The 57,671-nt window shown below is 65.2% G+C and carries 43 protein-coding genes (1 of these 43 running past the window's edge); 14 read left to right on the forward strand and 29 right to left on the reverse strand.

Features of this window, described 5'->3' with window-relative positions; all coding sequences use genetic code 11:
- A partial coding sequence (locus NZU74_15230) for a hypothetical protein (protein ID MCS6882687.1) occupies positions 1 to 326 on the reverse strand: 326 nt, incomplete at its 3' end.
- Positions 327 to 706: 380 nt separating this feature from the next.
- Positions 707 to 1,147, reverse strand: a complete 441-nt coding sequence (locus NZU74_15235; protein ID MCS6882688.1) for an RpiB/LacA/LacB family sugar-phosphate isomerase — start codon at positions 1,145 to 1,147, stop codon at positions 707 to 709.
- 421 nt (positions 1,148 to 1,568) lie between these two features.
- Here NZU74_15235 and NZU74_15240 point away from each other — a divergent pair, with 421 nt between their 5' ends.
- Positions 1,569 to 2,702 carry a glycosyltransferase family 1 protein gene (locus NZU74_15240; GenBank protein MCS6882689.1) on the forward strand — a complete coding sequence of 378 codons (1,134 nt, stop codon included), beginning with the start codon at positions 1,569 to 1,571 and terminating at the stop codon, positions 2,700 to 2,702.
- 50 nt (positions 2,703 to 2,752) lie between these two features.
- Here NZU74_15240 and NZU74_15245 read toward each other — a convergent pair whose 3' ends face one another.
- A complete protein-coding gene (locus tag NZU74_15245; protein MCS6882690.1) occupies positions 2,753 to 4,735 on the reverse strand; it encodes a hypothetical protein in 1,983 nt (660 codons plus the stop codon).
- Between the two features lie 123 nt (positions 4,736 to 4,858).
- Between NZU74_15245 and NZU74_15250 the strand changes: the two genes are divergently transcribed.
- Positions 4,859 to 5,527, forward strand: coding sequence for an AIM24 family protein (locus tag NZU74_15250; protein MCS6882691.1), 669 nt, complete (start codon positions 4,859 to 4,861; stop codon positions 5,525 to 5,527).
- 274 nt (positions 5,528 to 5,801) lie between these two features.
- Here the strand turns inward: NZU74_15250 and NZU74_15255 are convergent, their stop codons facing one another.
- The 7 genes from NZU74_15255 to nifH all read right to left on the reverse strand — a co-directional run bounded on the left by NZU74_15255 (position 5,802) and on the right by nifH (position 12,245).
- A complete protein-coding gene (locus NZU74_15255) occupies positions 5,802 to 6,299 on the reverse strand; it encodes a plastocyanin/azurin family copper-binding protein (GenBank protein MCS6882692.1) in 498 nt (165 codons plus the stop codon).
- 179 nt (positions 6,300 to 6,478) lie between these two features.
- The gene (locus NZU74_15260) at positions 6,479 to 7,000 is read right to left on the reverse strand and encodes an adenine phosphoribosyltransferase (GenBank protein MCS6882693.1); all 522 of its coding nucleotides are present in this window, start codon (positions 6,998 to 7,000) and stop codon (positions 6,479 to 6,481) included.
- Between the two features lie 250 nt (positions 7,001 to 7,250).
- On the reverse strand, positions 7,251 to 7,550 hold the full coding sequence (locus NZU74_15265) for a hypothetical protein (protein ID MCS6882694.1): 300 nt from the start codon (positions 7,548 to 7,550) through the stop codon (positions 7,251 to 7,253).
- Entirely contained in the window at positions 7,528 to 8,952 is a 1,425-nt protein-coding gene (locus tag NZU74_15270; GenBank protein ID MCS6882695.1) for a nitrogenase, read from the reverse strand. The genes NZU74_15265 and NZU74_15270 overlap by 23 nt, the downstream gene beginning before the upstream one ends.
- Positions 8,953 to 10,380: a nitrogenase component I subunit alpha gene (locus tag NZU74_15275; GenBank protein MCS6882696.1), complete on the reverse strand. Its 1,428-nt coding sequence runs from the start codon at positions 10,378 to 10,380 to the stop codon at positions 8,953 to 8,955.
- Positions 10,377 to 11,288, reverse strand: a complete 912-nt coding sequence (locus NZU74_15280; GenBank protein ID MCS6882697.1) for a radical SAM protein — start codon at positions 11,286 to 11,288, stop codon at positions 10,377 to 10,379. Before NZU74_15280 ends, NZU74_15275 begins: the two co-directional genes overlap by 4 nt.
- A 135-nt stretch (positions 11,289 to 11,423) precedes the next feature.
- The gene (gene nifH / locus NZU74_15285; GenBank protein ID MCS6882698.1) at positions 11,424 to 12,245 is read right to left on the reverse strand and encodes a nitrogenase iron protein; all 822 of its coding nucleotides are present in this window, start codon (positions 12,243 to 12,245) and stop codon (positions 11,424 to 11,426) included.
- A gap of 886 nt (positions 12,246 to 13,131) precedes the next feature.
- Between nifH and malQ the strand changes: the two genes are divergently transcribed.
- Positions 13,132 to 14,691, forward strand: a complete 1,560-nt coding sequence (gene malQ, locus NZU74_15290; protein MCS6882699.1) for a 4-alpha-glucanotransferase — start codon at positions 13,132 to 13,134, stop codon at positions 14,689 to 14,691.
- A gap of 101 nt (positions 14,692 to 14,792) precedes the next feature.
- Here malQ and recF read toward each other — a convergent pair whose 3' ends face one another.
- Together recF and fni are read right to left on the reverse strand one after the other, a co-directional pair.
- Positions 14,793 to 15,971 carry a DNA replication/repair protein RecF gene (gene recF / locus NZU74_15295; GenBank protein ID MCS6882700.1) on the reverse strand — a complete coding sequence of 393 codons (1,179 nt, stop codon included), beginning with the start codon at positions 15,969 to 15,971 and terminating at the stop codon, positions 14,793 to 14,795.
- 87 nt (positions 15,972 to 16,058) lie between these two features.
- The gene (fni, locus tag NZU74_15300) at positions 16,059 to 17,093 is read right to left on the reverse strand and encodes a type 2 isopentenyl-diphosphate Delta-isomerase (GenBank protein ID MCS6882701.1); all 1,035 of its coding nucleotides are present in this window, start codon (positions 17,091 to 17,093) and stop codon (positions 16,059 to 16,061) included.
- A 174-nt stretch (positions 17,094 to 17,267) separates the two neighbouring features.
- On the opposite strand from fni, the gene NZU74_15305 reads away from it, so the two are divergent.
- Complete coding sequence (locus tag NZU74_15305; GenBank protein MCS6882702.1) at positions 17,268 to 17,480, forward strand: heavy-metal-associated domain-containing protein; 213 nt, start codon at positions 17,268 to 17,270, stop codon at positions 17,478 to 17,480.
- Between the two features lie 342 nt (positions 17,481 to 17,822).
- On the opposite strand, the gene NZU74_15310 is transcribed toward NZU74_15305, so the two are convergent.
- The 4 genes from NZU74_15310 to NZU74_15325 form a co-directional block, all read right to left on the reverse strand.
- Positions 17,823 to 18,665 (reverse strand): alpha/beta hydrolase, encoded by an 843-nt coding sequence (locus tag NZU74_15310; protein MCS6882703.1) that lies wholly within the window; start codon positions 18,663 to 18,665, stop codon positions 17,823 to 17,825.
- Positions 18,662 to 27,064, reverse strand: coding sequence for a GAF domain-containing protein (locus tag NZU74_15315; GenBank protein ID MCS6882704.1), 8,403 nt, complete (start codon positions 27,062 to 27,064; stop codon positions 18,662 to 18,664). The genes NZU74_15310 and NZU74_15315 overlap by 4 nt, the downstream gene beginning before the upstream one ends.
- 212 nt (positions 27,065 to 27,276) lie before the next feature.
- Positions 27,277 to 28,221: a response regulator gene (locus NZU74_15320; GenBank protein ID MCS6882705.1), complete on the reverse strand. Its 945-nt coding sequence runs from the start codon at positions 28,219 to 28,221 to the stop codon at positions 27,277 to 27,279.
- A gap of 17 nt (positions 28,222 to 28,238) precedes the next feature.
- The gene (locus tag NZU74_15325) at positions 28,239 to 29,786 is read right to left on the reverse strand and encodes a multidrug transporter (protein MCS6882706.1); all 1,548 of its coding nucleotides are present in this window, start codon (positions 29,784 to 29,786) and stop codon (positions 28,239 to 28,241) included.
- A gap of 607 nt (positions 29,787 to 30,393) precedes the next feature.
- Here NZU74_15325 and NZU74_15330 point away from each other — a divergent pair.
- From NZU74_15330 to NZU74_15350, 5 genes are all read left to right on the forward strand, one after another.
- Positions 30,394 to 30,771, forward strand: coding sequence for a hypothetical protein (locus NZU74_15330; protein ID MCS6882707.1), 378 nt, complete (start codon positions 30,394 to 30,396; stop codon positions 30,769 to 30,771).
- A gap of 292 nt (positions 30,772 to 31,063) precedes the next feature.
- Positions 31,064 to 31,657 (forward strand): hypothetical protein, encoded by a 594-nt coding sequence (locus NZU74_15335; protein ID MCS6882708.1) that lies wholly within the window; start codon positions 31,064 to 31,066, stop codon positions 31,655 to 31,657.
- A 38-nt stretch (positions 31,658 to 31,695) separates the two neighbouring features.
- On the forward strand, positions 31,696 to 32,193 hold the full coding sequence (locus tag NZU74_15340; protein ID MCS6882709.1) for a copper resistance protein CopC: 498 nt from the start codon (positions 31,696 to 31,698) through the stop codon (positions 32,191 to 32,193).
- Between the two features lie 8 nt (positions 32,194 to 32,201).
- The gene (locus NZU74_15345) at positions 32,202 to 33,692 is read left to right on the forward strand and encodes a copper resistance protein CopC/CopD (protein MCS6882710.1); all 1,491 of its coding nucleotides are present in this window, start codon (positions 32,202 to 32,204) and stop codon (positions 33,690 to 33,692) included.
- The gene (locus tag NZU74_15350) at positions 33,647 to 33,943 is read left to right on the forward strand and encodes a hypothetical protein (protein ID MCS6882711.1); all 297 of its coding nucleotides are present in this window, start codon (positions 33,647 to 33,649) and stop codon (positions 33,941 to 33,943) included. Before NZU74_15345 ends, NZU74_15350 begins: the two co-directional genes overlap by 46 nt.
- 137 nt (positions 33,944 to 34,080) lie before the next feature.
- On the opposite strand, the gene NZU74_15355 is transcribed toward NZU74_15350, so the two are convergent.
- From NZU74_15355 to NZU74_15375, 5 genes are all read right to left on the reverse strand, one after another.
- Positions 34,081 to 34,386 (reverse strand): hypothetical protein, encoded by a 306-nt coding sequence (locus NZU74_15355; GenBank protein ID MCS6882712.1) that lies wholly within the window; start codon positions 34,384 to 34,386, stop codon positions 34,081 to 34,083.
- A 1-nt stretch (position 34,387) separates the two neighbouring features.
- A complete protein-coding gene (gene rpmB / locus NZU74_15360) occupies positions 34,388 to 34,630 on the reverse strand; it encodes a 50S ribosomal protein L28 (GenBank protein ID MCS6882713.1) in 243 nt (80 codons plus the stop codon).
- 17 nt (positions 34,631 to 34,647) lie between these two features.
- Positions 34,648 to 34,869, reverse strand: coding sequence for a hypothetical protein (locus NZU74_15365; protein MCS6882714.1), 222 nt, complete (start codon positions 34,867 to 34,869; stop codon positions 34,648 to 34,650).
- Positions 34,870 to 35,080: 211 nt separating this feature from the next.
- Complete coding sequence (locus NZU74_15370; GenBank protein MCS6882715.1) at positions 35,081 to 35,911, reverse strand: cyclase family protein; 831 nt, start codon at positions 35,909 to 35,911, stop codon at positions 35,081 to 35,083.
- A 104-nt stretch (positions 35,912 to 36,015) separates the two neighbouring features.
- Positions 36,016 to 36,546: an OsmC family protein gene (locus tag NZU74_15375; protein ID MCS6882716.1), complete on the reverse strand. Its 531-nt coding sequence runs from the start codon at positions 36,544 to 36,546 to the stop codon at positions 36,016 to 36,018.
- A gap of 472 nt (positions 36,547 to 37,018) precedes the next feature.
- Here NZU74_15375 and NZU74_15380 point away from each other — a divergent pair, with 472 nt between their 5' ends.
- Positions 37,019 to 38,374, forward strand: a complete 1,356-nt coding sequence (locus NZU74_15380; protein ID MCS6882717.1) for a phosphodiester glycosidase family protein — start codon at positions 37,019 to 37,021, stop codon at positions 38,372 to 38,374.
- 378 nt (positions 38,375 to 38,752) lie between these two features.
- Positions 38,753 to 39,670 (forward strand): polysaccharide deacetylase family protein, encoded by a 918-nt coding sequence (locus NZU74_15385; protein MCS6882718.1) that lies wholly within the window; start codon positions 38,753 to 38,755, stop codon positions 39,668 to 39,670.
- A 78-nt stretch (positions 39,671 to 39,748) separates the two neighbouring features.
- On the opposite strand, the gene NZU74_15390 is transcribed toward NZU74_15385, so the two are convergent.
- On the reverse strand, positions 39,749 to 40,033 hold the full coding sequence (locus tag NZU74_15390; GenBank protein ID MCS6882719.1) for a DUF427 domain-containing protein: 285 nt from the start codon (positions 40,031 to 40,033) through the stop codon (positions 39,749 to 39,751).
- A gap of 225 nt (positions 40,034 to 40,258) precedes the next feature.
- Here NZU74_15390 and NZU74_15395 point away from each other — a divergent pair, with 225 nt between their 5' ends.
- Together NZU74_15395 and NZU74_15400 are read left to right on the forward strand one after the other, a co-directional pair.
- Positions 40,259 to 41,122: a DUF488 domain-containing protein gene (locus NZU74_15395; GenBank protein MCS6882720.1), complete on the forward strand. Its 864-nt coding sequence runs from the start codon at positions 40,259 to 40,261 to the stop codon at positions 41,120 to 41,122.
- A gap of 5 nt (positions 41,123 to 41,127) precedes the next feature.
- Positions 41,128 to 41,946 (forward strand): hypothetical protein, encoded by an 819-nt coding sequence (locus NZU74_15400; protein ID MCS6882721.1) that lies wholly within the window; start codon positions 41,128 to 41,130, stop codon positions 41,944 to 41,946.
- A gap of 141 nt (positions 41,947 to 42,087) precedes the next feature.
- Here the strand turns inward: NZU74_15400 and NZU74_15405 are convergent, their stop codons facing one another.
- From NZU74_15405 to NZU74_15425, 5 genes are all read right to left on the reverse strand, one after another.
- On the reverse strand, positions 42,088 to 45,924 hold the full coding sequence (locus tag NZU74_15405) for a DUF4397 domain-containing protein (GenBank protein MCS6882722.1): 3,837 nt from the start codon (positions 45,922 to 45,924) through the stop codon (positions 42,088 to 42,090).
- Between the two features lie 636 nt (positions 45,925 to 46,560).
- On the reverse strand, positions 46,561 to 49,596 hold the full coding sequence (locus tag NZU74_15410; protein ID MCS6882723.1) for a DNA polymerase III subunit alpha: 3,036 nt from the start codon (positions 49,594 to 49,596) through the stop codon (positions 46,561 to 46,563).
- 213 nt (positions 49,597 to 49,809) lie between these two features.
- Positions 49,810 to 50,064, reverse strand: a complete 255-nt coding sequence (locus NZU74_15415) for a hypothetical protein (protein ID MCS6882724.1) — start codon at positions 50,062 to 50,064, stop codon at positions 49,810 to 49,812.
- Positions 50,065 to 50,518: 454 nt separating this feature from the next.
- Positions 50,519 to 51,511 carry a hypothetical protein gene (locus NZU74_15420; protein MCS6882725.1) on the reverse strand — a complete coding sequence of 331 codons (993 nt, stop codon included), beginning with the start codon at positions 51,509 to 51,511 and terminating at the stop codon, positions 50,519 to 50,521.
- The gene (locus NZU74_15425) at positions 51,508 to 52,251 is read right to left on the reverse strand and encodes a DNA recombination/repair protein RecA (protein MCS6882726.1); all 744 of its coding nucleotides are present in this window, start codon (positions 52,249 to 52,251) and stop codon (positions 51,508 to 51,510) included. Before NZU74_15425 ends, NZU74_15420 begins: the two co-directional genes overlap by 4 nt.
- A 619-nt stretch (positions 52,252 to 52,870) precedes the next feature.
- On the opposite strand from NZU74_15425, the gene NZU74_15430 reads away from it, so the two are divergent.
- The gene (locus NZU74_15430) at positions 52,871 to 54,208 is read left to right on the forward strand and encodes a DUF4397 domain-containing protein (protein MCS6882727.1); all 1,338 of its coding nucleotides are present in this window, start codon (positions 52,871 to 52,873) and stop codon (positions 54,206 to 54,208) included.
- Positions 54,209 to 54,265: 57 nt separating this feature from the next.
- On the opposite strand, the gene NZU74_15435 is transcribed toward NZU74_15430, so the two are convergent.
- Positions 54,266 to 56,452, reverse strand: coding sequence for a S8 family serine peptidase (locus NZU74_15435; protein MCS6882728.1), 2,187 nt, complete (start codon positions 56,450 to 56,452; stop codon positions 54,266 to 54,268).
- Between the two features lie 417 nt (positions 56,453 to 56,869).
- Positions 56,870 to 57,671 carry the 3' portion of a glycosyltransferase family 4 protein gene (locus NZU74_15440; GenBank protein ID MCS6882729.1) on the reverse strand. Its footprint extends 308 nt past the window's final position, so 802 of the gene's 1,110 nt are visible here — the last part of the coding sequence; its start codon lies off the right edge, out of view; it ends in the stop codon at positions 56,870 to 56,872.

Raw genomic sequence — 57,671 nt, forward strand, 5'->3', positions numbered from 1 at the left:
CCGGGGGCGGCGTGCTCGACCGCGCCTGCCAGGTAGGCGAGGAGGCGCAGCGGGTCCTGGTCGTGCTCGTCGAGCGTCAGCCAGGCCGTGGGGGTCTGCGCTTCAACTGATGGTCGGCCCGTGCCGAGCGCACGAACCCGGCTATACAGCCACTGCGTCACAAGCGTTGATTTGCCGAAGCCGGCCGGGGCAATCACCAGGATCACCTGTGCTGCGAGTGCAGCGAGGGCTTCGAGCAACCGTTCGCGTATGACCCAGATCTCTAGAAACTGTGGCGGACTGATTTTGGTCGGCAGCACGAGCTGCAAAGGGCGCTCTACAACCATGCCTGGGTGACCTTTGTGCATCGGCGACTGCGAGGCAATCGCTGCGGTTCTCCAGGAAGCAGGCATCTATCCCGCTGATAATATCTAGATGCAAGAGAAAGAAAGTGAGGGCGCGCCATTCATTATTAAATTGTCAAAACACCGCGTGATTATGATGGCAAATAATTTATCAGCCGCTTCATTGTAACGACCTGCACACACTTTGTCCAGTTTGAAAAAGGTCAAAGATAATGACACCTTTCGCTGTGGAATAATAGCGGTAAGGGGATCTTGAGAGGTTTTTCCGCCTCCAACCGCGCGATGGGGGGCCAGAAACACCACCGGCTGGAGGCGGAGGCGGGGGGAGAATACACCGCAGCGAGACTTCTTACACGGCTGTGTTACCTGCGTTGCGCATCGAGGGCCCGAACCTGATCGATATACGGCTGTTCCTCCGGCGGGCTGCTGGTAGCGAACCAGGCGTCCAGTATTTCGCGGGCGAGGTCAACCGTCGTGGTTCGCAGACTGAGGGCCAGCACGTTGGCATCGTTCCACTTGCGCGCGCCGGCCGCCGTCTGCGCGTCGTGGCAGAGCGCCGCCCGCACGCCGGGCACCTTGTTGGCCGCGATGCTGACGCCTGTTCCGGTATAGCAACACACGATCCCTTGTTCGACCTCGCCGGAGGCCACTGCTTCACCCACCGCGCGCCCGACCTCTGGCCAGGCCTCGTTCGCGCCCGCAAGCGGGCCAATCAACACCAACTCATGGCCGCGGCGGCGAAGGTCCTCCACCAGCGCATCGGTCATGTAGTTGCGCTCATCACTTCCGACTGCGATTCGCATACGCCGCCTCCTGCTCTATCGCTATGCATAGCGCATCGCCAGGATTCTACCAGAAAACCAGCGGACCTGCTCGATTCTGGGAAGGGCCTCAGGGCTGTTGCAAAGGCTCCAGGGATTGCCATGGCCCCCAGGTTTTTGATTGGTTTTGGCGTCTATGCCAACAAAACCAACGCAAAATGACCGTATCGGGCGGCTACGCTGCCCCAATTGCCTGCTTGAGGCGGACTCTGGATCAGCCCCGGGAAGGGCGTAGTCCTCGTTCCCTGCAAAGCGGCGCTCTTTACCATCAAAAATTGACCAAACCTTAGCCCGCGGTTAATCCTGCTATCGTCGGTTCACAACCTTTGTGAGGGATAGTATATGTGGGATTCTATCGAGATCCTCGCGCCGCGCACGGATCTCTCGCGCTCAGGAGTGGTCGGTGCGTATCGCACTCTTCACGGAGACGTTCCTGCCGAATGTGAACGGCGTCGTTACCACCCTCTGCCGTTTGCTCGAGCATCTGCAGAGTCGGGGGCACGAGGCTCTGTTGCTGGCGCCGGAGGGCGCTCCGACGGAATATGCCGGGGCCGAGATCGTGCCCATGCGCGGAATGCCGTTGCCAGCCTATCCGGAGTTGCGCATTACCCCGCCACAGCCTGGCATCACGGCGCGCCTGCGGCGCTTTCGCCCCGACCTGGTGCATCTGGCCGGAACGATAGCCCTCGGCGTGGCCGGACGCCATGCCGCGCGCCGTCTTGGTGCGCCGCTGGTCGGCGCGTACCATACTGATTTCCCGGCATACAGCGCCCATTACGGGCTAGGCTTTCTCCGTGAACTGGCCTACAGCTACCTGCGCTGGATCCACAACAGTTGTGTGCTCACCCTCTGTCCCTCTTCGGCGACCATGGCCGACCTGCGCGCCCGTGGCTTTCGCCGCCTGCGCCTGTGGGGTCGCGGCGTAGATACGGAACGCTTTCACCCGGCGCGGCGCTGCGCAGCCTGGCGCGCCGCAGTGGGCGCGCGCCCTGATGAGCGCGTGCTGCTGTATGTGGGGCGTCTGGCGCCGGAGAAGCGTCTCGAGTTGCTGGCCGAAGCCCTGCCGCACCTGGCGAACGCCCGTCTCGTGCTGGTCGGCGACGGACCGGCTCGTCCCAGCCTCGAACGCCGTCTGTCCGGCGCGCCGGTCCATTTTACCGGTTACCTCCGTGGCGATGACCTGGCAACGGCCTATGCCAGCGCCGATCTGTTTGTGTTTCCCTCCGACACCGAGACCTTCGGCCAGGTGATCCAGGAAGCGATGGCTTCGGGGTTGCCCGTGGTAGCCGCCCGCGCTGGCGGGGCGATCGATCTCGTGCGTCCGGGTGAAACCGGAGCTCTCTTTGCCCCCGGCAACGTCGCCGAGTTATGTGGCCGTGTGCGCGAAGTGCTGGAGACGCCTGACCGCGCTCGAGCAATGGGCGCTGCGGGCCGCGCTGCCGCCGAACAGCGCTCCTGGAGCCGGGTGATGGATGAACTGTTGGAGCATTACGAGCGCATCCTGGCCCGCCGCAGGCCGCGCATCCGCTGGGTCTGACTTCCCCCCCTTGCGCAACCCGGAGGGTTGCGCGCACAGAGCAGACAGAGTCACCCCGTCCACTCGGCACACGACGGACCGGCTTCAAAAAAGATTGACGGCAGCAAGAAGAAGCGCCGGCTGAGCCATGGCAGGGCCGCTTGCACTACCGGGCGTCGGAAAGGCGCGGCCAGCGCCCCGGCCGCCAAAACGCCGGCCAGCGCCGGCCAGGCGCGCGGGTGTCGCCACAGCCCTATCATCAGCAGGGCCACGATGCCTGCGCCCATGGCTCGCAAGTGGGCGCCTCTGGGCCATCCCTTGACCAGGTGGCGGACGAGCCGGCAGGCCAGCCGGGCCTGCAGCCACCCCGCTGCAGGAGCCCTGCGCAGCCAGGTCAGGTACGCCGCGATTTCCTCCAGTTCCAGCGCCGGAAAATCGCTCCGCCCGCCCCAGGTCGCCTCGTGTCGGGCCAGGGTGTCGAGCGCCACAGGAAGACCCTGCAGGGCGACGCTCCAGCCGGCCCTGTCACCGACCCGCGCCGCGCTAAAGGCTGGTAAGAGGGTCTTGCGCAGGGCCAGAGCCACCTCCAGGCAATCGCGCAGGTAGCGCACGCTCTCGACAACCGTGATGGCCTCAGCCACTCCATTCGGCGCCAGGGACAGCAGGCGCCTGTAGTGTTCCTCCAGGCGCATCAGGGCGCTACGGCTGCGTTCCAGGCATGCGCGGATGTCGGGCACGGTTTCGGCCAGCAAGGCCCACATGACCGGCGCGCCGGTCGGGCGCATCCACCAGATCCACAGCAATGTGGGCAACACCACGTCGCCGATCCGTGTCGCCTCCCTGCGCAACGGCCCGCAGTACCAGCCGTCCTCGATCACCTGCTCGGAGTCCAGGTACACTGCCGCGACCGCCTCGGCGAAGGCGCTCTGGTCGGGGGCGGCGCCATCGGGCGCGAAGCGCGCCAGGCACCACGCGCGTGTGAACGCCGCAACGTCGTCGGCGGCGCCCCTGGCCATGGCCGCGGTGACGGCGCTGCTCAGTTCCGTCCAGAGGCTCCAACCGTCCTGGCCCAGGCCGGCCTGCCCGCCGCCCCAGCCTCCCGAACTGTTCCAGACCCACGCCCCGGCAACACCTTCGAGACGGCGCGTTATTGCCAGCACCTCGCCATGAAGCTTCGCGACGCCGCATGGCGCCATGCCAAATAATTCGTACTCGCGCCGGTTTTGCAGTTCCACGAGTTGTGCCGGTCCCGGCAACCCCAGGGTTGGATTCGGCGGCAGATGCCGGAAGAAATCTGATGGACCGTGCTTGATCGAGGCAAGCAGGTATGGCGAGCGGTACGTCCCGAAGACGCTCCAGTAGCGTTCGGGTGACCAGAGCAGATCACCCAGTTCGCCGATGCCGATGCTCCAGGTGCGCACGACCAGCAGGCGCCGATGCTGCTCGCACACGGGGAGGAGCGCATCAATGAGCCAGCGCAGCGCGCTGGCGGTGCGGTAGAGCAGATGGCCGGTGTATTCCGTGCCCTGGTTGTGAGCGCCGCCCGTCTCGCCGACGCGCACGAAGAGGCCTGAGACTGTGGGGAACCGGGTGAACAATTCTTCTAGCGCCCAGCGATTAGCCGCCGCGAGACGCGCATTGCCCGCCTCGAGCCGTCTGGCGTAGCGGCGCAGGGCCGGGGTGGCCCACTGCATATCAGTGGCAATAAAGATTTCCATCCCATACCCGGCAGCCTGCTCAAGGAGCGACATGAAGGCTTCGCCATAAATCAGCGCCCGTTGCCGGCAGGGATCGTTGGGGGCGTAGATCCGCTCCTGGGCTGCGTCGAATGTGATAAGATGGGCTAGATTGTCGAGCACGATGCCGGTGTAGCCCTGCGCGGCAACCGCGGCAAGGTAGCGTTCGGCGCGCGCCAGGCCCCGCTCGAGCCGCTCACGGTTCACGTAAGGTCGTTGGGGCAGGTCAAGCTGGTAGTATGGCAGGGCAGAACAGTTGCGGAAGGGCTGGCCAGGCTCGAAGAACGGGCCAGCGATGTCGGTCAGCAGGCGCTTCATAGACGGTCTCTGTACGGTGATCGTTGAGATGATGCGCGGCCCCATGCGGTCGGATCGAGGAGAGCCTGGCCCTTCCAGAAAAAAATCCTCTCCCCATCGCTGGCCAGCAGCCAGAGGACACAGATGCACTATACCATTGCCGGAGAAATCGCACAGCTTGCGCGGCTGGAGTTCGCGCCGGGGGAGAGCGTCTGGCTAAGCAAAGGTGCGCTAATGGCCTACTCTGAAGGCGTACAGTGGCGACCGCGAGTGCCTGGCGGCCTGGGTGGTGCGGTGCAGCGCACGCTGGCGGGCGAGAGCGCGGCGCTGGTCTACGCCGAGGCTCAGGGGGCGGGGCAATTCGCTCTTATCACCTCGAATGCTCCCGGGCATATCGCGACGTGGAACCTTGCTGACGGGCCGGTGATCGCCACCCGTGGCTCATTTCTTGCCGCCTGGGGTGAGGAGCTTGATATTTCCGTGATTATCGCCAGACGAGCAGGGGCGGCCTTCTTCGGAGGGGCGGGCCTCCTGCTCCAGCGTGTCGCCGGTCAGGGCACGGTGCTGCTCCAGGGAAGCGGTGATTTCGAGCAGCGTGACCTGAGGCCCGACGAACGGCTGCTGGTGAGCACCGGCAACCTCGCCGCCTTCGCCGATAGCGTTGACTATGACATTCAGACGGTCGGCGACATCGGGCGGGTGCTGTTTGGCGGCGAGGGCCTGTTCATGACCCGGCTGACCGGTCCTGGAAGGGTGCTGCTGCAAAGCCTCAAGCGTGGTGCGATGACATCGGGCAGCGGCAGCAGGGATTAGCATCAACCGGAGGAGCGCGGCTGCAAGCCCGTGCAGGCGAATGCTGCTCCGGCGCAGCACGTCTTGATGCTGAATATGGCTGAAGAGCCGCTTCCGCCCCCGCGCATCCGTATGGCGCGTGCAGAGCGTTGGGCGCCGCGGAGCGGATCGGTAAGGGAGACTGGCTGGTCTCCCTTACCGGTTCAGACAGGCAAGGCTCGTATTCTCCCCTTTTCCAGGATAGTCTGAGTGGGCGAACTCCCGCCGATCTGGCTCTATCACGGCAGAGCAGCGATCACTTCACAATCAGCTTGCCCTGCATCAGCGGGTAATGCCCGGGTATCGTGCAGATGTAGAGATACGTGCCCGCAGCGGGCGCGGTGAAAGTGATGGACGCCGAGGCCTGCGGTTCGACCACGCCAGTATGGGCGATGATGTTCGACTGGTCCTCAGGAAGATACGCTTTTTCAAGCCCGGCGACCAGGCCATCATTGGCGATCTGGGCCGCCACCGTGTCGTCGCCCTTTATCAGCACCCAGTTGTGCTGCTGGGCGACCGAGTTGTTCTTGAACTCCAGGGTAACCTGCTGGCCAGCCTGAACCGTCAGTTCCTTCTTGTCGAACGCCAGGTTCTCGCCATCCGAGCCGATCTGGAGGGTCACCGGCGCAGGTGCGCCGCCGCCGCCAGTCTGACCGCCGCCGGTCTGACCGCCCCCTCCGCCGCCGCAGGCCGTCAGCAGCAGCCCCATTCCCACGACGAGCACGAGCGCAAGCATTCGCAGGTTCGGTTTCATCAGGACCTTCCTTGTGCTTTACTCCTCCTGGTGCAGTGCGTCACAAATCTAACACCATTCTGGGAATTGTCAAGTAATTCCGACCAGGGTCAGGGGGCGGGCGATGCGGGGCAACCCTCAGACTCCAGGTAATTCACCAGTTCTGGCGGCTATAACGCCAGAACCAGCGAAAAAGCGCGTTAGAACTGGATCAGCGAGAATACGGGGTAGGGCGCCAGTTTCTCGCGCCCGCCCAGGAAGGTCAGTTCGATAACGAACGCCAGCTCGGTCACCATCCCGCCAGCGCGTTCGACAAGCTGGCTGGCGGCGCGGATGGTGCCGCCGGTGGCGAGCAGATCGTCAATCAGCAGCACGCGCATGCCCGGGCTTAGGGCGTCACGGTGGATCTCCAGCTTGTTGGTGCCATATTCAAGTTCGTACTCAATCTGGTACGTCTCAGCGGGCAGTTTGCCAGGCTTGCGGATCGGCACCAGCCCCACGCCGAGTTGCAGCGCAACGGGCGCGCTAAAGATGAAGCCGCGCGACTCGACGCCGGCCACAGCGTCAATGCCCGCATTCTGGTAGCGCTCAACCATCGCGCCGATCACCTGCTGGAAGGCCGGACCGTTGCCGATCAACGTCGTAATGTCTTTGAACTGGATACCCGGCTGCGGAAAGTCGGGGATGTTACGGATCAGGCTGGACAGGTCAGTGATGCTCATGGCTCCTCCGTAGTGAATGAGGTTTTCCAGGAGGCCCGTGGATAGGGGGCGCGATGATGGCCAGCTTACTCGCCAGCAGGGAGCGTGCCTGGCAGTGGGAGTGTCGGGAGAACGCTGCCCCACGTATTATACAATTTCCGGGGCCGGTCACGGTAGCGCCAAAAACAGGAGGGCGCGAGAAGGTTGCGCCTCCCCACGCCCCTGCCAGGGGAACATCGTGGGGAACTCCGAGTTCCCCACGATGTTGGCATTACTCCTTATCGTCCTCTATCGAGACCAGGCCATACACCGTTCCGGCGTATACCATGCTGCTGATCAACGGATGCGGACGCGCGCCAGGCTGTACGCGGCGGTAGATGTAGCGTGGCCCGTCCAGATGTTCGACGCAGAGGTAGTCGCCGTAGAGATGGAAGTTGACCGCATCGGCGCTATCGGCGAGATCATCGTCGTATGTGTTGTGCATAGGCTTGTCCTCATCCATGGGGCCGGGCAGCAAGGCGGCTTCCGGCGCCAGCCGCCCGGCCCGGTCAAACGCGCTTGCCGTTGCCATTGGGGAGGCTGATCGGCACGTAACTCGGCCCCTCGACGCCCCGCTCCACCAGCGTATTGCTGACAATCGAACTGGCCCGCCGTTCGAAGATCAGGTTGGTGATCTCGTCAACCAGCGCGGTCGAGCCGTTGTAGCCGACGATGCTGCGGCGATGGTAGCCGAAGCGATCCTCTACCGGGAACCCGACCCGCAGCAGCGGGATGCCCTCGGCGTCGGCGATGAACTTGCCCTTCGAGTGGCCGATCAGCAGGTCCACCGGGCGGGCCTTGATCCGCTTGTGCAGTTCGTGCAGATCGCCCTTGAGGATGATCTCGCTCTCGACGCCCAGTTCCTCGGTGAGTTCGACCATGTGCTCGGCCCAGGGCATATTTTCGGCGGCGGTCAGAATGTAGGCCGGCGTCATGCCCATCTCGGCCACCAGGCCCACGAGGCCCTCAAGCAGATCGGGATCGCCATAGAGGGCCACCCGTAACCCGGTGGTAAACATGTGCGTATCCACCAGGGCGTCGAGGAGCCGGGCCCGTTCCACCTGCAAGGCTTCGGGAATAACGTGGTCGGTGATCTCCACCAGTGTGTCCACGAAAGCGTCGGTGTTGGCCAGGCCGATGGGCATGGTCAGCACGCGGGCCGGAACGCCATAGCGCCGCTCGTAGATGCGGGCCGCTTCGCCGCCGACGTAGCGTTGCAGCGCGATCGTTGCCAGGGATTTGGAGGAGCTGCGCAGTTCCTCGACCGTTGTGCCGCCGCGGGGGAAGTGCGGGCGCGGTTCGTAGTAGCCCCCGTCGAGGGTCTCGGAGTAGTCGGTGATCCACAGGCCGTGCAGCCCCATCTCGCGCAGGATGTGCTTCAGTTCGCGGATGTCGCCCGGGTTGACCCAGCCAGGGATAATGTTGATCTTGCCGTTGGTCTCGCCCTTCTTCTTGCGCCGGTCGGGCAGATTGCTGGCAATCTCCTTGAGGAAGTTATCAAAGCCCGTGGTATGGTTGCCAATGTACGACGGGGTCTTGACCGAGAGGATGGGAATGGTCACTTCCGGATGCCGCTCGAGAAACTCGTCAATGATGCCCGGAATATCGTCGCCGATCGTCTCGGAGAGGCAGGTCGAGCAGACCATAATCAGCGTGGGATGGAAGCGCTCCCAGATGTTCTTGAGCGCGGCCAGCAGGTTGCCCTTGCCGCCGTAGACGGTGGTCTTTTCGGTGAGTGAGGTGGTGGCCACCTCGACCGGTTCACGGAAGTGGCGGGCCATCTGATGGCGGGGATAAGTGGCGCAGCCCTGGGAGCCATGGTTGATGGTGATCGCCCCGTGGATGCCGTAGTTGGCCAGCATCGCCCCGATCGGCGCGCACGAGCGCGTCGGATTAATGGCGACCGCCCGGTCCTGTATCGTTATGGCGCTCATCTATTCAACCTCCTCGAACCCGTGGCTCGTGTGGTGCGCTGCCGGCGCGGGCCGGGCGCGGCTTCGCAGGGTCTTCCAGATGGGGGCGTGCAGGGCCTTGTCAATATCGCGGGCGAAGTTGACCATGCCGACGAAGCCGGCATACGGCCCGGTGTCGTAGGTGTGGCCGTTGACGAACGGCACGCCCATCTTGTAGGCCACGTACTTCTCTTTGTTGCCCGAGATGAACAGGTCAGGGCGCCGGTCGCGCAGGATCTCCTCGATCTCCGGCACGTTGGGGTTGTCCACCACCAGGGCGCCTTCCTTGAGCTGACGGAAGATCTTGTGGTAGTCGTCATCGTGGCCGAAGGTGGTCGCCGCGGTCATCGTTTCCATTCCCAGCTCGCGCAGCAGTTCGATCCAGTGCCACACCCGCGGCCCGCCCTGGTAGATGAAGACCGTCTTGCCCTGCAGGCGCTGGCGGTAGTAGTCCAGCTTGGGTTGGATGCGCGCCAGTTCGCGCTCGATCACCTCCTCGGCCTGCGCTTCAAGGCCGAAGAAGGCCGCTGTATCGCGCAGGGCCTGCGACATGTTCTTGATGCCCCACAGGGTGACGTCAATGTAGGGCGTGCCGTACTTGTCGCGCATCATTTCGGCGATGTAGGTCGCCGAGCGCTGGCAGTGGACGACGTTGAGCGCGGCCTTGTGCATGATCTTCAGGTCGTCTACCGAGACGTTGCCGGTGAAGCGGGTGAGGATCCTGACGCCAATGGCCTCGAAGAGGTACTCGAAGGTGCGCAGGTCGTTCTTGATGTTGTAGTCGCCGATGATGTTGATCGCCCGGCTGAAGTCGCCCTCCGGCTCCACCGAGCCGACGAGCTGGCGGAAGATCGTCTCGTTGCCGACGTGGTGGCCCAGCGACTGGCTGACGCCGCGGAAGCCCTCGCACTCAAAGAAGACCACCGGCTTGCCGATGATTTCTTCGGCCTGTTTGGCCACGTCGCGGCCATCGTCGCCGATCAACGCCGTCGAGCAGGTGTTGTAGACGAAGACGGCCTTGGCGTCGGGGAACTCGCGGCTGGCCTCGATGATGCACTGTAACAGCTTCTTCTCGCCCCCGAAGACGATGTTGGTCTCGTTCATATCGGAGACGAAGGTGTACTTGATGTGGAAATCGCTGTCGGCGAGGTGCGGCCGGTAGCCCCAGGAGAAGAAGGCGCAGCCGATGGGGCCATGGGTGAGCTGGATGGCGTCTTTGACCGGGCCGCCGACCACGCCGCGGCAGCCGGCGTAGGTGCAGCCGCGTTCGGTCATGTCGCCGGGAGTGGTGGCAACGTTGTTGGCGATGAAACAGCTCGACCCGTCGCCGCGCTGGCAACCGCCGTCCGGTCCCTTGAGCGCGATGTGGATCGCTCGTTCGGGGAGGGTCTGATTGCACTTGAAATTCATACGGCATCTCCTTTGCGAGCCAGGAACCTGGGAATGCAGACGCGATCGCCCGTGCCGCAGCCTTCTTCGCCAGGGACGCCGATGGCGTCCGCCCGGCAGCGGGTGCAGTTGCGGAACTGTTCGATGATCGGCGCGCAGGCGTTGCGGACCTGGTTGACCTGGTCAAGGGTTGGTTCGGGCAGATGGGCGAACTTCGCCAGGGGCAGCATGGGGATGATGTTCATAATGTAGGCGCCGTTATCCTTGACCGCGCGGGCAATGGCGGGCATATGCTGGTCGTTGACGCCCGGAATCAGCACCGAATTGACCTTCACGACCATGCCCCGCCAGGCCGCCTCGCGCAGCCCCTCCATCTGCTGGTGGTGCAGCAGGTCAAAGGCGGCGCGGCCCCGGTAGGTTTTGCCCCTGTACCGCACGTACTCGTAGATCTGCTCGCCGATCGCCGGGTCCACAGCATTGATGGTGATGGTGAGGGTGGTGATCCCGGCGCGCTCGATGGCGTCAATGCGGTCAGGCAGCAGCAGGCCGTTGGTCGAGAGGCAGCGGATGAGCTGCGGAAACTCGTCGCGGGCGCGCTCGAAGGTGGCGAGGGTGGCCTCGTTGGCCAGGGCGTCGCCAGGTCCGGCCACGCCGAGCACCTTCAGGCGCGCGTCTCGGGCGATCGCCGCGCGCACCGTGTCGAGCGCCTCGTCGGGCGAGAGCACGCGCATGGTGACGCCGGGGCGATTCTCGTTGGGGCAGGCGTACTTGCGGACGCAATAGTTGCACTTGATATTGCAGCGCGGCGCCACCGGCACGTGGATGCGTCCGAAGCGGAAGTGGGCCGCGCGACTGTAGCAGGGGTGGGTGTCGAGATCCACCTTTGGTATGCAACTGCCGGCACAGCCTGCGGGGGACTGCGTGTTCATCGTGATCTCCAGGCAGTGCATCCGGCGCCGATTCTTGCCCGCATGGCGGGAGAGGAGGGTTGCTGAGAGGGAGTGCTCTCCCAGGCCCTCCCGCGCAAGAACCTGCCGGATGCACGATCGCTCTCCAGCGCGGCCTCAATCCACAATGCCATACTCGCGCATCAGATCCTCGAGTTCGTCCTGGGTGATCGGGGTGGGGATGGTGAAATCGGTATTGCTGTCGATCTTGCGAGCGAGCTCACGGTACTCCTCGGCCTGGGGCAGGCTGGGGTCGTAATCTATGACCGTCTTCTTGTTGATCTCGGCCCGCTGCACATCTTTGCTGCGCGGCACAAAGTGGATCATCTTGGAGTTGATCCGTCGCGCGAACTCTTCGACCAGGGCGCGCTCGTTTTCCACCAGGCGCGAGTTGCAGATCAGCCCGCCCAGCCGGGCATAGCCGCGCTCGGCGAACTTTTTGATGCCTTTACAGATGTTATTGGCAGCGAACAGGGCCATGTATTCGCCAGAGCAGACGATATAGATCTCCTCGGCGTAGCCTTCACGGATGGGCATGGCAAAACCGCCGCAGACCACGTCGCCCAGAACATCATAGAACACGTAGTCGAGATCGTCCTCGTAGGCCCCCAGGGTCTCCAGGGTCTGGATTGCGGTGATCACCCCCCGACCGCCGCAGCCAACCCCCGGCTCCGGCCCGCCCGATTCGACGCACTTGACCATCCCATAGCCGGGCACCATCACCCGCTCGAGGCTGACCCGCTCAGCGCCAAAGTCGCGCAGGGTGTCGAGCACCGAAGGTTGGCGAACGCCGCCCAGCAGCAGTCGCGTACAGTCGGCTTTGGGGTCGCATCCGACGACCATCACCTTCTTGCCCATCGAGGCCAGGGCGGCTGCAATGTTCTGCTGGGTTGTAGACTTGCCGATCCCGCCTTTGCCGTAAAACGCTACCTGACGCATACCAACGCTCCTTACGAAGGTCCTGACGATACGATGCCGATGTCTGGCGCGCCTGCCGGGACGGGTTGCGGCGGCGGCCGAAGAAGTGGAGCGCGCCGCATAGGAACCTCGCCGGCGCCGGCGGCAGAGGTTCGTCTGATGATGCGATGGCCGATGCGTGAGACAGTAAGGAGATGTGGTATGATGTCGCCGCATCGGCGCTCACGCCGCCGTTGCTCAGGTCCCCCGCCGGTGCCAGCGGCGTGGGGACCGCCCTTGATAAGCCCGTGGAACGATCCGGCGCGGCTGCGACACAGCGCTGCGCGAAGGCGCCCTGCCAGTCGCACGCGCGCCAGGGCCGGGCCTGCCTGCCAGAAGCATGCCGCTCTGCGGAAAAGGGCGACGCTGATTGCTTACACCCTTGTTGCGCCGATCGTTCGGGGCCGGGGTTGGCAGAGAACCGCGTTATTCTCTACCGCCGTTCAAGTGGAGTGGAGAGGGGCGTTTGGTGACAGCCGGTCCATTCCAATTCATGATCGTTTACGATCATTCCTGGTTGGATTTGCTGCGAATATACCATTTCTTGCTCGCCATCACAACCGATCAAACAGGTTTTTCGGGTTGTATTTTCTTAACTCTGGTTTGGCGCCCGCCAATGCCGCATAATTGCGGCTCAATGCGCTATAACGAGGCGGTTCCTCGACTTTTTATGCCATGGCGCAGTTACGTCGCGTCAGAAAGCGAAATATCGCGGCCAACATAAGCCCTCGCGCTCGCGGGATGAGACGGGGTGTTGGTATATAAAGACTAGATGATATGGGAATTATAGTGCTTTCTGGCAGTGATTTGTATCTTTGGTACAAATGATAGACAGCGATTGTCGTTATTTCTATCCATAGAGGAGCGCATGCGGTTTCCACGTTCGAGCGGCATTCTGCTGCACCCCACCTCCCTGCCCGGTCCCTGGGGGATCGGCGACCTCGGCCCGGCTGCCTATGCCTTCGTGGATTTTCTGGCCGCCGCCGGCCAGAGCCTCTGGCAGATTTTGCCCCTTGGTCCCACCGGCTACGGTGACTCGCCCTACCAGTGTTTCTCAGCTTTTGCTGGCAACCCGTTGCTGATCAGCCTCGACGCGCTCATCCAGCGCGGTCTGTTGAGCTACGATGAGGCGGCCTCTGCCGCGGCCGAGCGTCACCTCTCCCTCGACGCGGTGCACTATGGCGAGGTGCTGGCCGTCAAGCTCCCCCTGCTGCAGCGGGCCTTCGAGCGGTTGCAGGCGGGCGCGGCGCCCGATCTGGCTGAGGAGCTGCGCGCCTTCCGGGATGAGCAGGCTGGCTGGCTCGCCGATTACGCCCTGTTTATGGCTTTGAAGGACGCGCACGCCGGCCAGTCGTGGAACACCTGGGAAGCCCCGCTGCGCGACCGCCGGCCCGAGGCCCTGGCGCGCGCCCGCCAGGAGCACGCTGCGGCGATCGCCTTTCAGGAGTTTCTCCAGTTCCTCTTTTTCCATCAGTGGAGTCGCCTCAAGGCCTACGCCAACCAGCAGGGCATCGCCATCATCGGCGACGCGCCGATCTTCGCGGCCTATGACAGCGCCGATGTCTGGGCCAACCGCGAGTTGTTTTTCCTCGACGCCAGCGGCAACCCCACGGTGGTCGCCGGCGTGCCTCCCGACTACTTCAGCGCCACCGGTCAGCGCTGGGGCAATCCACTCTACCGCTGGCGCGAGATGGCCCGCGATGGCTATCGCTGGTGGGTCGCCCGCCTGCGGGCCGCCTTCGCCCAGGTTGACATTCTTCGCCTCGATCACTTCCGCGGCTTCGCCGCCTACTGGGAGGTGCCTGCCGAGGAGGAGACGGCCATTAACGGTCGCTGGGTCAAGGGCCCCGGCGCCGATCTCTTCACCCGTCTCCAGGCGACCCTGGGCAGCCTGCCCATCATTGCCGAGGACCTGGGCCTGATCACCCCCGATGTTCATGCCCTGCGCGACCAGTTCGACTTCCCCGGCATGAAGGTGCTCCAGTTCGCCTTCGATACCCCTGAAAATCCCTACCTGCCCCACAACCACGTGCCAAACTGCGTGGTCTACACCGGCACCCACGACAACAATACCAGCGTCGGCTGGTTTCAGGGCCTCTCCGAGGAGGAGCGCGAACGCGTGCGGGCCTACCTGGGCCGCGATGGCAGCGATATCGCCTGGGATCTGATCCGCCTGGCCCTGATGTCGGTGGCTGATCTGGTCGTCATTCCGCTCCAGGACGTGCTGCGCCTCGGCGCCGAGGCGCGAATGAACACCCCCGGGCTCCTAGGCCAGAACTGGGCCTGGCGCTTCCGCGCCGAGGCGCTCAACGACGGCCTTGCAAGCGGTCTCCGCTTCCTCACCGCCGTCTACGACCGTCTGCCCGCGGCGCTCAAACCGGTGAAGGAGGAGGAGGGGGAGTTGGAGTATCAGCCGGTGGAGGCGTAGAGGTGTGGAGGTGTGGAGGTGTGGAGGTGTAGATTAAGTTGCGAACCAATATCCACATCTCTACATCTCTACATCTCCACGCCTCCACATCTCTCCACCCCTCACCCCGGATAGACCCGCCCGTCTTCAATTCGCAGACGAGTGACCGCCGCCAGGAAGGCCGGGGTGAAGTCGCTCAGGTCGGTGGCGGAGAGCAGGGTCTGCTGCGCGGGCTGGCGAATAGCTTCCAGCAGGTGAGCGCGGCGCGTGGCGTCGAGTTCGCTCAGCACATCGTCAAGGAGCAGCACCGGCGCTTCGCCGCTGCGCTGCCGCATGAGCGTCGCCTCGCCAAGTTTGAGCGTCAGGGTGACGCTGCGTTGCTGGCCTCGCGAGCCGTAGCGCCCCAGGTTCACTGCGCCGACGGTGAAGGCCAGGTCGTCACGGTGCGGGCCGACCAGGGTCTGCCCGCGGGCCAGTTCGTCGGGACGCGCCGCGCGGAGAGCCGCGTCGAGGCGACCGGCCAGGGCGCCGCTGTCGCGGGCCGCCTCCGGGTCAAAGCTCGGCAGGTAGGCGATGGTTAGCGGCACGTCGCCCCCGCTGATGGCCTGAAACAGCGGCCCGACGATGGCGTTGAGGTCGTCCACGGCCCGTAACCGTTCCGCCAGCAGGTAGCCGCCCGCAGCCGCAAGCTCCTGGTCCCAGTAGGCCAGTTCTTCGTCTACGGCGCGCGGGGGGCGGCGGCGCTCGCGCCAGGCGCGCAGCAGGCTGTTGCGTTGCTGGAGCAGCTTCTGGTACTGGGCCAGCGTGCGGACGTAGTGCGGGTCGAGTTGCGAGAGGGTGATATCCAGGTAACGGCGCCGCTCGGCGGGCGGGCCGTCGGCAAGGGTCAGGTCGGCGGGAGTAAAGAGCACCACCCGCAACTGCCCTACCAGGTCGAGCGCGCGAACCACGCGCCGGTCAATGCGCACGATCTTGGACGAAGCGGCGCTGAGCTGGCCGCCTTCGTCGGCGCGGCGCTGGACAATTACCTCCAGGCGCACCCGGCCCGTCCGGCGCTGCACCTCGGCCGCCAGGCGGGCAAAGGGGGGCGTTCCCGCCTCACCCATCGCGTCCCAGCGCACCAGGTCGCGATCGGCGCTGACGCGCGGCGAACGGGTGGTGGCGAGGAAGTAGAGGGCTTCGAGCAGGCTGGTCTTGCCGGCGGCGTTGGGGCCGTAGAGCAGCGTAATGCCCGGGTCAAGGCGCAGCTCGAGGCGCTGATAGTTGCGAAAATCACGCAGGCTGAGCTGGGAAACATACATTCATTGACCGGGTGAGAGCAACCCTCCGAGAAAATGGGTGCAGTCCTCCGGAGTGGGTGCAACCCGGGGGGGTGGCACCCACTCCGTTTATCTGGTCAGCTCCAGCTTCCGCAGGTCAGCCAGGGTGGCGCAGCCCGAGCAGAACATCGCCACGCGCAGCTCACGGATGAAGGCTGAAAGGCCCTCGACGACGGCCTCGACGCCACGCTCATCAATGGCGCTGACGAGGGCCGGTCGGGCCGTTCCGGCGAGATCGGCGCCGAGGGCGATGGCCTTGGCCACGTCCACCCCGCTCCGCACACCGCCCGAGCCAATAATGGTCACATCGGGGAGCGCGGCGCGCACAGCGCGAATGCACTCGGTAGTGGGGAGCCCCCAGTCGGCGAAGGCCCCGGCGACACGGCGGCCCTGCTCATCGGGTTGCCGGTAACGTTCCACCTCGCTCCAGCTCGTGCCGCCCGCGCCGGCCACATCAATGATCCGCACCCCGCAGTCGTAGAGCCGTTGCGCGTCGCGGGGGCCGATGCCGTTGCCTACTTCTTTTACCACTACCGGCACCTCCAGGGTGCGGCAGAGGCGCTCAATTTTCTGCAGCAGCCCCTTGAAGTTGGTGTTGCCTTCGGGTTGCACGGCCTCTTGCAGCGGATTGAGGTGGAGGATCAACGCATCGGCCTCGATCATCTCCACCGCGCGGCGACACTGGTCCACCCCGAAGCCGTAGTTCAACTGCACGGCCCCCAGATTGGCCAGCAGCGGGATACGGGGCGCCACCCGGCGCACCTGGTAGGTCGGCGCCAGCCGGGGGTCAACCACCGCGGCGCGCTGCGAGCCGACCCCCATGGGCAGACCCAGGAGTTCGGCGGCTTCGGCCAGCGCCAGATTAATGCGCTCGGCGACGCTGGCGCCCCCGGTCATCGAGCTGATCAGCAGGGGGGCGCTGATGGGCTTGCCCAGAAAGGTCGTGCGGGTGTCGATCTCGGCCAGATCAAGTTCGGGAAGCGCGACGTGGGGAAGCCGGTAGGCGCCAAAGCCGGTGCTGATCCCCTTGGCGGCTACATCCTCACCCAGGACAATGCGAATATGATCGATCTTGCGCCCCTCGGTCTGTCCTGAGTCAGGCATGATACGCTCCTTGCTCAAGCGGCTTTCTGACGCCTTTTGTGCGGATCATACCAGTAACCGCAGGGGCCGTCAAACAGGGGGAGGTGCTACAATCAGCGATAGGGTGTCAGACAGGGGGTGGAGCAATCCGGAGGATTGCTCCACCCGGGCCGGTGCTCAAGGAAAGGAAGACGAATGATCCTCGAAATCCTGCGCGTCGAGCGCATGCGCACGCGCCGCGACCGGTGGGCGCTGGCGGCGGCTGTGGAGGCGGTGCCGGGTGTGCGCCGGGTGCTGGCCAACCAGGCCGACCGTACTCTCCGCGTTGAACGGGAGGATGATTCGAGCCTGGCGGCGATCATTCAGGCGATCAACGATGCGGGCTACGACGTGGCGGTGCTGGCGTAGGGCAAGTATACGGATTTTGGATTTTGGATTGTAGATTGCCGTATATGGCCGCCTGGATGAGACCTGGCGGTGTTGCGGATGCGCTAGACTACGAGCCTATCCGGATAACCAGGATATCCGTTTCTGGGAGGCCGTAGCCCTCCCAGCCCCTCCCTGAGGGAAGGGGCGTGGGAAAACCCGGTTTCCCCGCCTTCCTGCGAGAGTTATTCAGACAGGCTCTCAATTTGGCATCAGGCATCGCGGACGTTGGATTGAAGGATGCAGCGCGGCGGATCTGGACGCGGCAGGCATCCCGCTAATGGGCGAACATATCGTCCGGATCTGTGCCGGGATCATCGCGCCTCACAGGTACTCGCGCTGGCTGACCCGGCGGCGCCACTCCTCTTTGATCTCCACGTTGGCGCCGTCGGAGGTCATAAAGTCAATCAGCAACCGCGAAAAGGTGTTCGACTGCTCCAGGAAGGGGAAATGGCTCGCCCGGGGCAGGGTCAGCCGTTTGACCGGGCGCCCCTGGCGCTCGAGGGTGTCGAGCACCTCGCTATGCTCAATGGCCACAATACGATCCTGCCCGCCATATACTGCCAGCAGCGGCACCGGTAGCGCAGCCAGGGCCGGGCGCAGGTCGGTGTCGAGGAGCGAGTCCTGGACACTATGCAGCACCTGCTCGCTCAGGCTCTCGGTGTCCTCAATCAGTTCCTGTTGCACTTCAGGGTCGGCAATCGGCATGCTCTTCAGCAACCTGAGCCAGACGTTGGTCGAAGCATTCAGGCCGAGGAGGCGGGAGAGGCCGCCGGATTTGAGGTGCCCGGCCAGGGCCTCGCCGTACAGCGGGGTTGCCACCGTCATCACCCGCGGAAAGGTCTCCGGGCGCTCGCGAGCGGCGCGGATGGCGACCATGCCCCCCATGCCATGGCCCACCAGGATGGCCGTGGTAATGCCCATCTGGTCAACGAAGCGGAAGAGCATATCCACGTAGCTTGAGATGTTGAAATCGGAACCGCGACGGTCGCTCTCGCCGAAGCCCCAGAAATCCAGAGCATAGGCGCGATAGCGCTCGGCCACTGCGTCCATCGTGGAGACCCAGTAGCGCCAGGAGCCGAGCCAGCTATGCAGAAACACGATCGGCTGGCCGCGGCCAAACACCTCGTAATGCACCAGTCGGTTGTCGAGATGGATTGCACTCACTCGGAGTCCTCGTGCGCTTCAGGCGCGCCCGCCTGCTCCAGCGGGATCACAAAGCTAAAGGTGCTGCCTTTGCCGTGCTCGCTCTGCACCCACATTTCACCGCCGTGCTGTTCGACGAACTGCTTGGCGATAGCCAGGCCCAGTCCAGTCCCGCCGGCCACGTCGCGGAGGGGGTTGTCGGCGCGGTAGAAGGGACGGAACAGCTTCTTGAGCTGCTCGCGGGTCATGCCCACCCCATTATCTTCAACGTCAATTTGCAGCATATTGGCGGGGTTCAGAAACGCACGCACCTGGATGCGCCCGCGCTCATAGGTGTATTTCACGGCGTTGGAAAACAGGTTCTGGAAGACCTGGGTAATACGCTTCTGATCAGCTACAACCAGGGGCAGCCCGGGCGCGATGTCAACGGTGACGTGCATCTCCTTGCGTTCGTACTCGAGCCGCAGTGATTGCAGCACGTCGTTGATCACCTGCGAGATATCAACGCGGGTGAAGTTCAGTTTTTGCTTAGAGTCTGGGCGGGCGAAGTCGAGAATATCCTCGATCAGCGCATGCAGGCGGTTGGTGTTCGTCTTGATAATCTGCAGATGGCTGATCTGATCCTCGCTCAGCGATTGGGCGCTGGTGAGGAGCAGCATATCTACGTAGCCTTTCACTGCGGTGAGCGGTGTGCGCAGTTCGTGGCTCACATCGGAGATGAACTGCCGCTTGGCGTGGTCGGCTTCGATCTCGCGGGTAATGTCGCGCAGCACCGCCACGCTGCCGTAGCGCTGTCCGTCACGACTATTGCTCATCACCGGCGCCAGGTTGACCGCAATCACCTGCGTGGGATCGCTCAGGTCGAGGTACATGGAGTAGGTGCGAGAACCTTCGCGCACCTGTCGCAGGCCATTAGTCAGGCCGCTATAGATGGTGGCGGCGCGTTTACGCTCCGTGTCATCAGCGCCGTAGGTCTCAAGCATGCGCAGGGGTTGGTGCAACATCACCTCAGCGGGAATCTCCAGCACCTTCGCGGCGGCCGGATTGTAGAGGATCACGCGCTCCTCGGTATCGAGCACAATGACGCCTTCGGTGAGCGACTGGAAGACGGCGTTGCTCTTGGACGTCTCCTCAAGCTGGTCGGCGAGGAGCCGGGCGTTGGAACTCGCCAGGTCATTGATGTAGCTGTAGAGTTGCGCATTGTACAGCGCCGCCGCCGCCACGCCGGCAATCGTGCCGAGCAGGTTCATCTGCGAGTCGGTGAAATACCCCACCTCGGGGCTGGTCAGCACGAGCACCCCCAGCCGCGTATCGCCGGTGTTGAGCGGCACGGCGGCCACTGAGCGCACGTCATCGGCGCGACCGCTCTCCTGGAGCCAGCGCGGATCAAAACGCACATCGGCGATGTTGACCGATTCCTGGTGCTGCATGACCCACTTGGCCAGGCTCTCGCCGCTTGAAAAGTGGAGCGGAAAGTGGGCCAGACGCACCTCGCCACAGTCGTCGAGGACGGCCCGGCAGATCAGGTCGGAACTGGAGGGGTCGGAAAGGATGATTGAACCCCGCCTGACTCCCAGGTTGAGCGAGATCAACTCCAGAGCGCGCCGGATGATCGCTTCGAGATCGAGCTGGGTGGTCAGTTCCAGGGTGATGGCGTGGACCGCCTCCAGACGCTCTTTTTCTTCGGCCAGTTGCCGGGCGTTGCGTTCGGCCTCAGCGGTGCGCTCGCTCACGCGCCGTTCCAGGTCGGCGGCCAGATTGGAGATCTGGCCGAACAGGCGCGCATTCTGGATGGCCTGGCTGGCCTGGTTGGCCAGGGCGAACGTCACGCTCACGGCTTCATCGTCATAGACGTTGGGCGTAGCCGTCCCCACAGCGAGTATGCCGACAAGTTCATTGTCAACCAGCAGCGGCGCGCCAATCCAGCTTCGCGCCTGCCAGCCGAGATCCGCCAGCGGCCTGAAGCGCGGGTCGCGGGCGGCGTCTTCGATTAACACAGGACGACGTTCAGCGGTCATGAATGCCAGCAGTTCGTGTTGTCCGGCATCGAAGGTTGCGCTCAGCAAGGCCGTCGCTTCCAGTCCTCGCGCCTCGGTGATATGCAGGTGGCCGTAGCCCTCGTCGCGGAGCAGCACGGCGGCGGTGTCATAGGTCACCACGCGGCTCAACTGGTCGAGAATAAGCGTCTGAATCTCCTTGAGCGCCAGGGTGGAAGTAAACGACTGGGCCACGTCGCGCAGCGTGTCGGCCAGGAGGCGTCGTTGCTGCTCGAGCTGGAACAGGTGCGCGCTCTGCAGGGCCTGGCCGGCCTGGTTGGCCAGGATCGAGAAAAGCGAGACCTCATGGGCAGTCCACTCACGGGGATGCCAGTTGCCTACCCACAGTACCCCCAGGCGCTCATCGGGCGGGCCGAGGGCGATGCCCAGCACACTGCGGATGCCCAGTCGCACCGCATCAGGATTGGCGTCGGCGTGTTCGCGCAGGTCGCTGATCGCCAGCGCCTGGCCGCTCGCCAGCAGTTGTGCAGTCATGCCATCGAGACGGAAGTTGATGTGCAGGTCCTCACGGCGACGGTGATGCTCCATCAATATCTGCCGCGCGACGCGCCCCTGCCGGTCAAGCCGCAGCACTGCGCAGAGCGTCGCCCCCAGCAGGTTGATCGCGGCGTCGGCGACCAGGTGCATAGTCTCATCAGGGTCAAGCGTTCCCGAGAGGTTCTGGGTGACCTCGAAGAGGGTGGTCATCTCGCGGGCATGATGGCGCGTCTCGCTGAACAGGCGCGCGTTGTTCAGCGCCACGGCGGCCTGATTGGCCACCGTGGCAAGAAAGCGTCGAGCATTCTCGTCGAAGGCGCGCGGCTCGGGGCTTTGAATGTTGATTACGCCGAGCACTTCATGCCCGAACAGGATCGGGGCGACCAGGAAGGACTGAGCATCAGTACCGGCGCAAATTCGGTCATCGGCCAGGTCCAGTCCCAGTTGCGCTGCCTCGGCGAGGGTGCGGATGAGCAGCGACTGGCGGTTGCGGATGGCCCAGCCGCTGGCCCCTTGCGGATGCACCCGCGCGGGGATGGAGGCGGGCCGGCCGCGGTCGAACGCCAGCGGAAAATGCAGCGTATCGTGCTGCGCTTCGTAGATGCCGATCAGCGAGGTGCTGACGTCAATCACCTCGGCGATCCCGGCGTGCAACTTCTCCAGCAGGGTCTGAAGTTCAAGCGAGGCATTGACGGCGGCGCTGATCTTATTGATGGTGGTCAGCTCATTAATGCGTTGTTCGCGCTCCTCAAAGAGGCGAGCATTCTCCAGCGCGGCGGCCGCCTGGTTGGCCAGGCCCGCCAGGAGGGTCTGCTCGTCGCCGGTGAAGCGCCGCGGCGCGTTGGTCATGACGCTGAGTACGCCGACGATCCGCTCGTGGTAGATCACCGGCACGCCCATGTAGGAGATCAGGTTGTTAGCCTGCTGGAAGGCGGGGAAGAGCGAGCCGCCCGCGACGTTCACATCGTCAATGACCAGCGGCTGCCCGGTTGCGGCCACACGACCGGTCAGCCCCCGGCCCACGGGCACCCGCATGTGGCGCGCCTGCTCCATAGCAATGCCGTGGAGCGCGGCGGGCACAAGCACGTTTTCGTCGTTAATGGTCCAGAGAGCCACGGTGGTCACCTGCAGGCGGCGGCTCACCAGCTCCATCAACTTATCAAGCACTTCTTGCGGGCGCAACAGCGATGAGAGTATGCGCGCGGCGTCAAGGAGGGTCGTCTGCTCGGCGACTTTCTGCTCCAGCGCCTGCGCGTTGCGCTGAGCGGCCTGGAAGGCCTGGGCGCGAGCGATCGCCGTACTGGTCTGGTTGGCGATTGTCTGGCACAGGGTCAACGTCTGCGGTTGGAAGGTTCCCCGGCGCCCTACGAAGTCGAGGCCCACCGCGCCGATCACCTGACCGTCAATGATGATCGGCACCGTGGCGATCGAGCGAATATCGAGTTTGGCGAAGGTAGGATGCGAGGGCGCGAACAGCGGGTCGTGCTGCGCGTCGAGCGCCACCAGCGGCTTCTGGTGTTCATCGAGCCAGGCGACGGCGGGGTTATTGGCGATGGGCACCTCGATCTGGTCAAGGATGCCCGAATGGACATGTTCGGCGACCGCCGGAGCGACGCCCCGCTCCCGGTCGTAGATCACCAGGCGCGCCTGATCCACGCCGGCAGCATCGGCCATGGCGTCAACGATCACCTGGTAGATGCGCTGCACATCAGTTTCCGCGGCGGCCAGCACCGACACACGATTGAGCAGTTCGAGCCGGTGGACCTGTTCGCGGGCCTGGGCCAGCAGGCGGGCATTGTGCACGCCCAGGGCGAGCTGGTTGGCCACAGTGGTCATGAACGCCAGTTCGCGCTCGCCGTAGATCCCCGGCTCGTAGCTCGTGACCGCAATGACCCCGACCACGCCGCCGTCAACCACCAGCAAGGGCACGCCCAGCCACGCCGCCGACTGCCTGGCGTTGCCCGGGGACGCCAGTGAGAATCCATGTTCGGAATACTCGCGACTGAGGTCGTGAAAGCGCAGATGGCGCCGGGTGCGGATAATGGTCTCCACCAGACTGCCAGGGATCGGGGGTCGCGGCTGGCGGTCCAGTTTGTCAATCCCTTGGTCAACTTCCAGCGAGAGCGAGATGAGGTTCTCATCTTCGTGGTAGACATAGATGAAGCAGCAATCGAGCGGCAGAAAAGTCGCCAGTTGCAGGTAAGTCTGCCGCAACATCTCTTCCAGGTCCAGGGTCGAGCTGGTAATCTGACCGATACGGTTAATGATGTTCAGTTCGGCCAGACGCCGCTCGCGTTCCTGGAACAGAGCGGCGCGTTCCATGGCGACGGCGAGCTGGTTCCCCAGGGCGGCGAGGAACTGCCGATCGCGTTCGGTGAAGACGTGGGGAGCGACGTCCTGCACGTTGAGCACGCCGATGACGCGGCCCTGGCTGATCAGGGGCACGCCGAGCCATGATCGTGTCGGCGGATCGCCCTCGGCATAGTTCACGGTCTGGGCCAGATACTGCGGTTCGTTCTGCAGATCGCCGATGAGCAGCGCTTCGCCGCTATCAATGATCAGGGCGGTCAACCCGGCCTTGGGCGCGCTCAACTGGTGCGCCGTGGCGAGCACCTCGCCCTGGCGCATGAACAACTCAAAGCGAATCTGCTCGGTTTCGGGCCGGTAACTGGCGATGTAGAAGTAGCTCGGCACGCCCAGGTAGGCCACGATCTCTTCATAGACCCGCTGTAGCAGGGTGTTGAGATCGGTAGTCGAGGTGGCCGCGGTGCCAACCTTGTAGAGGGCGGCCATCTGCTCAGCGCGGGCGCGAGCGTCATCGAGGAGCAGGTGGTTCTCGATGGCAATCGCCGCCTGATCGGCGAAAATCGCCAGTGGTTCAACCGCTCGCGGGGTGGGCCGGCGGCGGTCCTGCGGATCGCCGGCAAACATGAGGCCCAGCAGAGCGCCTTCGGTGGAGTAGAGCGGCACGCACAGGCGATCCTCAGGTTGCCATTCATGGGGGAGGCGCGCGTCGTTGAAGGGCAGGTAGCTGAAGATTTCAGTGACAAACCCGGCCTCGAGGGTGCGGCTTTCTTCAGCCGGCACGAAATAACAGCGTCCCATGCGGAAGCGCGGCGCCAGGTAGCGGCGGGCCAGTTCCGCCGGCAGGGGGGTGCGGGCCATGCGCTCCTGCTCGCTCAGAGGAATGCCTGCAGCGGCCACGGGGCGCAACAGGTCGGGCCGCTCGCGGTCGGTGACGCAGAAGATAACGGTGCGAAAGTTAACCGACTCGACCGTACTGTAGCCTATCTGTTCCAGCAGGCTGGCCAGGTTGCGATCGGCGCGGAGGGCTTGCCCGATTTCAAGCACGTTGTTGAGGATCTGGGCGCGCCCTTTCTGCACCCGATAGAGCTGTTCGAGTTCGGCGTAGCGCTGGGCGTTGCCGATTCCCACTGCGGTCTGATGCGAGAGGGCGCGAAGGAACTCGACAGCGTCGTGGTCGAAGGCGCGGGGGCGAGGGGCCAGCAGCAGCATCACTCCGTAGACCCCGGCCTGGTAAAAAATCGGCGCGGCGAGGGCCGAACGCGCCGCAGGCGCCCGCACCACCATCAGTTCGGCAGGGTCGAGTTCGTGGCAAATTTCCGGCTCGCGGCGGGCAAGGGCGTTGTAGGCGGTAATCAGCCCGGCGGGAAGCGGGTTGCCCAGCAGGCTCGCGCGGTACGCTTCGCCGAAGCCGACCGCCTCGACCACCACGTAGAGGTCTTCTTCAGCGGGACCCGCATCATCAAAGGAACGCTGGTAAATTTCCGGCGCGAACTGCCCGCCGAGGGCATTCAGCGCCACCTCGCGGTCGGTGGCGCCTTCGACGGCGCGCAGGGCGATCAGCCCCTGGGTGGCCCCGGTGACGCGCAGGGCCTGTTCCAGCACGTATTCGAGGATCTCGGAACGATCCAGGGTAATGGCCAGCTGGCTGGAGACGCGCTGCAGAGCACGGAGCTGTTCGATCCGCGCGCGCAGACTGGCGTCGGTCTGCTCATAGCGCTTCGCGTTGGCTATCGCCTGGGCCGACTGCCCGGCGACAATCGAGAGCAGCCGGGTGTCATCCTCGCTGAAGGCAGCGGGCCGGACCGAGAACAGTTCCAGCAGGCCCAGCGCCTCGTCGCCGAGACGTAGCGGCACGCCCACATAGGCCCGTACCGGCAGGCCATCGTCGAAGCGCAGGTCTTTCAGGTGGCCGAGCTGATGGGCGTTGGGCGCAAGCTGTTGCAGATCATCCACGCGCAGCGGCGTCCGAGAATCCAGCAGACGCTCATCGGGGCTGTGACTCGGCCACTCGGAAGCAGACAGGCCCCAGCGCACCCCCGGGCGCAGGAGGCGCGTATGCCAGTCATAGAGGCTGATCTGGGCGCCGCTGAAGCGCACCAGCTTCTGCACTCCCTCCAGAATGGCCGTCAGGGTCTGATCAAGATCCAGGCCGGCATTCAGCCGCTGGCTGACCTGCTGGAGCAATTCGAGTTCGCTGGCTCGCTGGCGTTCGGCCAGGTAGAGGCGGCGATTGAAGATGGCCGTAGCCACCTGGCTGGCGAGCACCCGGGCCAGGTTGCGTTCAGCCGAGGACAACCGGTGGCGCGGGTGAGCGAAGCCGATAACCATGCACCCGATCATCTCGGCTTTGCCGCGCAGGGGCAACAACACCGCGCTGCGGCAGCCATCGTTGGTCAGGTGGCGGGCCAGGGAGTGGTGATCAGCGATGGCGGCGGTATCCTCGATCACCACGTGATCGCTCAATGCGACCTGGGCCAGTATATCCGCCGCGCCGATCAGTCCCAGGCGCATACCGTTCCCGGCGTGGTGATCGCGTCCGGTCTCACTAAACGACCCGGCGACATACAGAGAGTCGGCGGCGCGTTGATCGCGCAGCAGCACCATGCAATAATCGGCCCCCAGGGCAGCGGCGATATTCTCGGTGGCCCGATTGAGCACCTGCTCTATCTGGGTATCGGTATGGATAGCCTGGCTGATCTCATAGAGCACGAACAGTTCGCGCGCTCGTTGTTGTTCCCGGCTAAAGAGCCGGGTGTTCTGCACAAGCAGGGTGGCCTGAGCGGCAAAAAGCTCTGCGAGCCGGCGCAGGCGGCCCGGCGCGCTCGTGTGGGTGAGCAGGAGCACCAGCACGCCGATCAAGGCATCCTGGGCAAGCAGCGGCAAGGCAAGAGCCGCGCGTTCCCCGTGGGAGGCGACGCCGCGGCGGCGCCCGGCCGGGTGTATGCTGCCGACCGCGGGGGCGCGCGTCGTCGCCACGCGAGTTGGCAGGCTGACGCCAGCAAGGGGCAGGGTGAGAGGAAACTGGAACGCCCCGTCAGCGGCGGCCAGCAGCAGCAACTTGCCATCATCCTCTTCGAGCGAGTAGATGGCGCCGCTCTCCACCCCGATAAGCGGCGCCGCCCGTGTGAGCAGGGCTTGCAGCAGGGTGCGGCCATCAAGGGCGCCTACCCGTTCCAGGCTGGCGGCCGCCAGCGCGCGGATCTGCTCGCTGATCGCCGCCTCTTCGCCCCGGCGCCGGGCAAGCAACGTCAGGGTCAGTTGTGCGGCAAGGGCGTGGAGAAAGCTCGGCTCGAGCCGCGCGGCCTCGGCGCCGAGGTGCAAGCGCCCGAGCAGCTCGCCCTCTAACTCTAGCAGCAGAGGGGCCGGATCTGCAGTTGCGTCGCCCCAACTTGCCTCGGCGACAACCACGCCATCCTCGATCACCTCCAGGCGCCCGGCCGAGATGGGCAGGAGGCGCGCCATCAACGCAGCCAGTTTGCGGGCGTAACTCTCCGCATCAACGGGGCCGGCGCTGTTGTAGGCGCAGGCGGCAAGTTGGGCGAGCAATTCCCAGCCGCTCGAAGCGATCGTCATATCCATAGGGTGTAGCGCGCCAATGCAGTATGCCGGAGCGCTGGCCGGATGCTTGTGCAGGCTGTTCGCAGGAGATGCAGAGAGGCGCAGAGGACGGGCTGATCGAAGCCCTCTGCGCTCTCCGCGTCCTCCCCGATGCGTCCGTGTTCGCTAGCTGTGAGTGCCGTCCGTCCCCCCCCGGGGGGACTTTCGGAATTCAAGGGCGTGGTGGTTGTCCTTTACCGTCGTCCGTAGGCTACGGCGCTCTTGCGACCCTGCTCCCGCGCCTGCTGCACGGCGCGTAGACGGATCTCCTCGGCCAGTTCGCTCAACTCGCGAATATCCGCGAATGGGCCGTCCTGGCTGGTAATGACCCCAACGGAAAGCGACATCAGCGGCGCCTGGCGCAGGTTGCCGTTTTCGTCGGCTACTTCGAGGTAGCCCTGTTTACGGTGCTTGAAGTTGTAGTGCAGGCCGATCTCGTCATCGAAGCGCGCGATCAGCCGTTCGCAGATCGCGCGAAGGTGATCGGGGGTGGAGGTCACAACGAAATCCGGACCAACGACCATCTGGCCCACAAACTCTTCATTGCCGCCCAGTTCGTTAATGGCCTCGTTGAGCAGCAGGGCGGTAAACTTCAGCACATCTTCGCCCGCGACAGGGCCGTAGCTCTGGGTGAAGGTTTCAAAGCCATTAATATGGATGAGCGCCATGGCCCAACCTTCGGCCGAGCGTAACGAGCGTAGCTGGTCGGTGATTAGATCAGCCGTGGGCAGATTGGTGACCGGATGCAACTGGTTCTTGCGCCGGGCCTCTTCGAGCTGGTTCTTGACAATCGTATGCACCTCTTCGATATCGAAGGGCTTAACAATATAGTATTGCGCCTGGACCTCGCCCAGGCCGCGCAGCCGGTCGGCGCGTTCGCCGCGGGCGGTCAGAAAGATGATCGGGATATGCCGGGTGCGCGGGCTGGCCCGCAGGGCCTTGCCGATCTCATAACCCTCCATATCGGGGAGCATCACATCCAGCAGGGCGAGATTGGGGGGCGTCTTGTTGCAGATCTCAAGCGCCGCCGAACCGCGCATCGCAGTGTATACTTCATACCCCTGGGACGTAAAATAAATCTTCAGCAGGCTGGAAATATCTGCCTGGTCCTCAACCACCAGAATACGCTCTTTACTCACGAGCGGTCCTCCTCAAGCTAGCGACGACGCCGATAGGGACGCTGGGTGTACTCTCTGGGAATGGCGACTTTATCAGGCGCTGCGTAATCCTCGCGCCCGGCGCCGCTGGCGCCCCGTCCGTTGCCATACGACGGCAAGGCGGAGCTGGCCGGTGACTGAGGGGCGACGCGCCGTTCCGCCGGGTTGTCGTAGACGTGGGGCCAGTGATAGATAATCCGCCGCGGCTCACCCGTAGCCCTGTCCACATCCTCCAGATCGTGCCCGGCCACCGTCGTGCGTATCAGGTTCTTATCATTGTCAAAGATTATAACAGCATTCGATTCAATCATGCGACCGGGGTAGACGATAAAGCCGCTGCCAATTTTGACATTGTGGCCCACCGCCGAGCCGAGCACCGGCATATTGACCTCGACAAGCTTGCCCTGGTGCACGACCTTGATCGGTTCGTTCTGGAGGTTGAAGTCTGTAAAACAGTTATTGGCCCCGATAAAAGTATTGCGCCCGACCACGCACAGTTGAAGGGTGGAATTCTGCGCCACCATGCTGTTCTCCATCAATGTGGTCATAAACAAGCCGGCATTGAAGGGCAGGAAGCAGCGATCGCTCACCACGCTCAACATAATCTGGGCGCCTTGCATAATGTTGACGCCGTTTCCGATAATGCTGTTGGCGATAACGACGCCGGGACCGATGTACACATCATCACCAATAATGGTGGGGCCGTGAATAATCGCGGTGGGATCAATCGAACAGCGTTTGCCGACTTTGACCAGCGCCTTCGAAGCAAGAAAATGGTTCCGCCAGGGCGCCTCAAAGGGATTGAGCTGTTGCCAGAGGGTCGCCAGAGAAAACCCGAGTTTTTCCAGGAAGATGCGCCACTCGCCGGGCTGCCAGTGTCTGATGTTGGCCAGGCGCGCCTGGCTCATTTTCTTGTCCTGAGCTGCAGCCATCGAGAAGACGCCCATCAGCACATTGGCCATGAAGACGTGCAGCCAGTTCTCAATCGAGAGGAAGGCGCGAATAGGGATCTGGTAGGTCAACTCGCCTTTGTGAGCCATGTAGCTGGGGATGCGATAGTACCCCATCTCGTGGCTCAGGGTTTCGATCACGAGCGGGAGGGGCGTTTCCCGGCGCCCGGCGGGGAAGTAGTACAACTCGGCCACGCGCACCGCGCCGCGCCGCTCCTGACCGTTGTGAATGTAGACCACGTCATCCTGCCGAACAATGCCCGAGCTGAGTTGCGTGGCATGCCGTTCGATGCTTCGGTCATCGAGGGTAAAAGCAATCTGGCAGGGTCGCCCCGCGGACCTGGCGCGGCGGATGAACTCGTCAATCAGCGCTGCATTAAAGTAGAGATTGTCGCGATAAACGAGAAGTTCTTCACTATCTTCAGGCGCAAATTGGGCAAGTTCATTGATAGAATCGATCTCAATACTGCCCTTGCAGTAATTCTTTAGCAGATCGCGCTGTAAGAGCCACAGCGGCTTGTTAAGGATTCGTAATTCGCGAGCGGGCTCGGAAAATGGCGGAATAAGTGTTCGATCGCGAATAATGATCCGCTCCATTGGCGATCCCTTCCCTGGTTTCCGATAGCCGCCGGTGTTGTTGCCCTGATAAGCATGCCAGTCTACTATAGTCAGTAGGGGATGTTTCCAGCAAGCGTGAAAGATTACAATCTAATGACAGATAATCAGAAAGATCGTGCAGTCCATGACATTGTACACGACGATAATCACCCACGTCAATGTTACTCTTGGGGGAGCACGAGGTTGCGACCAGGGCGCAGGCCGGTCAGGGAGCAGGCGCGAGAGAGGCGCCGATCCCCAACGAGGTAGGTGATTCTGGATTCTGGATTGCTATGTGTCGAGCGCGCGGGCGCCCGCAGCATCAGCGTGGCAGGCAAGGCTACGGCTGCTGCCGGGCCCGAGGCTTGCTTGTTGCGGATGGTGTGATGGACCGGATTATGGCAGAGCCGCGCCAGGGCGGAAAACCACGCGCGCTGCGGTACGTGTTCATATGCACCACAGCGCACACAGAGGAGCATAGAGGCTTTTTACAGCCCCCTGCGCGCTCTCGAAGGTTACCCGCTTGAGCTTTCGACCGGAGTCTGGTATAGTCAACCTCGTGAGAAATGGAACGCAAAACGCGCGACATCTGGGATGGCCGCCAGGTATGGCGAGGATACGACGGTGGTTGCCGCGGGTTCTGGCGTTGCTCGTTGCCGTGGAACTTGGCATGCTCAGCCCGTTGAACTGCGTGATCCACTGCCTGATCCAGCGCGTGCTAACCGAACGCCCGGCCATTGCCTGGTTCCTCTGTCACGCATATGGATGGCGCGGCGCTCTGACGAACATGACTGAACCCGCCGCTCCCGCCCTGGCCCCCGACGCGGTCTCAAATCTTACCCCTCGCGCGCTCTACGAACTGCTCCATCAACTCGCGCCTCTGCTCGTCGTCATCAGCATGCTGGCGGGCTTGCTCGTCCGCCGTCCTCCCCAGGGGTCGCCGTCTCTGACCTTTCCACCCTCTACCCCACCTCCGCGCCCGTAAGACCATCGAACACGCGGTATCGTCACGCCTGTGCTGTGCGAATGCCAGGACTGCGGTGAAACCGGCTCGCACTCTGGCAGGGAGCGGTTTTCATCCTCTTAGCCGGATGGCCGGTGGCGTCTGTTCAGCGCAGTCTGAACCCTTTCGCCGTGATTGGCTCGTGAACAGTGCGTTCCCGCGCCTCCCGCCGGGGCTTCGAGCTTAAGACGAACAAACCCGGTTCACAGACTGGAGCATTGCTCAGCAAGGTTGATGCAAAGACGCGAAGGCGCCACGTGTCGGTGAGGTATTTATGCCAGCCCTGTGCGCCATTGCGTCGCAGCAGTCACGGGTGATCGGGAAGGCCCGGTTCGAGGTATGCGAGAAATGCCGTAATGATGCCGAGACGCTTATGGTGACCCATATGCACGTGCACTGCCGCGCACTCCGTTCTCCGGTGGCAGCTCTTGTGACCGCCTCAATCATATTCGTGTTCCTGAGCGGTTGCGCCGCCCCGACTGCGGTGCTTGATCAGGCGCTGATAGTTGCCGAACGCCAGAGCGGCTTTGATCTGCGGCCTCCGCTCCCGGTGGATCTGGTTCGTCAGGCGCTGATCGCGCTCGATCAGGAAGATCCGGCGGCGGTACGCCAGTTGATGGCGCACTACGGCCCGTATCAGCAGCAGTTACTGGACAAGGTGCGGCAACGCTGGCCCGACCCATTGTTCGGGCGCCCCGACCTGGTCGTCTCAATTGGCCCCTATCGAACCCGCAGCGCGTTCGATCCGGTTCCGTGGGGAACTAGCGAAGTGGTGCCGGTTCGGATCCATTGCCAACATGGCGTTTTGACGCTGCGCATCACTGTGATGATGACCGGCGCCGGATGGCGCATCGCGGAGATCCGTTGATGCAGGTGTGATAGAGATTTCGAAAGGAAGGTGTTCCCGTGTTCATCCGGCATGTATGGTTGATGGTCATAGCGATGCTATGGATGTTTGCCGTGACAACCAGTTCGGCGCTGGCCCATGCCCGTCTGATCTCCTCCAACCCGGCGAATGGGGCCATCCTCTCCGCTCCGCCTGACCGAGTCGTGCTGGTCTTCAGTGAAGAGCTGAAACCCGACGGCAACCTGATCACTGTCACCGACGCCAGCGGCAGGCAGGTGGACCGTGGCGACACGGCCCTCGATCTGAACGATCCGAAACGGGCCACGCTGACGGTCTCGCTCCAGGGTGGTCTTGGGAATGGTGCGTACACGGTGCAATGGCGCAACATGAGCACCGATGGCCATAGCGAGCAGGGCCAGATCAGCTTCAGCGTGGGCGCCGCCCCGGCGCCATTGCCGGCAACAGGCGCGGATCGGCAATGGCCGCTGATCGAAGCGCTGGCGCTCGCTGCTGCGCTGCTCGTTGCGGGAACGCTGCTGCGTCGCCAGCAGGCCTGAGCATACGCATGCACATTGTGGATAAAAACCTCGTACTCCTGGCGCTCGTGTGCCTGGGGATGATCGCCAGCGCGCGCGACGTATGGGCGCACCCCCGGATTATCGCTCTCGAGCCGCCGCCCGGCGCCCGACTTACCCGGGCGCCCTCGCAGGTAGCGATCACCTTTAATGAGCCGATCGAGGCGCTGAGCACCCTGGCGCTCTATAGCAGCCAGGGCGCGCTGGCGGCGCGGGGGGGCGAGCGCGATCCCGCTGATCCCCGCCGGCTGGTGCTGAAGTTGCCGCCCCTGGCGCCAGATCTGTACACCGTGGGGTGGACGGCGGCGGGAAGCGATGGCCACGTGGTGCGCGGCATGTTCGTCTTCACTGTGCTTGACGCATCGCTAGCGGCGTCGGACGCTGCGCCCGCGCAGATGCCGGTTGCGCCCCCGGCGTCGGTGGTGCAACCGGATCGGTTGCCCCTGGTGCAGAGCCTGATCCGTTGGGGGTTGCTGCTCGGAGCGACGGGCGCGGTGGGGGGCTGGATTTTCTGGCCGTGGGTGGCTGTGCCGGTGCTGGGAGGCACAGTGATCGCCTCGGAAGCGGTGCGCCGCTGGCGCCGCTGGAGCGCCGGTCTGATACTCGCAGTGCTGATCGGAACGCCCCTGCTCTTCGGGCTGTATGTGTATGAAAGCACCGCCGACCTGGCGCTGCTCAGGCCATCCCTGGGCACGCGCCAGAGCCTGTTGCTCGCAGTGCGGATGGCGCTGGCCATAGCGCTGCTCGTTCTGACGGCGACCAGCGTCACTGCCGGGGCCATCCAGCGGCGCGCGCCCCTGGCGCTGCTTCTCGGTGCAGCCCTGCTCCTTACCTTCGCCCTGGCGGGTCACGCAGGGGCGAAAGCGGAGCCCGCGATGCCCGTGCTGGTGAACTGGCTGCACCTGGCGGCAACGAGCATCTGGGCCGGGGGGGTGCTCAACCTCGCGCTGGCATTGCCGCTGATCCGGGGAACAGACGGATTGCCCCTGATTAACGCGCTGTTACGGCGCTTCACGCCGCTGGCGCTAGGGGGCGCTGCCGCGCTGGCCCTGAGCGGTGCGGCGATAGCGCTGCGTGAAATTCCCTCACTCACAGCGCTCCAGGAAAGCGCCTACGGTCGCGCTCTGCTGGTGAAGCTACTGTGCTTTGGGGCTATGCTCGCCCTGGGGGCGTACCACGGGCTGGTCGCCGGGCCGCGCCTGCGCGCCGAGGCGCGCTCCTGGCTGGCGCGCCTGCGATACAGCCTGCTGGCCGAGGGAGGATTTGCGCTGCTGGCCCTGGGCGCGGCGGGAACGCTGACGAGCCTGCCCCCGCCGGTGGAGCGCCGGGGCCGGCGGTCTCGGCCCCGGCGCCGACGACGCTGGCGCCGATCGTGCCTCCCGCTGCCGGCGTTGTCTTCGATCAGATCCAGCCGGCTGGCGACCTGCGAGTGCGGTTGCGCGTCGAACCAGCCCGTCCGGGCGTCAACGAGTTCCAGGTAAGCGTTACTGACGGCGAGAGCCAGGCGGTCGAGACGCAGCTCATCCGGCTTAGCCTGACGCGCCGCGGGCTGGATATTGGCCCGATCGTGCTCGAAGCGCGCGATGGCGGTGACAATGGCACAGCCGTGGCCAGCGGCGTGCTGGGCATTGCCGGAGAGTGGGAGATCACAGTGCTGGTGCGGCGGGCCGGCCTCGCTGATGTGAGCGCTGTGTTTGTAGTTCCGCTTGCCAGGCAGACCGAATGGAGGTAAGCAAAGTGCATTACTATGCGGCGGCGCCGCATCGGGCCTGCCGTGAGTATACGACGAACCTGCCAGGCCGTACAGGCCGCTATCTGAGACATGGTCGCACGAGAGCGGCTATGCCGCCATGGCCCCCTCTCGGCCCATCACGACGTTGCCGTGGCCACCAGGCGCTCCCCGGCGTGGCGCGCCCCGGCGATGTTGCGCGCCGCAGGCCCCAGTTCCAGCTCCGCATCCCGCAGATCGTGCGGGTCGAGCACCACGTGGTGCACCGAGGTCGAGCGCAGACAATCCATCCCCGTCGCCGCTGTGCAGATCTCCCAGCGCGCCAGCAGTCTTTCGTGAGGGTCGAGGATGCACAGGCGCTCCGCAGCGAAGCCGGCTTTGCCCAGCAGGACACATGCCAGATGCACGCCGTGGATTCCCCCGCCGATAATGAGCCAGTCGAGCATGCTACTCCTCTACGTCTTTCAGCGTCAGGCCTCGGTCGCGCAGAGCGCCCAGCAACCCTTTCTTCTCGATCTCGCGCAAGGCGGCCGCGGAAAGTTTCAGACGCACGAAGCGCTGCTCCTCGGCCACCCAGATGCGGTGGTAATGGAGATTGGGTTCCCAGCGCCGATTGGTGCGACGCTTGGAGAAGGAGACATTATGCCCGTACGAGGGCTTTCGACCGGTCAGACTGCAGCGTTTAGCCATGGGAAGGCTCCTAAGGCTCAATCTATCCACAGGGAACTGGCCCGTGGGTCCCGTTCGCTATCCTCAACCAGGATCATCACGCGATCGCCTTCACGCACCCCGGCATCGCGGAAGAGACTGTGGTGCACATAGACATCTGCCTTGCTGCGCTCGGCGCCCTCTCCCTTTTTCTGCAGGTCGAAAGGGAGGGGCCAGGGGTTCTCAGGTGTAAGGTTTTCCGGCGCATCCTCGCGTCGCATGCCCCATCCGGGGCATTGGGACGCCCAACTCCCCCCGCTCCCGCGCGCGGGAGCGGGGGGACGGGGGGGTGAGGATCGTCAGCGCATGGGAATGCCGAGAACCGCTTCTCGCTCGAAAAACCCTACACCTGAGAAGGGGCCAGGGGGAGGATGAGGAGGATCGCCCCGCGCCAGCGCGGGTCCGCCCGGGGTACAGGCGTCGAAGATGACCCTACCACACCGCCATCACGCGGGTCGGCCCGCCGGAGCCGGCGGCGATCTTGGGCGCTCCGACAAAGAGCGTCGCCCCGCTGGGCGGAATGCTCTCCAGATTGGCCAGGTTCTCCAGCCCCCAGCGGTTCGTCGGCAGGATAGTGTAGTGGACCGCAAAATCGGTGGAGGGGCCGTGGTCCAGGCTCAGGGTATCCACCCCGATCCCCGAAATACGGCGCTCGGTCAGCAGAAAGTCAATCGCGTCCTTGCCAAAGCCGGGAAAGTGCATCACCCCGCTGTTGTCAGTATTGCGGAACGCCTGGACGGAGCCGGCGCGCGCGCCCCAGCCGCTGGCCATGAGCACCGCGGCATTGTCGGGCAGGCGCCCGTAGCGCCGCTCCCAGGCGCGAATGTCGTCGGGCGTCACCAGGGCGTCGGGGTCGCGCGCCGCCCGCGCAGAGATGTCAATCACCGCCGCGGGGACCACCAGGGTCTCGATTGGAAGCTGATCAACGAATAACCCGTTTTTCGCGAAATGGACCGGGGCGTCCATATGGGTGCCTGAGTGTTCCCAGTAGTTCAGGATGCTGCCGTAGTACCCGTCCTTATCGTGCGAGACCGCCGGTGTGATGGTGAACGGGGCCGCGCCGGGAAACAGCGGGAACTGGGTGCCGAGGCGGTGGGTCAGGTCGGCGACATTGCTGAAGGTGGTTCGCCGGATACGGGTGGCGTGGGCCGCGCCAGCGGGCAAGGCGAGGGCGGCAGCGGCGGCGCCGAGGCCGAACTTCAGGAAGTTGCGCCGGCTGATCTCAGGGTTGGTAAAGCTATCCAGGGTTCGGGGCGGGCACATGGCAGACTCCTCGGAGCTGTGCAGAGGCGACAAGTTGCGAACTGCTTTTGAGGTGCAGGGAGGATCGCAGGAAGGGCTTGCCCTCCATGTCGTTCACCGCGCTGTTACAGGCGTTCGGCGCGGCCTGTCACCGAAGTAGGCCGGGTCAACGCGAGCAGCACCGGGCAGAGACGGGCGATGTCGGCCTGAATGGCGGCGACTTCCTCATCGGAGACGGAGCCGGCGAAGCGCAGGGTGTAGGTCAGGTCGGTGGGAGGAACGGGGGCGTCCTCGGTGACGCCGAGCGTGCCGCGGTAATCGAGCAGCCCGGCAACTTCCACTTCGAGCTGATCGAAGGCCACGCCGCGGTCGGCGGCGATGACCAGGGCCGAGTGGGCGATGCAGCTTGCCAGAGCGCCAAGCAGCAGTTCGGGCGCGCTCGGCCCCAGGCCATACCCGCCCAGGACCGCTCCCGCGTCGCTGACAACCAGGTGATCGCGCATGCGGATCGGGCGCACCCCTGAGCCGGCAGCCACAGCCACCGTCGCGCGCAGTGGAGTCGGGGCGGCATCGGGCGCGCGCAACTGGGCGCGGTAGGCATCTACCAGCTCACGTTTGCGTTTGAGATACTCGGGCAGGCTCCAGGTTGCGGGCATAAACAGCTTCTGGCGACGCGCAGCCCCTGTCTGCGTCGAAGCGAGCGCGCCTCAACAGGACGGCCCCCTCCTCGCGGCGAACGCGGCGCAATGCGTATAGGAAACTCTTCAGGATGAGGGAAAGGATACCATAAGGTGAGGGTGATTGTCAAGACAAGGTTAAGGCGCGGGTGAGACGTAGGTTCCTGCGCCCGCTGGCGCATTAGCGTGGCGACGCCCACACGTGACGCCGCACGGGCGGCCGCCATGGTGACACCGTCCGGCACAGCGGCCCCGCCCGCCCACGGCGCGAACATTGTTGTGGGTGCCCGGGGATGCCCAACTGTTGCCGGCAGGGTCACGCGGGTTTCGCGCCCGACCTCGTGTCACCCCGAAGGCACGGTTCTGAGCCAACCCTTAATGTGGCGTTAAAAGGGTGTTTATGGAGGTGCGCTATGCTAAGGCAAGAATAGACGCCGCTGTGTGAGTCAGCATGTTCAGAGTTGCCACGTTGCTCCTGATCGTCGCGGCCGTGATCGCCGCCGCAGGCTGCGCGCCTGGCCAGCGCGACGCCACGGCTCCCTTGTCGGTGGCTGCCATGGAGCCGACTGCGGTGGTCGTCCCTCTGCCTACGGTAACGGCTACCCCCACGGCCACGCCCTTGCCGACGCCTACCCCCGCGCCAACCGCCACACCCACGCCGCTGCCCCTCTCGTTCCGCTACGCCGCCCGTCCTGGCGATCGGGTCCGATTATTGCGCCCCGGAGTGGTGCATCTGCGGCGCGTCACCAACGATCCCTTGCGGATCAATGTGCTCCTGCTCGACCTTGCCAATCCTAACCTGGAACTGGGCGTGAGCATCCCCCAGAACCGCTTCTTCGGACTGTACCGCACCTCCATGCTGGCGCGGGACGCGGGGGCGCTGGCGGCCGTCAATGGCGATCTCTTTTCGGTGGACGAAGGTACGCCGCAGGGGCTGACGATGATTGACGGCCAGGTGTTGATGGCCCCCAAGTACCGGGCTACGTTTGCCTGGAGCCGCCAGCGGGGGCCGTTCATTGGCTATTTCACCCGTGAATGGACCTGGCAGGCCGAGGTGCAGGCGCCGGATGGCGCGCGGGCGCCGCTGACGCTCCTTAACACCCGTTGCCCGCCTGACCAGATCTGCCTCTACAACGAGTTCGCGCGCCAGGTTCCGGGGCGCGAGGGCGATGTGAAGGTGCTGCTTGGCCTTGATGGGAGAGTACGTCAGGTGACGCGCGGGCAGGCGCTCAAGCTCGGTCCTGGCGAACGGGCGCTCCAGGGCGTCGGCAAGGGCGCCGCCTGGCTCCGCAAACACGCCGAGGTCGGCGTCCGGCTGCGCATCGCCATCACCACTGATCCGCCGCTTGACCATTACGAGCAGGCCATCAGCGGCGGGCCGATCATTCTGCGTGATGGGAGGTTCGTGCAGGATTGTCTGTGCGCCCTGCGTGATTGTCGCGAAACCCGGCAGCCCCGCGCCGTGATGCAGTGCGAAGATTTCTCAACCGACTGGAAACTCAAGCACTACTTTGACGTGCGCATGCCACGCACCGCGGTGGGCTACGACCGCGCCAGGCAAACGCTCATCCTGGTAGTCGTGGATGGCTACCAGCGGGGCTACAGCCGCGGCATGACCCAGCAGGAACTGGCTGATCTACTCCTGGAATTTGGCGCCGACACGGCTATGGAGCTGGACGGTGGCGGCTCCTCGACCATGGTCATCGAGGAGCAGGTGGTCAACCGGCCCCCGGACACGACCGGCGAACGGCACGTCGCCAACGCGCTGCTGGTGTTTTACCGGGAGCCAACGGTTGCCGACCGGTAATGATCGATCCAGAGGCGGGCTTTGCCCGCCTCGGCTCACTTCATGGGAGGGTCTGGGAGGGCCATGCCCTCCCAGGAAATCTATCACGTTCCGTTGGGGGCGGCGCAGCCGGCGGAGAGGGTCTGGGAGGGCGTGGCACCTCTCAGGTGCAGGGTTTTTCGAGCGAGAAGGGGTTTTCGGCATTCCCAAGCGCTGACGATCCTCACCCCCCGCCCCCCGCTCCCGCGCGCGGGAGGAGGGGCGGGCGTCCCGATGCCCCGGATGGCGCATGCGACGCGAGCATGCGCCGGAAAACCTTACACCTGAAAAGGGCGTGGCCCTCCCAGGAAAAGCCCATTTCATACCATTGACGTTCGGCAATGACCCTGGGAGAAAACTGTGAAGCACCTCAAACCGCTGCTGGGGGTTCTGGGTCGCGTGATCCTGCTGATGGCGCCCTTGCTGATCATTGCGCCGACGCTGGCCTGTTCGATGCCAATGCGTAAGGTGACGCCCGGAATGACGGAAGCGCCCACGGCGACAATTCTCCCGCCCACGCCCCCCCCGGCGACCCCGACGTCGGCGCTTCCGGCGCCAACTCCTGCCCCCCGCTACGCCCTCGGCGAGGCCGCGCCGTACATCCCCATCTTGATGTACCACTACATCCGCGAGGTGGACCCTGATGCCGACCCGCTCGGCTTCCGGCTCTCGGTGCGCCCCGACCGCTTCGCCGAGCACCTGGCCTGGCTGCGCAAGCGCGGCTACGTCGGGCTGCGTATGCGTGACCTGGCTGCCTGCCTCCGTTTTAACGACTGTCCTTCCCGCGCGGTGGCCCTCACCTTCGATGACGGCTACGCCGACAACGCCACCACGGCGCTGCCGCTGCTGCGGCGCTATGGCTTCGTGGCGACCTTTTTCATCGTGACCGGCTTCGTGGGCCGCGAGGGTTACATGGATTGGAAGGATCTGGCGTTGTTGCGTGACAGCGGGATGGAGCTTGGCGCGCACACCGTCAGCCACGCCGACCTGGCGGCCCTGGATCTGGACCAGGCGCGCTACGAGATCCTCGCCTCGCGTCAGGCGCTGGAGGAGCGGCTGGGCATCGAGGTGGTCAGCTTCAGCTATCCGGCTGGCAGCCACACCCCGGCGGTCAGGCGGCTCATCCGTGAGGCCGGCTTCACCAGCGCGGTGACCTCGGCGCCCGGCGCGCGCCTGGAGCGCCTCGATGCCCTGCCGCGCCGCCGCGTGCTGGGGGGCGAGACGCTCGAGGGCTACCGCTGGTACTTTGTGCCGCCAGTCGGAGCGGGGCGACCGTAGGACGGAACGATCCGGGAGGGTCTGGTCTCACAGACCCTCCCCACGGTTGAGCGCCCCGATTGCCCCCTCGCCGCGCCTCTACGCCTCGACGCGCACGCCGCGCCAGAAGGCGATGTAACCGGCGATCTGCTTCGCTGCCTCCTTCGGTTCGGGGTAGTACCAGGCCGCATCCTTGTTGACGTTGCCCTCGACGACCACATCGTAGTAACTGGCCGTGCCCTTCCAGGGGCAGACCGTGTGGGTCGCGCTCTCGCGCAGGTATTCGCGCTTCACCGCCGTGGGCGGGAAGTAGTGGTTGCCTTCAACGATCACTGTTTCGTCGCTTTCGGCGATCACTGCGCCGTTCCAGATTGCCCGGGCCATGGTTGGTGCTCCTTCCAGTGTAGCGGTTGCATCATAACCGTGTTGAGCCCCTAGATTATCTTCAATACCAGGGCTGGTGAAATGTCTTGCGGGCGGTATAGCTGCGCCTGAACTCACCATTAGAGGCGGGCTTCGTACCAACCTGCTCTAAAAGAAAAGGGTTGCCAAGAGCCGGTGCGTGTGCCATAATAGCCATATGGTACATATGAGCTACAGGCGCGTCAAATGCTAAACCGCCAGAAAGCCGTACTGCTGCTCCTGCGCCAGGCGGGTCGCGCGGTCTCACCGGTCCAACTAATGAAGTGGGCGTTCCTCCTCGCCAATGAGACGCCGTCGCATGGTGGAGCACACTTCTACGCCTTCGTGCCCTATAAGCACGGCCCCTATTCCTTCACGCTCGATCAAGAGAAGAATGCACTCGTGCGCGATGGACTCCTTGAGGTCACCGGGCGTGACCAGTTGCGCCTGACGCCTGCTGGCCGGCAGGCCGAGTTGAAGCTTGCCGGAGACGTGCCGCGCGATATCCGCTATATAACGGACACCTATGGCCATCAGTCATCTCAGGCGCTGATTGACCTCGTGTACAAGAAGTATCCCTGGTACTCGATCAATAGTCAATTCCCGGAACGGCGCCGTATGGCGCGGCCCGTTGCGCCATGCGCCATCTACACGCTGGGCTATGAGGGGCTGACCGCCGACGCCTTCCTGAATCGGGTGCTGGAGGCGGGTATCCAGCGCATTATTGATGTGCGTCATAACCCGATCTCCCGACGCTATGGGTTTCATAAGAGCACGCTCGTCCGCCTGGCAACTCTGCTCGGGCTGGAGTATGTGCATGTTCCGGAGCTGGGCATTCCGGGCGCCGAGCGCGGCCACCTGGAGTCGTTTGCTCAGTACCAGAAGTTGTTTCAATCCTATGAGGCTGAGCTTTCGCGGGTGCTGGAACAACAGCGCATGGTCGCGAAATTACTGCAAGAAAAGCCGGGCGTGCTGGTGTGCCTGGAGGCCGATCCACGCTTCTGCCATCGCAGCGTGCTGGCGCAGGCCCTCACCCGGATTGTGGACTTGCCTGTGAAACATCTGAGGTGATCGCAATGAGTGAGAGCTGGCAAACGACGAGGGTGCTGATCACGGTAATGACCTATCCGCACCCATCGCGCGGCTATCAGGAGCTTGTATGCACCGCGGGGGTCACCGAAACAGGCGAGTGGGTCCGCCTGTACCCAATCGACTATCGCTATCGTCCCCGACAGCAGCAGTTCCGTAAGTACCAGTGGATCGAGATTGATCTGCTACCCTACGGGCAGGGCAATGATCGGCGCAAGGAGAGCCGTAAGCCTTTGCTCGACACCATAAAAGTGCTCGGTCCGCCGCTCGATACAAAGGACAAATGGGCTGCACGCCGCGCTATCATCGATCGTATGCCGGTGCATACGGTCAACGAGCTCAAGGCGCTCCACGATAGAGATCGGACATCGCTTGGGATTGTGCGCCCGGCGCGGGTGCTCGACCTGGAAATTGAGCCGGCTGATCCCGAGTGGAAGCCAGAGTGGCAACAACTGTTTGACCAGCTACGGCTGTTTGATCCCCCACAGAAACCGCTGCGCAAGATCCCATTCAAGTTCAGCTATGTTTTCGAGTGTGAAGATAACACCAAACCCCACCGTGCAATGATTGAGGATTGGGAGCTCGGGGTGCTCTGGCTGAACGAGGTTGCGCGTCTGGGGGATGAGCGGCTGGCTGCGGAGAGCGTTAAGCGCAAGTTTCTCGATGAGTTATGCCATCCCAGTAAAGACACGCGCTTTTTCATGGGTACGGTATTTCCCTACAACACCTGGGTTGTGCTGGGTGTCTTCTGGCCGCCCCGCCTGACGCCACCGGCCGGCGATGCTTTTCAACAGGCGTTGTTTTGATTGACAGGCTGAAACTGTGCCGCCTGCGCAGCGCAGGTGCACGGCATCAACCAGACGATAGGGGCGACGGGCCGGTCGTCCCTACCTTTCTGCCCGAACCTCTTGATCCAAAAATCCCCGACGTGAGTTCTCCCACCCTCCTCACTCCCGCACGCTGATCACCCGCACCTCGCGCGGCTCGGGCGCGTTGCCGGTGACCAGCAGCAGCCCCGTCTCAGTCGGATTGGTGGTTGAACCGGTATCGGTAATGGTCAACTCGGCGCTCGCGCCGCCGGGGAGAGTGGCGAAGCCGGCGCCTCCCGGCGTTAGCGTGGCCAGGTAACGCTCGCCGCCGGGCGCGAAGGTCAGCCCCTCGATCGTGTCGGTCACCTCGCCGGTGAAGTAACCGTCCACAGCCTCAATTCGCGCATTGATCGGCTGGCCGAGCGCTGGCGGCGCCAGCGGGCCGCCCAGCGACGCCGGGCGCGCCGGGTCGGCCAGTTGAGTGTCGCAGATGGCCATCCGATACGTGGCGCTCTCCAGCGTGTGTGTGGTGAAGAACACCGCGCTGGCCCGCCCGGTGCGTAGATTGGCGACCCAGGTTACGTTGCGGCCATCGCTAAAATTGAGCGCGGCATCAAAGGTGAATACCTCAAAGTCGAACCGGCCGTCGCGGTCGGTGTCGAGCAGCACGCTCAGGTACCCTGGCGCGTTGGCGTGGCTCTGGCGGCGGGCGTTGTTGATGGCGAATTCCAGCACGTACCCCGGCCGCTCTGAGCAGAACCCTGCCGGCACGGCGTAAGTGGCGTAGCCCGCGTAGCGCAGGTCAATGATTTCGGCGTTCGATCCGGCGCCCGGTTGGGCCTGCACCGGGCTGCTGCCCAGCAGCGAGTAGACGCTGATCGCCGCCTGGCCCACCCCGCGGTTGCTCACGGTCACCGGCTGGTTGACCCGTGCACCGGGGGGCGCGACGATGTTCCCTGCCAGCCGCGGCAGGACGTGCCAGGGCAGGCTCAGGTCGTTCGCCGTGGCGCCGCTGGCATCGGTGAGCTTCAGGTAGCCGTCGTACTCGAAGACGCTCAGCAGATCGCCGTTGGCGCCGTTCGGGCCGGAGTTCATGGTCCAGTCCCGTAGCCTGGCGCTGTCAATGCTGAGAGTCAGGCGGAAGCTCCGCTGGCCATAAGCCGGCACGCTGATCGTCTCAGGGGCGGAGAGGGTCACGGCGCCGGTGGCCGCGTCGTCGGCGTAACGGAAGGTTGGCTCGATGTGGTAGGTGATTGGCTCGTGGCCGTAGTTGCGTACCACGATGCTGCGTTGCAGAACCACCAGCGGCCGGAAGGCGTCAACGAAGCCGAAGGAGATCGCCCCGCCGCCGCTGGCGGCCTCCCAGGCTGAGGCCCTGGCGGCAATGGCGCGGTCCACTCGCACCTCGCCGCTGCCGATGCGGGTGATCGGCGCCAGCCCCCCGCCGAGGGCGGCAGGGGTGTTGAAGATCCTCGTTTCGGCGGTGTTCATCAGACGCGCCTTGAGTTCCGCGGGCGAGAGTTGCCAGTCGGTGGCGTTCATCAGCAGGGCAGCGGCGCCGGCCACCACTGGCGCCGCGCCAGAGGTGCCGCCGAAGGGCTGCGTGCCGCTCCCGCTGCCGGCGACCGCCGAGATCGAGGCCCCGGGCGCGCCGATCTCCGGCTTGATGATCTGCCCGAACATCACCTGGTTGCCGTAGAACATCTGGCCTGCGGCCGGGCCGCGCGACGACGAGCCGACCATCGTGCCCACCAGGGGCGGCCAGGTGGCCGGGTCAATGCGCATGCGCACCCCGGCGGCAAGGTTAGCCTTGATGCGGTTGGCGCTGGCCTGGCTGATCGCGAAGCCGGGAATGGTGGGCGTTCCTCCCCCGAAGCCGAAGGCGAAGGGTTCGCCCGGGGCCACCAGGCCGATGATCCCCGCCAGGGCGCCGCCAGCGGCAATGTTGCTGATCTTGATGCTGACCGCGCACGCGCCGCGATCCACCAGCACGATCCGCCCGGCGAGCGAACCGGGGGCGAAGGGGGCGCAGCCGAGCAGGTTGCCGCCCGCGCCATTGCCGTACTGCACCGGCCCGCTGATCACCCCCCGCGGGCGCGCTGACCAGGGCTGAAAGACCGCCGGGTAGCCCCCGGCGATGCTCGCCGGCGCGGTGACCTCGAGGATCGGCAGCAGGGCCGAGGGCATCTCGGTCTGCGCCACCGCGAGGGCCGTGCGCGCCGCCGAGGGCGTGCCGACGATGTAGGGCTTGTCGGCGCTGTTGCCCGCCGAGGCCACCGTCAGGATGCCGAGCGCCGTAACATTATCAACCGCCGCCGAGAGATCGTCGAAATAGTTCTGGCCGTAAGACAATCCCAGCGACATGTTGATGATGTGCACGCGATCGCGGCTATCGCCGTCGCCGTCGGGATCGGCGGCGAACTCCACCCCTCGCAGCAGCGCCACGCCGCTGCAGGCCGAGGAGACCGCCGAGCAGACCTTGACGGCGTAGATCTGCGCCTTCGGGGCCACGCCGCCTCCGGCGACGGCGTTGTCGGCGCTGATGACGGCGCTCAGGCCCCCGTCAGCGACCAGGCCCATCGCGAACATGCTGTGGACCGCGCCAGCCTCCAGGGTGACGTTCGGCAGCGCAAGTGCGACGGTGGTCGTGCCGGCCAGACGCACCTCCAGGTTGTACACCCCGGCGGGGACCTCGATGTACGGGCTGGCCTCGCCAAAGGCATAGTTGCGGAACAGCACCGGCCCGCCCGCCACGGCGACATCCACCGCTGGCGCGTCGGGCGAGGCGTGCACGAAGCGCGCGCGGGCCTTGCCCGCGGCGGGCGCGCGGTTGTCGTCCGCCAGGACCAGGGGCGTGATACGCGCGAGCACGTTGGCGGCGGCGACAGTGTAATCCTTGCCCGCCTCGACGGTCAGATTGGCGTCAATCACCACCGGCGCGCTGGTTCCGGCGGGCACGACGCGGATATTGTATGTGCCCGGAGCGAGCGAGGCGTAGGAACTGACCGCCTTGAAGGGCACGCTGGTCCACGCCGGAACGCCGTTCACCAGAATGTCCACCGGCGGCGCGTCGGGGGAGGCGTGGACGGCGCGCACCCGCGCCCGTTCGGGGTCAGGGAAGGGCCGCCCGGCAATAATGTCGGCAACGTGGGTGCCGTGGCCCTCAAAATCGATCGGGTTGGGATCAGGGGCCAGAGGCGGGCTGTTGGCTGCGCCGTTCCACGCCTCGCCGACAAAATCGTAGCCGCCGACCACCTTATCGTTAGGAAAGAAGGCCGGGTTGGCCGGCAGGCGATGGGCCTGACAGGCGGCCGGATCGGGCGTGGCCGCGGCGTCGCCGCAGTAGGCCAGGGCGTAGAGCGCCTCGGCGCCCGGGCCGCCCAGTTTGGCGTGCGTGTAGTCAACCCCCGAGTCGAGCACGGCGACGCGCACCTCTTCGCCGTCGAAGGCCCTGCTCTGTACGGCGGGCGTCGCGCCAATGTACGGGACAGTTTCGCTCAGCTCGCGCTCGTAGTTCACCACCGGATTGATGCGCACGACTTCGGGGTTGCGGGCGATGGCCTCGAGCTGGGCGCCGTCAACCTCCACGATCATCGCGTTCAGGGCGACCTTCAACCGCGCCAGCACGACGGCGGCGGGATCGAGGGCCTGGATCTGGGCGCTGATCCGGTCTTGCTGGGCCATGACCGCGGCGCTCTGGGCGATCTGCGCCTGGCCCTCGGCCACCGTCGCGGTTGGCTCGTTGCTAAGGGTGATCACCACCTGCCGGTGCCCGGTAGCGTTCCGCAGGGCCGGATTGAGCACCCGGTCGGGCAATGTAGCAGTCAGCGGCTCGGCCATACGGGCATCGGCCAGCGCCGGAGGAAGGGGGCGGACAGCGGTCTGGGCGCGCGCGGGAACAGCGGCGCCGGGCATGGTCACGCCGATCAGCAGCGCCAGCACCAGCAAACGCATCGTGGAGGATTCCGATCGCATTTTTGTACCTTTTCTTGATCGGATTTAGCAAAAAAACCTGGACTTCCTGTCCAGATCGGCTTATTGGTCTGTAAAATGAGTTTCCTGGCAATTCCGCCCCCCTCCCAACCTCCCCCCGTTGCGGGGAGGCGCCGGACTCCCTCCCCCAGCGGGGGAGGGTTGGGGAGGGGGTGGAGTTACCGAAAAACTCAATTCACAGAGTACGTACAACGGCGGCGTTCACCTCAACACTGGTTGTGTTGGGGGTGCAGATGTGAAGGTGTGGCGAGAAAGGGATGTTGTCATAGTACATCATTTTTGGGCGGGTATGCAATGCGCCCGGCCGCGCGGGTGTGACAGAGGCACCGACGCGTAAAGTAAAGAGGTACGATGAACTGGATTTGATGACCTGTTCCCGTCTTAAACTGCCCTGCCCTCTCCCATCTCGCCCTTGCCGGGCTAGAAGAGGACGGCTATAGCCGTCCTACGCCATCTCTCAACAGCGACCGTGCGTAAGGACGCAGCGCGCTGCGTCCTTACGGGTACGTCTGATACTTTGGGCTTCACAACTTGAACCATTACCCTCCCGCATTCCTTTCATCGCTGACATTTCCTACAGGATGCCTTCCGCTTTGATAAGGTCATGCGACGCGGGGGTCATATCGTGGTCAGGCTCCCTGGCACGGCGAGCGGTTCGATATGCCAGGCCAGGACGCTCACCAGGTCGTCGCTGCGCTGGAGCATGCCGGTGATCCGCAGGGTGGCGCCGGCGCGCAGCAGGCCGCGGTAGCGCGCGGCGGTGGAGGGGCGCAGGACCACATCAATCAGCCCGTGTTCGTCTTCGAGGGTCAGAAAGGTGTGCCCCTTCGCCGTGGGTGGCGCCTGGCGCGCCACCAGGATCCCTGCCGTTTCCACCCGCGTGCCGTCCTCCCCGGCCCGCAGGGCGCGGCTGCTCCGCAGCCCCTGCCGGGCCAGCCAGGCCCGCAGGGCGACGAAGGCATGATCGCCGACTGTCAGGCCCAGCACCGCCTCGGACTGGCGCTGCATCTCCCAGTGGGTCAGGCTGGCCAGGTTGAGCGGCGGCAGAGGCGGGACGAGATCGAGTTCGTCGGCCTGGTAGCGCAACGTCCCCACCTCCCACAGCAGGTCGCGGCGCGGGACCCCGAAGGCGTCGAGCGCGCCGGCCAGGATCAGCCGTTCCACCGCAGCGCGGGGCAGCCGCGCGCGCCGGCAGAGGTCGCGCAGATCGCTGAATGGCCCCCCGGCGGCCCGGGCCGCCTCCAGCCGGGCAATGCCCTGCTCCCCCAGCCCGTTGACGAAGCGCAGCCCGATGCGGATAGCGCCGTCGGCTTCGATGACGCAGCGTTCGACGCTCCGGTTCACGTCAACATTGTGAAAGCGCACCCCGTGGCGCTTCGCGTCGCCGACCAGCACCGCCGGCGACCAGAAGCCCATGGGCTGATGGTTGAGCAGGGCGACGAAGAACGCCGCCGGGGCGTAGCGTTTCAACCAGGCGTGCTGGTAGACGATGGTGGCGAAGGCGGTGGCGTGGCTGCGGGGGAAGGCGTAACCAGCGAACCCGGCGAGCTGGGCGAAGATCGCCTCGGCGATGACCGGCTCGATGCCCCGCCGCGTCGCGTCGCCGAGGAAGCTCTCGCGCAGCCCGGCGATGGCGGCGGCGTCGCCCTTGCCCAGGGCGCGGCGCAGGGCCTCGCCGCGCCCCGGCGACCACCCCGCCGCCGCCCGGGCCACCAGCAGCACCTGCTCCTGGAACAGCAACACCCCCAGCGTATCGCGCAGCACCGGCTCCAGGCAGGGGTGCAGAAAACGCGCCGGCTCCGTCCCCGTCCGGCGGCGCAGGTAGGGATGCACCATCTGGCCCTGGATCGGCCCGGGACGGATCAGCGAGACCGCCACGGCCAGGTCGTCGAGCGAGCGCGGTCGCAGGCGAGGCAGCACGCTGCTCTGCGCCCGGCTCTCGACCTGAAACACGCCGATCGTGTCCCCGGCGCCGAGCATGGCGTACACCGCGGGATCGTCGTAGGCGCAACGGGCAAAATCCGGCGGCGCCATCCCCAGGGCCGCCATCCACTCCAGCGTCTCGGTGATGGCCGAGAGGGCGCGCAGCCCCAGCACATCAATCTTGACGATCCCCGCTGTCTCCAGCGCGTCCTTGTCCCACTGCGTCACCGAGCGCCCCGGCATGGCCGTCGGTTCAACCGGCACGCGCGTGGACAGAGGCGGCCCCATCACCACCATGCCGCCGCTGTGCTGGCCGAGGTGCCGTGGCAGGCCGTGGATCTGGCGGCAGAGGTCGAGCATGAGGGCGATGGCCGGGTCATGGACCTCTCCGGCGGGGCCGTCGAGGCCCAGTTCCGCCTGCCGGAGCAGCGCCGGATCAACGCCGAGAGCCCGGGCTACGTCATTGAGCGCCAGGCGGGCCTGGAAGGTGATGAAGGTGCAGGCCAGGGCGACATGATCGCGCCCGTAGCGCCGGTAGAGGTACTGGATGACCTCCTCCCGCCGGGCGGCATCCACGTCCAGGTCAATGTCGGGCAGGGCTGCCCGCTCGGCGCTTAAGAAACGCTCGAAGACCAGGTTGTGCCGCAGCGGGTCAACCGGGCCAATGCCCAGCAGGTAGGCCGCCAGCGAGTTGGCGGCTGAGCCGCGGCCCTGGCAGCGAATGCCCTGCGAGCGGGCGAAGCGCACCAGATCCCAGACCAGCAGCAGGTAGTTGGCCAGCCCGGTCTGGCGGATGACGGCCAGTTCGTGATCGAGCTGGACCCGCGCGGCCGTTGCGTCCGGCCCGTAGCGCGCCGGCAGGGCCTCGGCGCACAGGCGCGCCAGGTAGCTATCAGCGTCGCAACCGGGCGGGGTGGGGAAGGTAGGGAGATCCTGAAGCCCGAAACGCAGCTCGAAGCGGCAGCGCTCAGCGATAGCCAGACTGGCGCGCAGCGCGTCGGGGTAGAGGCGAAACAGCGGCGCCAGACGCGCGGCGGATTTGAGGTAGTACTCATCGTTTGGACGCAACTCGTCCGCGATATGGTCGAGCGGCAGCCGGCGGCGGATGGCCCGCAGCGTATCGTGAAGGCGCTGCCCGTCGCGGCGCGCGTAGTGCACGTTGTTGGTCGCTACCGTCGGCAGGCCCAGGTAGCCGGCCAGACGGTGGAGGTCATCAACCAGGACCGGGTCGTCGGGATGCAGGTGGTGCTGCAACTCGACATAAAAACTGCCGGGAAACCACGCCGCCAGGCGCCGGGCGGCGCGAAAGGCGCGCTGGCGATCCCAGGCTAGCAGGGCGCTGGCGATCGGGCCGTGGCGGCACCCGCTGAGGCAGATCAGGCCGGCGCCGTGGCCCTCGAGCGCCGCCCAGGGCAGCGCCGCCTGGCCCTTCGGGGCGTTCTGCTGCGCCAGGGTGATGAGATGGCACAGATTGCGCCAGCCGGTCGCCTCCTCCACCAGCAGCGTCAGGTGACCGCCGTCCTCCATCGTCAGCTCGGCCCCCAGAATGGGCCGCACCCCCACCCGTCGGGCCGCCTCGACGAAAGGAACCGCGCCGTACAGGGCATCGTGATCGGTCAACGCCAGGGCCGGCATCTCCAGCGCCGCGGCCTGCGTCGTCAGCGCCTCCACGGTGCTGGCGCCGTCGAGCAGGCTATAGGCCGAGTGGCAGTGGAGTTCGACGTAGGCCATCGGGTCATGCGATTTCGGATTGCGGATTTTGGATTTTGGATTGCCGTATATGGTGTTCCGGTGAGACCTGGCGATGAGGCGCACGCACCCGTATGAGACAGGAACCGGTATCAGAGGGTGGGGAAACCCGGTTTCCTCACCTTCCACCACGAAGGCTCCTTCGTGGGAGGACCTGGCTCTCCCACACCCTCCCGCGCAGGGCCGACATTCACCTCAATCGTGCAGGTAGACCAGGCGCCACGTCCCGACGGGCAGGTCGCGCCCCAGGGTGAGCAACAGCCGGCCACGGGTCGCTACGGTAACATACTCGCGCCAGTAGCCGGCGCGCCACCAGCCCTGCCGCACCCGCCAGCGGGCGCTCACTATGGCAACCGCGTGCCAGCCTCCTCGCAGCCGTAAGCGGAGCGGGGTGGCATCGGCGGCGCACTCGACCACCAGTGGCAGACCCTCGGGCCAGAAAAGGCTCATACGCTCGTTTAGAAAACTCTCCCTTCGGATAGGGGCGTGGGGAAACCTGGTTTCCCCACCCCTCTTCAACTGGCCGTCATTCGTCGTGAGAGATAGCACTTAATTACAGTTACAGCGCGCAAAACGCCTCCTGGCAGAGGGGTGCAGGGAGGCTGCGTCTCTCCGCAAGCCCTTTTTCCGCCCGCGGCGGGCGCGCGCCCTGGCGAAGCAGGCGCATTTCTACCGCCGCGGGCGGAAAAGAGCAGTTCGTGGAGGGCTACGCCCTCCACACCTCACTGAAAGAATTACATACTACCTCTGAGTACTCTGTGAACTAGGTTTTTCGGTAACTTCGCCCCCTCCCCAACCCTCCCCCGGCGGGGGAGGGAGGCCGGCTCCTCCCCCCAACGGGGGGAGGTTGGGAGGGGGGCGGAAATGCCAGGAAACTTCGTTCACAGACTACTGAGATAGGTGCTTATTCCTCATCCCACGGACGCAGCCGGTGACGGGCCTCGGGCAGGGCCAGGCAGATAGCGGAGCCGACGGCGTACAGCAGACCGCCTGGCGGCAGCCGGCGGGCCAGATCGGCCAGGGCGGCGCGACCGGCCGCCTGGCACGCCGCGACCGGGGCGAACAGGGATGCCTGTTCGCCCCGCAGCGGGACAAGCTCGCCGGCCAGCAGCGCCATTTCCAGCACCGGGCCAGCGATCTCTGCGTCTTCCAGGAGCCGGGTGGCAATTGACAAGAGGGCGCCGGGGCTCGCCGCGGGGCGCTCCAGCGCGCGCCCGGCGCTCCAGGCGCCGTCGTCGCCGCTGAGGTGCAGGGCCAGGGAGCGGGCCTGCTCGCCGCGCCGCTCCAGCCCGGCGCCCAGCGCGGCGGTCATGCGGGCCAGGGTCCGGTCCAGCACGGCGCGATCCGCCACCGGCGCGGCAAAGGCGTGCCGCAGGCGCAGGCGCGGGGGCGGCGGCACGGGCAGCAGCGGCGCCTCGCGGCCATGCAGCGCCCGCCAGACTGGCAGCAGCGCGCTGCCGAAACGCGCGCCGAAGGCCGCCTCCGGCAGCGCCGCCACGGCGCCCAGCGAGTCCAGGCCCAGGCCGCGCAGGGTAGGCGCCAGCGGGGCCAGCGGCTCCAGCCACTCCACCGGGCAGACGGCGAGCAGCGCCGGCACGGCCGCCGGGCTGACCACCAGGGCCGCGTCCGATCCCGCGCAGCGGGCGGCCAGGCGTGCCAGGGTGGGCGCCGGCGCTACCCCGAGGGCCACGCTCAGGCGCGCCGCCGCGGCAATGCCGCGCAGCACGGCGATGTGCCGCCGCGCATCGGCCACGGTACCGCGGCCCAGATCGATCAGCGCCGCGAGCCGATCCGCTGTCCACTCCAGATGCACCCGCGGGCTCAGGCCATCGAGGCCCAGGCGCAAAGTCTGAAGAGCGGTCGCTTCGGGTGGCGCGGCGGCCAGGCAGGCGATCATTGATCCTCCAGGGCTGCGATCGGCAGATCAACCGTGACCGTAGCCAGCGGCGTCGCGAAGGGCGGCGCCAGCACTGTCACCCGGGTGCGGCTGCCCACGATCCGCGGGCCATGCCACACCCAGCTCTGGAGTGCCAGGGTCAGACGCAGGGAAGTCAGCGGGACCAGCAGCGCTCGTGGCGGAGGCGGTGGTTCAGACAACAGGCCGGTGGGCGCGGGTTCAGTCACCACCAGCGCGCAGCCGCTGGCGGCGAGCAGGCGCGGCAGGCGGGGCAGAAGGGTTCTAAGGGCCGGGGCCCCCCGCGGCAGCGCCAGCCAGGTCGCCAGATGGTCAATCACCAGAACGCCCACGGCCCGGCGCACCAGCAGCGTCGCCACGGTCAGGGCCGCTGCAGGGCCATCGGCGGGGCGCGCCAGGGCGAGATCGGCCAGGTTGACGCCTTGGACTGCGGCGGCGGCGGGGGCGAAGGTGTGTTGCAAATCGAGGATGCAGGCCAGTTCCCCGATGGCCTGCGCCCGGGCGATCAGCCCGAACGCCAGCGTGTTCACCCCTGCCGAGCGCGGCCCGCCGATGACGGTCAGCCGCCCCCGCGGCGCGCCGCCCTGCGGAAGCGCAGCGTCGAGCGTCGGGCACCCCGTGGCAAGCGCCGGCAGGCTGGCCGGCGACGGCAGCGCCGAGCCGCGGCGCGCTGCGCGCGCACCGTAGCGTCGTTGCAGGTCGGCGATCAGTATGTCGAGCATGGACGGAAGGCGTTCCATTCTTGCCCGGATTCCCTATGCCCTCGCCGGGGCACGGCCCTTCTCGAAGGTTCCTGAAGGGGAGCGCGGGGAAACCCGGTTCCCCGCGCTCCTGCTAGAGGGGAGGCAGGGGCGGTTTGCGAACCGCCCCTGCCGGGTTTTCCTGCCCCCCTGCCTGAAGGGAGGGTCTGGGAGAGCGAAGCCCTCCCAGGGACATCCTTTCGGTGCAGTGTATGGTACCGCACAAACGTTCTTATCAAGATGACAATTTGTTTACATTGCCGCGCATTTTCCGTACATCCACGGCGCGCCGTGCTGCGTAAAGATAGGCGGACAGGCAACCTCTTTAATCTACACGGCGCATTCGTTCGCAGGTGATTGCGTAATGCGCGCGCGGGCGCCCCCACCGGACCCCGACCCGGAGGCGCCAGGGGGAAAGACTCCCCGGTGTGGGTTAGCTTTGCTGTGTCCAAAAGTCGTTGCTATTGGCATGTAGGTGGTGCATCCGGCAAATAGCAATACAGGTGCGGGCGCTCAGGCCCGCGCTATCACCGGCAAGCTGCGCTGCCGCGCCTGGCAGGTTTTTGACGGATGCACCGGTAAGCGCATGGAGGAGCTCCTGATGAGTACACGTTCGATTCGCCGTGGCGTTCGCCCGATCATCCTGGCCTTGCTGGCCATGCTGGTCGCCCTGTCGCTCCTGCCCACGGCAGCGCAGGCTGCCCATGCCCCCGACGCCCCCGCCCGGCTCCGGGCGGTCCACGCGGTGCCCGATTTCGGCGCGGTGGATATCTACGTGAACGGCAACAAGGTTCTGGGCGATGTCACCTTCTTCACCGTCAGCCCCTACCTGGAAGTGCCCGAAGGGCGCTACAAGGTGCAGGTCATTCCGGCTGGCGAAAGCCTCTCCAACCCCAGTCTCTTCGTCATCAACCGCAGCTACTACCTCAAATCCGGCCGCGACTATACCCTGGTTGCGCGGGGGAGCGTCGCTTCAGGGCGCGTGGGGCCGACCCTGCTCCGTGACGACAACCGCGAACCGGCGGCCGGCAAGGCGCGCGTGCGCGCGGCCCACTTCTCGCCCGACGCGCCCGCGGTGGACATCTTCATCAATGGCGAGAAGGCCATTGAGCATCTGAGCTTCCGCCGCGCGACCGGCTATCTCGAAGTGCCCGCTGGAACCTACACTGTGGGCATCGCCCCCGCGGGCGGTACGGCGAGCAACATTATCTACACGGCTGACCTGACCCTCGAAGCCGGCAAGGTCTACACCGCCTGGGCCAACGGCCTGCTTGGCGGCGCCGGCGCGCAGGCTTTCAAGGTCACCCCCTCGGTGGATGCCGACTTCGCCCCCGTGGTCAAGCAGGCCCGCGTCCGCGCCATCCATGCCGTCCCCGATATCGCTGGCTCGCCGGTGGATGTGTACGCGAATGGCGTCAAGCTGGTCACGTTTGACTTCTTCGCGGTGACCGACTACCTCACCGTGCCTGCTGGCGACTATGATATTCGGGTCGTGCTCGCGGGCGGCAATCCGCAGACCGAGGCGGTCATTCAGGCCAACGTCACGGTGAAAGGCGGCAAAGACTACAGCATTATCGCCAGCGGTACGAACGGCGATTTCTGCGCCACGGTGCTCGAGGATGACAATACGCTCCCTGCGACCGGCAAGGCGCGCGTGCGCGCGGCCCACTTCTCGCCCGACGCGCCCGCGGTGGACATCTTCATCAATGGCGCGAGGGCTATCGAGAACCTGAGCTTCACCGAGGCCACCGGCTACCTGGAGGTGCCTGCCGGGACCTACGAGGTGGGCATCGCCCCCGCGGGCGGCAGCCCGATCTTCACCACCAGCCTGAGCCTTGAGGCCGGCAAGGTCTACACCGCCTGGGCCAACGGCCTGCTTGCCGGCACGGGCGCGAAGGCCTTCAAGGTCACCCCGTCCGTGGATGCAAAGGCCGAGTAACTACCTGAAGGGGTGTGGGGAAACCCGGTTTCCCCACACCCCTGCGCTCAACGAACGCTATAGTGACACCACACCCACGTAGATCAGGTTCTCGCTCTGGTTGGCGATGAACAATTCGTTGGTCACGGGGTTGAACGTCAGGCCCTCGACCCGCTCCGTGCCACCGCCGGGCGCAGTGATGGTCCCGCGCACCGCCAGCGTCACCGGATTGATCACCGTGATTATCCCTGCCGAGGAGTTCCCGCAGAAGAGGAAGCCGCGCCCGAAGGCCAGGGCGCGGCACTGGCCGCCTGGCGCCGGGAAGGAGCGCAGGACCGCGCCCGTTGCCGGGTTCAGCACGTGGATGTGAGTGATCGTCGAGTAGTAGAGCTGCCTGCCGTCGAAGGCCAGGCCCTCGCCGCGTCCGGCAGGCGCCGGGATGGATGCCACCTGCGCGCCGGTATAGGGGTTGATGCTGTTAATGCTGCCTGCCCCGGTGGTGACATTCGCCACGCGGATGTTAACGCCATCCCACTCCATGCTGCCTACCGTGTCGTTGTCCTCCGGATCGATCGCTCCCAGCACCGCGCCCGTGGAGGGATTGAGGTAATAGATCTTCTCCGAGAAGGGCTGCTGAGTCAGGAACAGCAGTGCCGGACGGATTCCCCCGCCGACGCGCAGACGCCGGGCATAGGCCAGGGCGCTACTCGAGCCGTTGTTCTTCTGCGGAAACTCAAAGCGGCGCACGAGCTGGAAGCCAATTGGCGGCAGGGGGGTGGCCGAGAGAGCCTTGAAGGCGTTGATGCGACCCTTGCCTAGCTTCCCGGCATAACCGGGGTTCTTGGCGTCAATGTTGTCGCACGTGCTCTCGATGATCGCCCGCACCTGGGCGTTGCTCAGAGTGGGGTTGCGCGACCAGATCAGCGCCGCCAGCCCTGCGACGTGTGGCGAGGCCATCGAGGTGCCGCTCAGATAGGCGTAGCTGTCGTCAGGGTAGGTGGAGTAGATGTTCACCCCTGGCGCCGATACGTCCACTTTCGTGCCGTAGTTCGAGAAAGAGGCCCGCACGTCGCGGTTGTCGGTGGCGGCGACGGCGATCACCTCGGGGTAAACCGCCGGGTACTGCGGAGTCACGTCAATATCCACATTGGCATTGCCCGCGGCAAAGCAGACCACCACCGAATTGCTCACGGCATTCTGAATGGCGTTGTGCACGCCGGCGTGGTCGCCGTTCATGCGCCAGCTACAGTTGATGACATAGCGGCGCGAGGGGTTAGCGACGGCGTGGCTGGCCACGAAGTTGATCGCGTCGGCACGGTTCTGGTTCATCCCCGCTGTCAGGTTGACGCGCAGGGGCATGATCCGGCAATTGGGAGCCACGCCGATCACCCCGGTCGTGTTATCCACTCCGGCGGCGGTGCCGGCCACGTGGGTGCCATGGCCGTCGGCGTCATCAGGCGAGGGGTCCGACCCGTCGGCGAAGTCCCAGTCTTCGGCGCCGCGCGGCAGGAAGTTCGCCGCCAGATCGGGGTGGTTCAGGTCGGCCCCGGTATCAATTACCGCGATAATTACATTCGGGTTGCCACGGGTGATGTCCCAGGCGTCAGGCGCGTCAATGTCGGCGTCGGCGGTTCCGGCCACGCCTTCGATTGTCTGTCCGGTATTGTGCAGGCCCCAGAGACGGGGAAAGTCGGGATCGTCAGGAAGGTACAGCGCGTCGTTAAAGCCCGCCTCGCTCGGCTCGGCGAAGGCCACCTCGGGCAGATCCGAGAAGGCGCGCAGGGTCTCGAAGAGGCCCTTGCCCTCGGGTACGGCCAGAGTATAGTAGCCTGGCGTCCGCTGCTCGACGAGGATGCGGCTGCCCTGGGCGGCGATGATACGCTTAGCTTCCTCCTTGCTTACGCCTTCGCGGAACTGCACAGTGAACTCGTCGGGGAGGAAGTAGCGCGTCAGGCCCTCTTCATCAATCATCACCGGGAGTGTGTTGGCGATGGCCGGCTGGGACTCCAGGCTCGCGCTGGCAGTGGTGAGATCCTGCCCTGCCGGCACACGGAAGACCGCGAACCCCCGTTCCAGATTCACCCCCTCACTGATGGACATGCCCGCCGCCGCCATCACGCTGGCGGCAACGTCGCCCTCCGCCGTCGGCTCGAAGGTGGCCATCAGTTCATCGGCCTTGGGCGAGAAGCGGATCTGCTTCCGCATGAACTTGTTTGTGTAGACGAACTCTCTCTCGGCCTTCACCTTCGGACGTGATGCGCTCATCGCACTCCTCCTGTTACGGTTCTGCACTTGCCAGCCGGCGCCTCAGGGAGACAGATGAGAGCCAGCAGATGCGAAGGTGGGAGGATGAGGGCAAGTCCGAGCACATCCGGTGCGGACCTGTAAACCGGATTATGTCAGATTCGGTTTACGGGCTTCACACTATGCTGTCGACTGTCCCCTTTGATGGCTGTGTATTACTGGTGACATGTAGAACGGATACGGGGATGGTTTTTTGAGGATTATCCGGTTAAGAACTGGTATTAACGCAACCCCTGGGCACGAAGATGAGCATCGAGCCAGGCGGCGCCATTGGGGCTGAGATCGGGTGGCGGCGGAGGTTGCCGGTAGTCAATCTCGAGGGTGTAGGAAAACCAGGTTTCCCCACACCCCTTTCCACAGGGAGGTTGCGGAATGATATCACCCCTTCAGGGCCTCCAGCAGCACCGCAAGGGTGTCGCGAGCGCAGCGCTCCCAGGTGAAGTTAGTTGCGCGCTCCAGCCCCCGGGCGCGCAGATGGTCGCGGAGCGCCGCGTCGGTGGCGAGGCGCCTGAGGGCGGCGGCAATGGCATCGGTGTCGCAGGGGTCCGTCAGCAAGGCGGCGTCGCCGGCCACTTCGGGCAGGGCCGAGGTAGTGGAGGTAAGCACGGGGGCGCCGCAGGCCATGGCTTCGAGCACGGGCATACCAAAGCCCTCGTAGAGCGAGGGAAACACAAAGGCCAGCGCCCCGCCGAGCAGCGCCGGCAGGTCGGCGTCGGGCACGTAGCCGGGAAAGCGCACGCGGTGGGCAAGGCCCAGCTCGGATGCGCGGCGCATGATCGGTTCGCTGAGCCAGCCGCGCCGCCCGGCGATGACCAGGAGGGTGTCATCAACCCTGGCGCGGGCGAAGGCCTCGATCAGTCGCGCCAGGTTCTTGCGCGGCTGGATGGCGCCGATATAGAGGAAGTAGGGCGCCTCAAGCCCGTAGCGCGCGCGCGTCGCAGCGATCTGCTCGGGGTCGTGTAGCGGGCGAAACATGCTGCTGAGGCCGTGGTGCACCACCGCGATGCGCTGCGGATCGGCCCCGTAGCGACGCACCAGGTCGTCTCTGGTGGCCTGCGAGATGGCAATGACCCGCCGGGCGGCGCGCAGGCACCAGCGGGTGCTCAGGTCCAGTTCCAGGCGCCGGCGGGCCGTGTGCGTCTCCGGGAAGGCCAGGTAGCCCAGGTCGTGAATGGTGACC

Source organism: Chloroflexaceae bacterium (genome assembly GCA_025057155.1).
Taxonomy (GTDB): Bacteria; Chloroflexota; Chloroflexia; order Chloroflexales; family Chloroflexaceae; genus JACAEO01.

Excerpts from the sequence above, each read along its gene's own strand:
- NZU74_15335 (MCS6882708.1), top strand. The coding sequence starts at position 31,064 with ATGCCAGCCCTGTGCGCCATTGCGTCGCAGCAGTCACGGGTGATCGGG.
- NZU74_15235 (MCS6882688.1), bottom strand. The coding sequence starts at position 1,147 with ATGCGAATCGCAGTCGGAAGTGATGAGCGCAACTACATGACCGATGCG.
- NZU74_15435 (MCS6882728.1), bottom strand. The coding sequence starts at position 56,452 with ATGAGCGCATCACGTCCGAAGGTGAAGGCCGAGAGAGAGTTCGTCTAC.
- NZU74_15250 (MCS6882691.1), top strand. The coding sequence starts at position 4,859 with ATGCACTATACCATTGCCGGAGAAATCGCACAGCTTGCGCGGCTGGAG.
- NZU74_15395 (MCS6882720.1), top strand. The coding sequence starts at position 40,259 with ATGCTAAACCGCCAGAAAGCCGTACTGCTGCTCCTGCGCCAGGCGGGT.
- NZU74_15305 (MCS6882702.1), top strand. The coding sequence starts at position 17,268 with ATGATCCTCGAAATCCTGCGCGTCGAGCGCATGCGCACGCGCCGCGAC.
- NZU74_15325 (MCS6882706.1), bottom strand. The coding sequence starts at position 29,786 with ATGGAGCGGATCATTATTCGCGATCGAACACTTATTCCGCCATTTTCC.
- NZU74_15430 (MCS6882727.1), top strand. The coding sequence starts at position 52,871 with ATGAGTACACGTTCGATTCGCCGTGGCGTTCGCCCGATCATCCTGGCC.
- NZU74_15365 (MCS6882714.1), bottom strand. The coding sequence starts at position 34,869 with ATGCGACGCGAGGATGCGCCGGAAAACCTTACACCTGAGAACCCCTGG.
- NZU74_15370 (MCS6882715.1), bottom strand. The coding sequence starts at position 35,911 with ATGTGCCCGCCCCGAACCCTGGATAGCTTTACCAACCCTGAGATCAGC.
- NZU74_15315 (MCS6882704.1), bottom strand. The coding sequence starts at position 27,064 with ATGGATATGACGATCGCTTCGAGCGGCTGGGAATTGCTCGCCCAACTT.
- NZU74_15345 (MCS6882710.1), top strand. The coding sequence starts at position 32,202 with ATGCACATTGTGGATAAAAACCTCGTACTCCTGGCGCTCGTGTGCCTG.
- NZU74_15410 (MCS6882723.1), bottom strand. The coding sequence starts at position 49,596 with ATGGCCTACGTCGAACTCCACTGCCACTCGGCCTATAGCCTGCTCGAC.
- NZU74_15375 (MCS6882716.1), bottom strand. The coding sequence starts at position 36,546 with ATGCCCGCAACCTGGAGCCTGCCCGAGTATCTCAAACGCAAACGTGAG.
- NZU74_15405 (MCS6882722.1), bottom strand. The coding sequence starts at position 45,924 with ATGCGATCGGAATCCTCCACGATGCGTTTGCTGGTGCTGGCGCTGCTG.
- NZU74_15380 (MCS6882717.1), top strand. The coding sequence starts at position 37,019 with ATGTTCAGAGTTGCCACGTTGCTCCTGATCGTCGCGGCCGTGATCGCC.
- NZU74_15245 (MCS6882690.1), bottom strand. The coding sequence starts at position 4,735 with ATGAAGCGCCTGCTGACCGACATCGCTGGCCCGTTCTTCGAGCCTGGC.
- NZU74_15255 (MCS6882692.1), bottom strand. The coding sequence starts at position 6,299 with ATGAAACCGAACCTGCGAATGCTTGCGCTCGTGCTCGTCGTGGGAATG.
- fni (MCS6882701.1), bottom strand. The coding sequence starts at position 17,093 with ATGCCTGACTCAGGACAGACCGAGGGGCGCAAGATCGATCATATTCGC.
- NZU74_15270 (MCS6882695.1), bottom strand. The coding sequence starts at position 8,952 with ATGAGCGCCATAACGATACAGGACCGGGCGGTCGCCATTAATCCGACG.
- NZU74_15330 (MCS6882707.1), top strand. The coding sequence starts at position 30,394 with ATGGCGAGGATACGACGGTGGTTGCCGCGGGTTCTGGCGTTGCTCGTT.
- NZU74_15420 (MCS6882725.1), bottom strand. The coding sequence starts at position 51,511 with ATGATCGCCTGCCTGGCCGCCGCGCCACCCGAAGCGACCGCTCTTCAG.
- NZU74_15275 (MCS6882696.1), bottom strand. The coding sequence starts at position 10,380 with ATGAATTTCAAGTGCAATCAGACCCTCCCCGAACGAGCGATCCACATC.
- malQ (MCS6882699.1), top strand. The coding sequence starts at position 13,132 with ATGCGGTTTCCACGTTCGAGCGGCATTCTGCTGCACCCCACCTCCCTG.
- nifH (MCS6882698.1), bottom strand. The coding sequence starts at position 12,245 with ATGCGTCAGGTAGCGTTTTACGGCAAAGGCGGGATCGGCAAGTCTACA.
- NZU74_15425 (MCS6882726.1), bottom strand. The coding sequence starts at position 52,251 with ATGCTCGACATACTGATCGCCGACCTGCAACGACGCTACGGTGCGCGC.
- NZU74_15400 (MCS6882721.1), top strand. The coding sequence starts at position 41,128 with ATGAGTGAGAGCTGGCAAACGACGAGGGTGCTGATCACGGTAATGACC.
- NZU74_15415 (MCS6882724.1), bottom strand. The coding sequence starts at position 50,064 with ATGAGCCTTTTCTGGCCCGAGGGTCTGCCACTGGTGGTCGAGTGCGCC.
- NZU74_15280 (MCS6882697.1), bottom strand. The coding sequence starts at position 11,288 with ATGAACACGCAGTCCCCCGCAGGCTGTGCCGGCAGTTGCATACCAAAG.
- rpmB (MCS6882713.1), bottom strand. The coding sequence starts at position 34,630 with ATGGCTAAACGCTGCAGTCTGACCGGTCGAAAGCCCTCGTACGGGCAT.
- NZU74_15390 (MCS6882719.1), bottom strand. The coding sequence starts at position 40,033 with ATGGCCCGGGCAATCTGGAACGGCGCAGTGATCGCCGAAAGCGACGAA.
- NZU74_15265 (MCS6882694.1), bottom strand. The coding sequence starts at position 7,550 with ATGGCAACGGCAAGCGCGTTTGACCGGGCCGGGCGGCTGGCGCCGGAA.
- recF (MCS6882700.1), bottom strand. The coding sequence starts at position 15,971 with ATGTATGTTTCCCAGCTCAGCCTGCGTGATTTTCGCAACTATCAGCGC.
- NZU74_15355 (MCS6882712.1), bottom strand. The coding sequence starts at position 34,386 with ATGCTCGACTGGCTCATTATCGGCGGGGGAATCCACGGCGTGCATCTG.
- NZU74_15260 (MCS6882693.1), bottom strand. The coding sequence starts at position 7,000 with ATGAGCATCACTGACCTGTCCAGCCTGATCCGTAACATCCCCGACTTT.